The organism is Telmatobacter bradus, assembly GCF_048629425.1.
Lineage (GTDB): Bacteria > Acidobacteriota > Terriglobia > Terriglobales > Acidobacteriaceae > Telmatobacter > Telmatobacter bradus.
The window spans coordinates 3,858,214-3,915,884 of sequence record NZ_CP184532.1; the positions used below are offsets into that span (position 1 = coordinate 3,858,214).

The 57,671-nt window shown below is 58.4% G+C and carries 44 protein-coding genes and 1 pseudogene (1 of these 45 running past the window's edge); 28 read left to right on the forward strand and 17 right to left on the reverse strand.

What is annotated here, in order from left to right:
- A protein-coding gene (locus tag ACOBR2_RS15850) for an undecaprenyl-diphosphate phosphatase (RefSeq protein WP_420237080.1) crosses the window boundary here: on the reverse strand, positions 1-462 show its 5' portion. The gene continues 417 nt to the left of window position 1, outside the view; 462 of the gene's 879 nt are visible here — the first part of the coding sequence; it begins with the start codon at positions 460-462; its stop codon lies off the left edge, out of view.
- Between the two features lie 466 nt (positions 463-928).
- On the opposite strand from ACOBR2_RS15850, the gene ACOBR2_RS15855 reads away from it, so the two are divergent.
- The 5 genes from ACOBR2_RS15855 (at position 929) to ACOBR2_RS15875 (ending at position 8,027) form a co-directional block, all read left to right on the forward strand.
- A complete protein-coding gene (locus ACOBR2_RS15855) occupies positions 929-2,746 on the forward strand; it encodes a DUF885 domain-containing protein (protein ID WP_420237081.1) in 1,818 nt (605 codons plus the stop codon).
- A gap of 284 nt (positions 2,747-3,030) precedes the next feature.
- Positions 3,031-4,170: a hypothetical protein gene (locus tag ACOBR2_RS15860; protein WP_420237082.1), complete on the forward strand. Its 1,140-nt coding sequence runs from the start codon at positions 3,031-3,033 to the stop codon at positions 4,168-4,170.
- A 111-nt stretch (positions 4,171-4,281) separates the two neighbouring features.
- The gene (gene proC, locus ACOBR2_RS15865) at positions 4,282-5,136 is read left to right on the forward strand and encodes a pyrroline-5-carboxylate reductase (protein ID WP_420237083.1); all 855 of its coding nucleotides are present in this window, start codon (positions 4,282-4,284) and stop codon (positions 5,134-5,136) included.
- Between the two features lie 206 nt (positions 5,137-5,342).
- Positions 5,343-6,395, forward strand: a complete 1,053-nt coding sequence (locus ACOBR2_RS15870; RefSeq protein WP_420237084.1) for an acyltransferase family protein — start codon at positions 5,343-5,345, stop codon at positions 6,393-6,395.
- Positions 6,396-6,830: 435 nt separating this feature from the next.
- Entirely contained in the window at positions 6,831-8,027 is a 1,197-nt protein-coding gene (locus ACOBR2_RS15875) for an acetate/propionate family kinase (protein WP_420237085.1), read from the forward strand.
- A gap of 106 nt (positions 8,028-8,133) precedes the next feature.
- Here the strand turns inward: ACOBR2_RS15875 and ACOBR2_RS15880 are convergent, their stop codons facing one another.
- From ACOBR2_RS15880 to ACOBR2_RS15900, 5 genes are all read right to left on the reverse strand, one after another.
- The gene (locus tag ACOBR2_RS15880; protein ID WP_420237086.1) at positions 8,134-8,769 is read right to left on the reverse strand and encodes a hypothetical protein; all 636 of its coding nucleotides are present in this window, start codon (positions 8,767-8,769) and stop codon (positions 8,134-8,136) included.
- A 168-nt stretch (positions 8,770-8,937) separates the two neighbouring features.
- The gene (locus ACOBR2_RS15885) at positions 8,938-10,356 is read right to left on the reverse strand and encodes an L-fucose/L-arabinose isomerase family protein (protein ID WP_420237087.1); all 1,419 of its coding nucleotides are present in this window, start codon (positions 10,354-10,356) and stop codon (positions 8,938-8,940) included.
- 69 nt (positions 10,357-10,425) lie between these two features.
- A complete protein-coding gene (locus tag ACOBR2_RS15890; RefSeq protein ID WP_420237088.1) occupies positions 10,426-10,638 on the reverse strand; it encodes a hypothetical protein in 213 nt (70 codons plus the stop codon).
- Between the two features lie 141 nt (positions 10,639-10,779).
- Positions 10,780-12,675 (reverse strand): sodium:solute symporter family transporter, encoded by a 1,896-nt coding sequence (locus ACOBR2_RS15895; RefSeq protein ID WP_420237089.1) that lies wholly within the window; start codon positions 12,673-12,675, stop codon positions 10,780-10,782.
- A gap of 485 nt (positions 12,676-13,160) precedes the next feature.
- Positions 13,161-13,961, reverse strand: a complete 801-nt coding sequence (locus ACOBR2_RS15900; protein ID WP_420237090.1) for a helix-turn-helix domain-containing protein — start codon at positions 13,959-13,961, stop codon at positions 13,161-13,163.
- 415 nt (positions 13,962-14,376) lie between these two features.
- On the opposite strand from ACOBR2_RS15900, the gene ACOBR2_RS15905 reads away from it, so the two are divergent.
- The 6 genes from ACOBR2_RS15905 to ACOBR2_RS15930 all read left to right on the forward strand — a co-directional run bounded on the left by ACOBR2_RS15905 (position 14,377) and on the right by ACOBR2_RS15930 (position 23,135).
- Positions 14,377-15,960, forward strand: coding sequence for an ArnT family glycosyltransferase (locus ACOBR2_RS15905; protein WP_420237091.1), 1,584 nt, complete (start codon positions 14,377-14,379; stop codon positions 15,958-15,960).
- A 333-nt stretch (positions 15,961-16,293) separates the two neighbouring features.
- Positions 16,294-18,729 carry a sodium-translocating pyrophosphatase gene (locus ACOBR2_RS15910; protein ID WP_420237092.1) on the forward strand — a complete coding sequence of 812 codons (2,436 nt, stop codon included), beginning with the start codon at positions 16,294-16,296 and terminating at the stop codon, positions 18,727-18,729.
- A gap of 222 nt (positions 18,730-18,951) precedes the next feature.
- On the forward strand, positions 18,952-19,224 hold the full coding sequence (locus ACOBR2_RS15915; RefSeq protein ID WP_420237093.1) for a type II toxin-antitoxin system ParD family antitoxin: 273 nt from the start codon (positions 18,952-18,954) through the stop codon (positions 19,222-19,224).
- Positions 19,217-19,348: a type II toxin-antitoxin system RelE/ParE family toxin gene (locus tag ACOBR2_RS15920; protein ID WP_420237094.1), complete on the forward strand. Its 132-nt coding sequence runs from the start codon at positions 19,217-19,219 to the stop codon at positions 19,346-19,348. Before ACOBR2_RS15915 ends, ACOBR2_RS15920 begins: the two co-directional genes overlap by 8 nt.
- A gap of 15 nt (positions 19,349-19,363) precedes the next feature.
- Positions 19,364-19,576: a type II toxin-antitoxin system RelE/ParE family toxin gene (locus ACOBR2_RS15925; protein WP_420237095.1), complete on the forward strand. Its 213-nt coding sequence runs from the start codon at positions 19,364-19,366 to the stop codon at positions 19,574-19,576.
- Positions 19,577-19,859: 283 nt separating this feature from the next.
- A complete protein-coding gene (locus ACOBR2_RS15930; protein ID WP_420237096.1) occupies positions 19,860-23,135 on the forward strand; it encodes a vitamin B12-dependent ribonucleotide reductase in 3,276 nt (1,091 codons plus the stop codon).
- 106 nt (positions 23,136-23,241) lie between these two features.
- Here the strand turns inward: ACOBR2_RS15930 and ACOBR2_RS15935 are convergent, their stop codons facing one another.
- Entirely contained in the window at positions 23,242-23,649 is a 408-nt protein-coding gene (locus ACOBR2_RS15935; RefSeq protein ID WP_420237097.1) for a cytochrome c3 family protein, read from the reverse strand.
- A gap of 231 nt (positions 23,650-23,880) precedes the next feature.
- Positions 23,881-25,575 carry an FAD-dependent oxidoreductase gene (locus tag ACOBR2_RS15940; protein WP_420237098.1) on the reverse strand — a complete coding sequence of 565 codons (1,695 nt, stop codon included), beginning with the start codon at positions 25,573-25,575 and terminating at the stop codon, positions 23,881-23,883.
- 312 nt (positions 25,576-25,887) lie between these two features.
- On the opposite strand from ACOBR2_RS15940, the gene ACOBR2_RS15945 reads away from it, so the two are divergent.
- Positions 25,888-28,014: a sigma-54-dependent Fis family transcriptional regulator gene (locus ACOBR2_RS15945; protein WP_420237099.1), complete on the forward strand. Its 2,127-nt coding sequence runs from the start codon at positions 25,888-25,890 to the stop codon at positions 28,012-28,014.
- Positions 28,015-28,085: 71 nt separating this feature from the next.
- On the opposite strand, the gene mtgA is transcribed toward ACOBR2_RS15945, so the two are convergent.
- Entirely contained in the window at positions 28,086-28,793 is a 708-nt protein-coding gene (gene mtgA, locus ACOBR2_RS15950) for a monofunctional biosynthetic peptidoglycan transglycosylase (RefSeq protein WP_420237100.1), read from the reverse strand.
- A 225-nt stretch (positions 28,794-29,018) separates the two neighbouring features.
- Complete coding sequence (locus ACOBR2_RS15955; RefSeq protein ID WP_420237101.1) at positions 29,019-29,930, reverse strand: AraC family transcriptional regulator N-terminal domain-containing protein; 912 nt, start codon at positions 29,928-29,930, stop codon at positions 29,019-29,021.
- Positions 29,931-30,191: 261 nt separating this feature from the next.
- On the opposite strand from ACOBR2_RS15955, the gene ACOBR2_RS15960 reads away from it, so the two are divergent.
- From ACOBR2_RS15960 to holA, 8 genes and pseudogenes are all read left to right on the forward strand, one after another.
- Entirely contained in the window at positions 30,192-31,250 is a 1,059-nt protein-coding gene (locus ACOBR2_RS15960) for an NAD(P)-dependent alcohol dehydrogenase (protein ID WP_420237102.1), read from the forward strand.
- 87 nt (positions 31,251-31,337) lie between these two features.
- On the forward strand, positions 31,338-32,333 hold the full coding sequence (locus tag ACOBR2_RS15965) for an aldo/keto reductase (protein ID WP_420237103.1): 996 nt from the start codon (positions 31,338-31,340) through the stop codon (positions 32,331-32,333).
- Between the two features lie 26 nt (positions 32,334-32,359).
- A complete protein-coding gene (locus ACOBR2_RS15970; RefSeq protein WP_420237104.1) occupies positions 32,360-32,758 on the forward strand; it encodes a (R)-mandelonitrile lyase in 399 nt (132 codons plus the stop codon).
- 56 nt (positions 32,759-32,814) lie between these two features.
- Positions 32,815-34,080, forward strand: a pseudogene (locus tag ACOBR2_RS15975) (AMP-binding protein); the annotation flags it as partial.
- A gap of 138 nt (positions 34,081-34,218) precedes the next feature.
- The gene (locus ACOBR2_RS15980) at positions 34,219-34,575 is read left to right on the forward strand and encodes an AMP-binding enzyme (RefSeq protein WP_420240023.1); all 357 of its coding nucleotides are present in this window, start codon (positions 34,219-34,221) and stop codon (positions 34,573-34,575) included.
- A gap of 83 nt (positions 34,576-34,658) precedes the next feature.
- Positions 34,659-35,294, forward strand: a complete 636-nt coding sequence (locus ACOBR2_RS15985) for a TlpA family protein disulfide reductase (RefSeq protein WP_420237105.1) — start codon at positions 34,659-34,661, stop codon at positions 35,292-35,294.
- Positions 35,295-35,506: 212 nt separating this feature from the next.
- Positions 35,507-36,004 (forward strand): protein-disulfide reductase DsbD domain-containing protein, encoded by a 498-nt coding sequence (locus ACOBR2_RS15990; RefSeq protein WP_420237106.1) that lies wholly within the window; start codon positions 35,507-35,509, stop codon positions 36,002-36,004.
- A gap of 161 nt (positions 36,005-36,165) precedes the next feature.
- On the forward strand, positions 36,166-37,332 hold the full coding sequence (gene holA / locus ACOBR2_RS15995; RefSeq protein ID WP_420237107.1) for a DNA polymerase III subunit delta: 1,167 nt from the start codon (positions 36,166-36,168) through the stop codon (positions 37,330-37,332).
- 45 nt (positions 37,333-37,377) lie between these two features.
- On the opposite strand, the gene ACOBR2_RS16000 is transcribed toward holA, so the two are convergent.
- Positions 37,378-37,785 carry a bacteriohemerythrin gene (locus ACOBR2_RS16000; RefSeq protein WP_420237108.1) on the reverse strand — a complete coding sequence of 136 codons (408 nt, stop codon included), beginning with the start codon at positions 37,783-37,785 and terminating at the stop codon, positions 37,378-37,380.
- 631 nt (positions 37,786-38,416) lie between these two features.
- Here ACOBR2_RS16000 and ACOBR2_RS16005 point away from each other — a divergent pair.
- Positions 38,417-41,899, forward strand: a complete 3,483-nt coding sequence (locus ACOBR2_RS16005) for a malectin domain-containing carbohydrate-binding protein (RefSeq protein WP_420237109.1) — start codon at positions 38,417-38,419, stop codon at positions 41,897-41,899.
- 81 nt (positions 41,900-41,980) lie between these two features.
- Here ACOBR2_RS16005 and ACOBR2_RS16010 read toward each other — a convergent pair whose 3' ends face one another.
- Entirely contained in the window at positions 41,981-44,590 is a 2,610-nt protein-coding gene (locus tag ACOBR2_RS16010; protein WP_420237110.1) for an AMP-binding protein, read from the reverse strand.
- 120 nt (positions 44,591-44,710) lie between these two features.
- Here ACOBR2_RS16010 and ACOBR2_RS16015 point away from each other — a divergent pair, with 120 nt between their 5' ends.
- The 7 genes from ACOBR2_RS16015 to ACOBR2_RS16045 all read left to right on the forward strand — a co-directional run bounded on the left by ACOBR2_RS16015 (position 44,711) and on the right by ACOBR2_RS16045 (position 51,943).
- Positions 44,711-45,709: a KpsF/GutQ family sugar-phosphate isomerase gene (locus ACOBR2_RS16015; protein ID WP_420237111.1), complete on the forward strand. Its 999-nt coding sequence runs from the start codon at positions 44,711-44,713 to the stop codon at positions 45,707-45,709.
- 42 nt (positions 45,710-45,751) lie between these two features.
- On the forward strand, positions 45,752-46,030 hold the full coding sequence (locus tag ACOBR2_RS16020; RefSeq protein WP_420237112.1) for a hypothetical protein: 279 nt from the start codon (positions 45,752-45,754) through the stop codon (positions 46,028-46,030).
- Positions 46,031-46,094: 64 nt separating this feature from the next.
- A complete protein-coding gene (locus ACOBR2_RS16025; protein WP_420237113.1) occupies positions 46,095-46,943 on the forward strand; it encodes an SDR family oxidoreductase in 849 nt (282 codons plus the stop codon).
- 93 nt (positions 46,944-47,036) lie between these two features.
- Positions 47,037-47,297, forward strand: coding sequence for a CopG family ribbon-helix-helix protein (locus ACOBR2_RS16030; RefSeq protein WP_420237114.1), 261 nt, complete (start codon positions 47,037-47,039; stop codon positions 47,295-47,297).
- Positions 47,294-47,560, forward strand: coding sequence for a type II toxin-antitoxin system RelE/ParE family toxin (locus tag ACOBR2_RS16035; RefSeq protein WP_420237115.1), 267 nt, complete (start codon positions 47,294-47,296; stop codon positions 47,558-47,560). The genes ACOBR2_RS16030 and ACOBR2_RS16035 overlap by 4 nt, the downstream gene beginning before the upstream one ends.
- Before the next feature lie 102 nt (positions 47,561-47,662).
- The gene (locus ACOBR2_RS16040) at positions 47,663-49,456 is read left to right on the forward strand and encodes a proline--tRNA ligase (protein ID WP_420237116.1); all 1,794 of its coding nucleotides are present in this window, start codon (positions 47,663-47,665) and stop codon (positions 49,454-49,456) included.
- A 111-nt stretch (positions 49,457-49,567) separates the two neighbouring features.
- Complete coding sequence (locus tag ACOBR2_RS16045; RefSeq protein ID WP_420237117.1) at positions 49,568-51,943, forward strand: transglycosylase domain-containing protein; 2,376 nt, start codon at positions 49,568-49,570, stop codon at positions 51,941-51,943.
- Between the two features lie 67 nt (positions 51,944-52,010).
- Here the strand turns inward: ACOBR2_RS16045 and ACOBR2_RS16050 are convergent, their stop codons facing one another.
- From ACOBR2_RS16050 to ACOBR2_RS16070, 5 genes are all read right to left on the reverse strand, one after another.
- Positions 52,011-53,141 carry a hypothetical protein gene (locus tag ACOBR2_RS16050; protein ID WP_420237118.1) on the reverse strand — a complete coding sequence of 377 codons (1,131 nt, stop codon included), beginning with the start codon at positions 53,139-53,141 and terminating at the stop codon, positions 52,011-52,013.
- Positions 53,142-53,484: 343 nt separating this feature from the next.
- The gene (locus ACOBR2_RS16055; protein WP_420237119.1) at positions 53,485-54,717 is read right to left on the reverse strand and encodes an ATP-binding protein; all 1,233 of its coding nucleotides are present in this window, start codon (positions 54,715-54,717) and stop codon (positions 53,485-53,487) included.
- Between the two features lie 323 nt (positions 54,718-55,040).
- The gene (locus ACOBR2_RS16060) at positions 55,041-55,325 is read right to left on the reverse strand and encodes a hypothetical protein (RefSeq protein ID WP_420237120.1); all 285 of its coding nucleotides are present in this window, start codon (positions 55,323-55,325) and stop codon (positions 55,041-55,043) included.
- Positions 55,326-55,443: 118 nt separating this feature from the next.
- Positions 55,444-56,979, reverse strand: coding sequence for a Fic family protein (locus ACOBR2_RS16065; protein WP_420237121.1), 1,536 nt, complete (start codon positions 56,977-56,979; stop codon positions 55,444-55,446).
- Positions 56,980-57,254: 275 nt separating this feature from the next.
- Positions 57,255-57,659 (reverse strand): hypothetical protein, encoded by a 405-nt coding sequence (locus ACOBR2_RS16070; protein ID WP_420236167.1) that lies wholly within the window; start codon positions 57,657-57,659, stop codon positions 57,255-57,257.
- Positions 57,660-57,671 lie beyond the last annotated feature (12 nt).

Genomic DNA, 57,671 nt, shown 5'->3' on the forward strand with positions numbered 1-57,671 from the left:
AAAGAAGCCCATTTCTTCGACCGAGCGGGTGGAAGCCTCGCGGCGGGCTGCCCATGCGTCCACAACCCACATGAGGATGCCGCCAGCCAGCAGCGCGATGGCCATGGCGTTCAGGCTGCCCAGATTCTTCTCGCTCCACTTGTGCAGCGCCAGAGCCGGCACCGAGGTGCAGACGAAGGCCACAAAGGTGAGCGAAATGGGATGATTGAAGATATTGCGATCGCCCGATTCACCCCGCGGAAAGCTGCGCAGAAAACCCACAATACGGCCCAGAAACAGCATCATCAGGGCCAGAATGGCTCCTGCCTGAATCACGATCGTGTACATCTTCCAGTACGGATCGTCGAGAGAAATCTTCATCAGCGCTTCACTGATGCGCAGGTGTGCCGTTGAGCTGACCGGCAGAAACTCGGTCAGGCCTTCCACGATCCCCAGCAGGATCGACTGAACATACGGATTCACATTGCCTCCAGGCGGTGTCGCCGTTGGCCGGAATGAGCGCTGGGGTCGGCTCGCTCTTCTTCCCGGTCAATGCCGTAGACGGGTATACCTTCACCCAATTTGTACACTAGTGTACCGGTTAGGAACGGGGAACTGGTAGTGGGAAAGTGGGCTTTAATTGTGCCGCCCGAGCGGAGGCATCTGCATGAGCCGTCTCGCTTTTGCCCATCTGACCGGCGGCGGGCACAAAAAGCTGCCTTCAGCGGAAGGCAGCTTTTAGCCCTCAGCCCTCAGCTTTCAGTTGTTCTTGCCGGTCTAGCTGCATTGGCTTTTTCAGAAGGGAGCTGTTTTTAGAAAGGCTCCTCCCTTACCCAGCCACAAAAAGCTGACAGCTGAAAGCTGAGGGCTGAGAGCTGTTTTTCGCTAAACTCATCCTTGGGAGCTGCGTCCAACCCATGGACCCCCGGAATCTGAGGAAACTGCCTTGATGAAATCTGTTTGTGCCGCCGCCCTTGCCCTGTCGATCGCGCTTGCGCCTGCCGCCGCGCAGAAGTTCAAGCTGCCGCTGGCTGATCCGGCCAAGGCCTCGCCCGCTGAGAAGGCGAAGATGCTCGACGGAATCTTCCACGACTACTGGGAGCAGGAGCTCAAGCACAATCCCGAGTGGGCCTCCGAGCTGGGCGACAAGCGCTACAACGACCAGGTCAGCGACTACTCGGTGAAGGCCGAGAACGAGCGGTTGGCCCGCTTGGAAGATCTGTTGATGCAGCTGGCAGCCATCGATCCCGCCGGGATGGATGAGGTGCATGCCACCAGCCGCGAGCTGCTGATGCGCAAGTGTACGCAGGCGCTGGAGGGGGCCGGATTCAGGGAGTGGGAGCTTTCCGTCAATCAGCTGGACGGCATCTACAACGAGTACCCCGAGCTGGTCCGGCAGCTCAGCTTCAATACGGTTGAGGACTACGATCAGTGGATCGCCCGTCTACACAAGGTTCCCCACGCCTTCGATCAGGTGACCGAAAATCTGACCCTGGGCATGAACGAGCACCGCACCCCGCCTGCCTATCTGGTGGAAAAGGCGCTCAAGCAGGTGGACGAACTGGGCGATCAGGACGAGTCGGATTCGCCGCTGGCTGAGCCGCTCAAGCACTTTCCAGCCTCCATCTCCAAGGCCGATCAGGAGCGCATCACCGATGAGATGCTCACGGTGATCGACAAGGAAGTGCTGCCGGCCTACATTCGCTTCAGCCGCTTCCTGGAGGTCAGCTACATTCCCGCCTGCCGCAAGCAGCCGGGCATCTCCGCTTTGCCCGACGGCAAGCAGTACTACGCGTATCTAGTGCGCCGCGAAACCACTACCGACCTGACGCCCGACCAGATTCATCAGATCGGTCTGGACGAGGTGAAGCGCGACGAAGAGCAGATGCTGGCCATCGCCCAGAAGCTTGGCTACAAGGATCTGAAGAGCTTCCAGCAGGCCATCAAGAACGACCCCAAGCTGCATCCGGCCTCGCCCGAGGCGCTCAAGGCAGCCTATGAGGGCTACATCGGAGCCATGGAGCAGAAGCTGCCCATGCTCTTTGGCCGTCTGCCCAAGGCCCGGCTGGAAGTGGTGGCGATTCCCGACTACCGTGCTCAGAACGCAGCCCAGGCCTACTACGAGCAGGGCTCGCCTGACTTCAGCCGTCCCGGCCGTGTGACGGTGAACCTGTGGAACGCCAAGGATCGCTCGCTGGCCGACGTGGAGGCCATCAGCTATCACGAGGGCATTCCGGGCCACCATCTGCAGATTTCGCTGGCCCAGGAAATGACCGGCGTACCGGAATTCCGCAAGCAGGATTCCTACACGGCCTTTGTCGAGGGCTGGGCGCTCTATTCCGAGCAGCTGGGCAAGGATGTGGGCTTCTATCAGGATCCCTACTCGGATTATGGCCGTCTGGAGGCCGACATCTGGCGGGCGATCCGTCTGGTGGTCGATACCGGCGTGCATTCCGAGGGCTGGAGCCGCGATCAGATGGTGGACTACTTCCGCCAGCACTCCGGCATTGATGAAACCAACATTCAGACCGAGGTGGACCGCTACATTGCCTGGCCCGGGCAGGCGTTGGCCTATAAGGTTGGGCAGCGCAAGTTCCTGGAACTGCGGGCCAAGGCCAAGAATGCGCTTGGGGCGCAGTTCGATTTGAAGGCATTCCACGATCAGCTGCTCGGCTCGGGTGCTTTGCCGCTCGATCTGGTGGAGGCCCACACCGACGCCTGGATCGCCGCCCAGCAAAAGGCAGCCGCCAAGACGGTCGCGCAGTAGGAGGCAGCTGATAGCTGTAGGCCGTAAGCCCTCAGCTATCAGCTTTCAGCTCATACTGCGAACTGAAGCTGCATGGACTTTTGTACGCCGCCGCAGCGAAAACCCCGCGCCGTAGGCGCAAAGCAGGTTAGCTGAAGGCTGTTTGAGCAGCTGAACCGTGACGCCTGGCCGCCGGAAAGCCGCATGGGGCGTGATATTCTGACCAGTTCTCGCTGTCGGATTCCCGGCGGCTGGTTCTTATTTTTGACTGCTGCACCGCGCGTGCCGCAGATGGAGAGAGTTCAATGAAACGCTTGCTTGCATTGGCGCTGCTTGCCTGTGCCTCGGTCTGTGCGCTGCATGCCCAGACCGTCGATACCACCGTTTGCGATGTTGTGAAGCACCCGATGAACTTCAACGGCAAGACCATCCGCATCAAGGGCGTGGTTTTTGCTGGGTTTGACAGCTTCATCATCAAGGATGCGAGCGAGTGCGGTTTCCCCATCGACTCCATCTGGCTGGAGTACCCGCAGGGCACCAAGGCTAAGGCCGGTCCGGCTGCAGTGCTGCACATTCAGCCTGCCCACAACTACGCCGGTCCCTATCAGGCCCCCACCCGCGCTGCCGTTACGCTCGACAAGAGCAAGGACTTCAAGCAGTTTGATTCCTCTTTGGCGCAGACGCACAGCAAAGGTGCAGGTATGTGCCTTGCCTGCGTCCGTTCTCAGGTTGCGGCCACTCTGATTGGCCGTCTGGACGCCGTGGATGACGCCACTGTCAAGCACGACGCCGCAGGCAAGGTGACCAGTTTTGGCGGCTTCGGTAACGCCAACATGTACCCGGCCCGTCTGGTTCTGCAGTCGGTGGCCGACGTGCAGCCCAAGGAACTGGATTACTCCGAGTCTGATAACGCCGCCAAGAGCCTGACGGCAGCTCCCAGTGACACCTTCGATCCTTTCGATGCCGCCACCAAGCTAGCTGCTGGCATTCCGGCTCCCAGCGGCGATGCGGCCAAGAAGGCCATTGCCGCCCTCGGCAAGAAGGGCGACAAGACCAGCGGCGTTGTCTTCGTCAGCGGTACGACCAATGAAGTCAAGGACGAGACCCCGGGCAAGCTGGACTCCTCCGATGGCACGCTGTGGACCGTCACCTACAATAACGACAAGGTGCAGGGCGCGGGTGTCGTGCGGATGTACTTCCACATGGGCCAGCACATTGCCGACCTGCGTACGGCCGGTGCCGATCAGGCCATCCCGCCGTTCATCTTTGAGTACAACGCCTGGTCGATGACCGTGACTGCAGCCGTAATGAGCGGAGAAAAGCTGCTCACGCTCTCTGGCGGTCCGGTGGTGTGGAATCTTGCCTGGCCCCTTGCTCAGCGTCAGGACAAGATGAATGACGGCGTGACCAACTATCTGAACAAGTCGGTGGCGATCAACCGGTAAATTCCGGTTCACCTGCAACGGCTTGTTTCACTACTGGGTTCGCGCAGCGTTTCTGCTCCGCGAACCCGGTTTGCATCTATAGAAGATTTTTTAAGGACAACGAGGCTAACCATGGCAGAGATTTCGGTTGAAGAGAATCAGATTCCGGCGCAGTTGCCGGAGGTGCGCGTGGCCGTGCTGGGCGCGGGCAAAATGGGCGGCATTCTGCTGCAGGCTTTTCTGAAGCAGAACCTGTTTGCTCCCGAACAGATTCATGCCACAGTTGCCCATCCGGAGCGGGCCATTGCGCTCAGCACTCAGTGGGGTGTGGACGTAAGCACCGACAATCTGGAGGCGGCCCGTCAGGCCGACCTGATCCTGATCGGCGTCAAGCCGTTTCAGGTGCCGGAGCTGATTGAAACAATCAAGCCTGCGCTCACGCCCGGAAAGACTATCGTCTCGTTTGCCGCTTCCGTTAAAACTCGTGACATTGAAGAGGTTGCTGGTATGGAGCTGGCTGTGGTGCGCGCCATGCCCAACACGCCTGCCGCACTGGGTGCTGGCGCTTCCGCGCTCTGCCGTGGCCGCTTTGTGAGCGAAGAAAAGATGGAGCTGGCCAAGCGCATCTTTGATACCGTGGGTCGCAGCGTGGTGGTGGACGAAAAGCACATGGATGCCGTCACGGGCCTTTCTGGCTCGGGTCCGGCTTATATTTACATCATCATCGAGGCGCTGGCCGAGGCCGGTGTGAAGGTGGGCCTACCCCGCGATACGGCCACCGCTCTGGCCGCGCAGACCGTCTTTGGCTCGGCCAAGATGGTGCTGGAAACTGGCTACCATCCGGCCTTGCTGAAGGACGCCGTTACCACCCCGGCCGGTTGCACCGTAGACGGCATTCTGGAACTGGAAGAAGGCGGTCTGCGCGTCACCCTGATCAAGGCCGTGATGCGTGCCACCGAACGCGCCCACCAGCTGGCCGCTGGTTAGAGGTTTTCTGCCTGCCAAGACAAAAATCACCGGGGCTTAGGCTCCGGTGATTTTTTGTCGTGGCGTTGCAGCGGGCGTGGCACTCGGAAGTCCTCCGTTCCGCAAATGCCCTTCTTCGGTGGATTTTGCCGGACCGCAACTTGCCAATCCTCCTGCCTCCCGCTACCTTGAACTAAGGAGCGCGACGCGCCCGAGCGAGTTTTCTTTTGTCGATTGAACGTCCCAAATGGCTTCCTACCTACCTGCCCGAGCTGGACGGCGTACGCGGTCTGGCGATTCTGTCCGTAGTGCTCTATCACTGCCATCCGCGGCTGGAGGGCACGTGTTTTTATCGCGCCTCCTTGTGGGGATGGGCCGGGGTTACGGTCTTTTTCTTCCTCAGCGGTTTTCTGATCACCTCGAATCTGCTGACCGCGCGTGATCGCAAGCACTACTTCCACAACTTTCATGGCCGCCGCGCCCTGCGCATCTGGCCGCTCTACATTCTGCTGCTCATCGTCTGCTATCTGAACTCAGAGTGGTTCATCGGGCCGCCCATCTGGCAGGCGGTAAAGGCCGCGCCGTGGCTGGCCTACCTCTTCTTCGTGCAGAACCTCTTCCATCTCACGCTGCCCCCGGCCATCGGGCCCACCTGGGCGCTGGCCATTGAGGAGCAGTACTACTTTGTGTGGGCTCCGGCTGTGCGCTGGCTGCGCCGGCCGTGGATGCTGGCTGTGCTTCTATCGGCGGCCGTGGTGGCCTCGCCCCTGGTGCGCCACTCTTATGGCAGTGCGCTCACACCCACCCATACGCTTATCCACCTGGATGGGCTGGCGTTCGGCAGCTTGCTGGCTATTGGCATCTATACGCTGGGCTGGTCGCAAAAGCTTTGGCGCTGGCTGGGTGTTGCCCTCTTTTTGCTGGGAATTTCTGCTGCTGCCACCGTCGCTGGCGGAACCGCCTACCTGGATTCCGCGCTGGCCTTCGGGCTGGGCGGCGGCATTCTGGCCATTGCCACACTGAACGGGGCGCGGAACCCATTCTGCTGGCTATTGCGGCGCGGTCCGCTGCCGTTCTACGGCAAGGTCAGCTACGGGCTTTACCTCTGTCACATTGCCGTTTTCATCTACTTTGGTTCCTTTGATCTGAAGATGAACCCCTACGGTATGTGGGGCAATCTGGCCATTGTGGCCATGCGGCTGGCAATGTCGACAGCCTTGGCCGCCGGGCTCTGGTATGGGGTAGAGTCGCAGATTCTGAAGCTCAAGCGCCACTTTTAGAGGTGTTTCAGCGCCCTGCGGACAGGGGTGGGGAAGGCTTTAGTCGCTCCGTAATGTGGTATGCCGTCTCATTCCCATGTGATGCGAATCACCCTACCCCCCTAGGCTGGCTGCTACCCTCTCTGTAGCATGCTATTTTTCCCCCGAGCCGTGGAGTGGAGCAGCCGGCAGGCTTTTTCTCCTCTCTTTCGACTAGCTTCGGCCTGCTGTTTGAGGTCGGGAAAGAGTGCATGCGTCGGCTGTAGTCTGTCGTTCGTAGCCTTCTGTTGCTCACTGGCACAGAGGTTTTGAGCCCTTCAGACGATATACTGAAGTCTTGGCCGGCAGGTCGGTGTGGCCATGCAGTGAGCTGCGGACCGACTGCCAGATTTGGCGTACGGCACCATACCCCAACCGGCTGTTTCTTGTCAGCCCCAACCGGAAAGGTTCTTTTTCATGTCGTCTTTGCCCGTATTGGTTTTGAACAGCGGTTCGTCCTCCATCAAGTTTTCCATCTATGAAGCTGGCGACGGCCAGCGCGCCCGGTTGCTTGAAGGCGCTGTCGATGGCATTGGCACCGAAAACGGCAAGTTCTGGATCAAGGATGCGACCGGCACCAAGCTGGTGGACGAAACCCGCGAACTGCCCACGCGCGCCGTGGCCTTCGAGCTGGTTTCGAAGACGCTGCACTCCGGCAAATTCCCGGCTCCGGTTGCCATCGGTCACCGCATGGTTTGCGGCGGCCCCACGGTTACCGAGAATCAGCCCATTACGCCCGCGCTGATTGATGAGATGGAGCGCTACACCGCCTTTGCTCCGCTGCACACACCCATCGCCGTCTACATCATGCGTGAGTCGCTGCGTCTGTTCCCGGGCGTTCCGAACTTCGTCTGCCTCGACTCCTACTTCCATCGCACCATGCCGGAAGTGGCCAAGCACATGCCGATTCCCTCCGAGTATGCCGAGATGGGCGTTCGCCGCTTTGGCGCGCACGGCATCAGCTATGAGTCGATCGTCCTGCAGCTGGGCAATGAAGTTCCCGAGAAGCTGATCGTGGCTCACTTGGGCAACGGCGCTTCGATTTCGGCCATCAAGAATGGCGAGTGCCTGGATACCTCCATGGGCCTGTCGCCGACCGGTGGCATCATCAGCGGCACCCGCACCGGTGACATCGATCCCGGCGTTTTGCTCTTCATCCTGCGTGAGATTGGCAAGACCACGACCAGCGCCGCCGAAGCCGCCGACAAGCTGGAGGTTGTGGCCAGCAAGAAGGCCGGCCTGTTGGGCGTCAGCGAGCTTTCCAACGACATGCGCGACCTGCGCGATGCCATCAACGCCGGTAACCTCAAGGCCCGCCTCTCGGTCGACAAGTTTGTGTGGACGATCCAGAAGTGGATCGGCAGCTTCTTCGTCGAACTGGGCGGTCTGGACATGCTGGTCTTCACCGGCGGCATCGGCGAGAACGACATTGCTGCCCGCGCCGAGATCTGCGCTGGCCTGAAGGCAGTGGGCATCGATGTGGACCTGGAGAAGAACAACGTGCGCGGCGAAGCCACCATTTCGAGCGCCAGCTCGAAGGTCAAGGTGCGTGTCATTCCTCCGGCCGAGGATCTGATCATCGTCAACCACGTGGTTCGTTTTCTGGGCAAGTAAGAAGACGCATCCGGCAGGTACACACAGCATAAAGTAAAACAGCGGTGGAGCCTGATGGCTCCGCCGCTGTTTTCTGGATGGTATTTTGTGCTCTACCTAAATTGATTTACTTTTGGCTATTTCCTGTGAGGGAAGGCATGCGCACCGAAAACGGAAAGATGCTCATATTTTGCGTTCCCAGCATGAGCGCATATTCGCCCGGCTCGAGAGGTGATTGAGGATGAATCATCCATACATGCGGGTCCGGTTGGGATATGTCGACTGGAACAATATCGCTTGTATTGGCATCGGCTTGCTTTGATCCACCCACAATCGGATACACAATCATCTTTCCGCCATCAAGCTCCCTGACTCCCTTTTTTGGATGCAGGCGAACAATCACTGGATCGCCGGGCAGAGATATGAGATGGCAGATACAAATCACTGGTTGAGCTGTTCCCGAGCGCGTTGGTGCATGCTCACCCTCGAACTCTGCCACCACTCTTGCAGGTATTAGTCCATAGGACATCGATGCTGCAAATCCGCGACCAGTTTTCATCTTGGCGGGATTCTGATTGGCAAGTAATGTCCATTCTGTCCCCATCCACTGTGCTCCAGAGATGAGGACTCCCACCTGATTGGCGGGATATTTTGCAGTCACCTTTTCTCTTGTGACGATTTCACTTTGACTCTGTGCTTGCAATTTTAGGCAGAAAACAAGTCCAGAAAGAAGGAAGAACAGAACCGGCCAGTTTTTTCGCACGTATTTTCCTCGGAAATATTGTAAAGCCTTTTGATTTTATTGAAGTATAGTGTACCGAGTTACTTGAACAGACTAGCTCGTTTCGGCGCATGATTCATTCACCTTTCACGGCTAATAAAAAATGGGCGCGCTCTACAGAGCGCGCCCATTTTTTTCTTAAAGGAAAGCTTACTCTTCTTCGCCTTCGTGCCAGTAGCTTTCCCAGCCCAGGTAGCGGCTGGCGGCCTCATGCACGGCCTTCGAAACATCGCTGAAGTTGGTGGCTACGTGGTGCTCAAAGCCCTCGCGGCAGATGTACTTGAGCAGTTTCTGCAGCTTCGGGATCTCGGTGACGCCAGCGCCGCCAAATGTTTCCAGCGGATCGTTGGTGAATGCGCCCTTGCCGGTGTAGCCGCGCACGATGCCGTAGCGGTCGTCGGTGGAAAAACGCGCGTAGCTCATGGTGCCAGCCTTCACGCGGCCCTCGCAGGTGCCGAAGGTGTTCTGCTTGCCCACGGTGCCGGCGATGATCGCCTGGTAGCCCATCTTGACCTCGTTGAAGAAGTGCTTGGGCAGGTTGGAGCAATGGAAGCAGACGCACTTGTTGGGATCGCTGCCGTAGTTGTTGTTCCAGTCGAGCAGCGCCGAAGGCGTGTCGGAGGCCAACTGCATCATGTACATGCCGAGCACGCCGGGAACGTCGACCTCGCAGGCCGAAGGAATCAGATCGTTTGACATCATGCTCATGATGGTGCAGGGAACCACGCCGAAGTTCTCTTCGATCGAGTTCCAGCACTGCACGGCGGTTACGCCAACATTGGTCTGCTTCATCCAGGTGTCGATGACCGCGCCCAGCTTGGCCATCTTCAGAAGAGCTTCTTCGCTGATCCCCTGGTGCGACACGTAGGCCTTGATCTTGGCCAGCTTGGCCTGGGCCAGATCGTCGTTGTCCTTCATGCGGGAGATGCGCCCGAAGATCTCGCTCAGATCGATGGGTTCGACGGAGATGCCGCTGGCTTCATAAATGCGCTCCGAGTAGCGGACCGTGTTGAAGGCCGCCGGGCGTGCGCCGATGGTGCCGATGCGCAGGTTTTTCAGGCCCTTGAGGATGCGGCAGACCTGCGAGAACCATTCCAGATCGGCCTTGAACTCGGTCGAATCGAGCGCTTCAGTGTGCAGCTTGGTCAGCGAGTAGGGAATCTGATACTGCATCAGGTTGTTACAGGCGCTCATCTTGCCGCAGAAGCTGTCGCGGCGTACTTCGATGGTCATGGCGTCGCCGCGATCGGGGGTGGCCTGCACCAGCACCGGAACCTTCAGACCGCTCAGGCGGATGGCGTCGGCAATGCCGCGCTCGTCGCCGAAGTTGGGCAGGGTGACGATGATGCCGTCAATTTCGTCGGCGTGCTTCTTGAACAGCTCGGCGCAACGCTTGGCCTCGTCGTAGGTCTCTACCGCGCCATACTTCGAGTCGTTGGGGCCAAGGACGATGGCCTTTGCGCCTGCGGCAGCAAGCACCTTGATGATTTCTTCGCGACCAGTACGCGCCAGTTCATCGGGGAAGAAGCCACGATTTCCGACGATCACACCAAAAGTCATTTCACGCATTTTTATTGCTCCCGTGCATTGCGGTTGCGACCGCAATGTGATTGAAGGTTTAGGTCTGGGGTCCGGTGGTTAGTTTTTTCCGGGCCGAAACTTGACGGTGTAAAAGATGCCGAGCAGCAGCAGCAGGGCGCCCCACCAGAGCGGCGCATGCAGCTCCTTCAGGGCAACGTCCGCCAGATTTCCGGTAGTCACTTCATACAGGCCGTAGCTGAAGATCAGAATGCCGTAGGCCAGCAGTAGCACGCCAATAAAAAACCAGATGGGAATCTTGGAACCATGCATATTCAGTGATCCTTTCTTAGAGCGGTTCTCCAATAGGTCTAGCCCTTGTGAGAGCGTGCAGGGTGGCTTTTTCTTGAGGAAAAAACCACTCAGTTGCAGGGGCTTCGGTATACAGCAATTGGAGAACCGCTATAGCATGTGCTACCAGAAGATGATGTTGAGGGCGGCAAAGATCACCACCACGATCAGAGCCCAGGTGTACTCGCTCTTGAACCACGGCACCGGATCTTCCTTGGGCAGCTTGGTCGCGCCGTAGACCAGCCCGTTCAGTTCAGCCTCTGGTCGTGGCTTGGTGAACAGGCTGACCACAAAGATCACGATGGCGGAGAACAGGAAGGCCCAGAGCGCACGGAAGACGTTTTCGGCCATCGGCTTGGCGTCGGGCGAAAGTGCCACGCTGGCCAGCGCCGCTGGTGTTAGCTTGACCCACATAAACAGGCTGGCTGAGAAGACAATGCCCGTCAGCAGACCGATGAATCCGGCTACCTTGGTGGCGCGCTTCCAGAACATACCGAAGAGGATGGCGGCTAGCAGCGGAGCAATGAAGATGGAGAAGAGCGCCTGCACGTAGTCCATGATGCCGTGGGCGCGCATCACCAGATAGGCTGCGCCAATCGAGATGGCCACGCCAATCAGAATAGATAGGCGACCCACCAGCACGTAGTGCGCATCCGTGGCCTTCTTGTTGATCAGAGCTTTGTAGATGTCGTAGGTCCACACGGTGGAGAAGGCGCTCACATTGCCGGCCATGCCGCTCATAAAGCCGGCGATCAGCGCGGTGATGCCCAGGCCCAGCAGGCCCGGTCCAAGGTAGCGGACCATCATCAGGGGGAGGGCCTGATTGTAACTGTGCAACTCGGAGTCGGGTCCGCCAGCCAGCACCTTCTGCTGTGCGCCCACCGAGAGCGAGCTCTTGGCCATGGCCGCCTGGCAGACGGATACATTGGCCACGTGGCCTGTGCTGTTCATGGCGCAAGCTGCCACCACGTCTTCGCCTACCAGTTCGCGGCGCGAGCCATCGCCATTCTGCAACAGAACCAGGCCGAGCAGGCCGGGCAGAATCACGATGAACGGCGTAGCCATCTTGAAGAACGAGGCGATGATGGGAGCCATGCGTGCGGCGCGCAGATTGTGCGCCGCCAGTACGCGCTGGACCACCAGAAAATCGGTGGTCCAGTAGCCAAAGCTGATCACAAAACCGAGTCCGAAGACGATGCCGCTCCAGTGCACGCCCATGGGGTTGGCGCTAAAGCTGCCCAGATCACGCCACAGGTGGAAGTAGCTGTCGCCAGCCACGCCTCCGGTCATGGTCTGCATGTTGTGAATGATCTGCCGCTTCAGCCCGTCCACGCCACCGGCCTGAACCAAGCCGAGGATAGGAACCAACAGTGCGCCGCCCCAGATGAGGACGAACTGCAGAACTTCATTGAAGATGGCAGAGCGCAGACCGCCCAGGCCTACATACAGGGCTACAGCGATGGAGCTGACGAAGATGGAGAAGGTGATGTCCCAGCCGAGAACGACCTTCATGACCACGGCCATGGCGAACATGTTCACGCCGCTCATCAGAACCATTTCAACGGCGAACGAGACGGCGGCCACGGTGGATGCGCCACGGCCATAACGCAGATCAAGATAGCCAGGCACCGAGTGGGTTTTGGAGACGTAATAGAACGGCATCATGACCAGGCCTAGGAAGACCATGGCGGGAATGGCGCCAATCCAGTACCAGTGGGTAGCCAGAATGCCGTATTGATAGGCGGATCCGGCCCAACCCATCAGCTCCAGCGAGCCGAGGTTGGCCGAAACAAAGCTGAGGCCGGCGATCCAGGCCGTCATTTCACGACCGGCCATGAAGAACTCTTCGCTGGTGTTGGACTGGCCCTTCAGATAGAAGCCGATCCAGATGACCATGACAAAGTAGATCGCGATGACGGCGATGTCGAGCGGACGCAGATGCGCCAAAGGCTCGGCGCTGAGGGCAAGCAGTACCGGCAGTTTACCGGCGGCAAAAGTAGCGGGAACCAATCCGAACATTATGTCACCTTGCGGAGCGTGGATGCGCCGGAAGTCCGGCGAATGATTTGCCCATAAGTAAATTGTTTTACTGCTACGTTTGTCAAGCAGGAAGCAGCAGCAATGCTTCTTGCAGGCCAGGGTTTTTCTGCCGGGGCCCATGCCGCTGGCCAGAGGCGGAAGGAAGTGCGGGTAAAACGGGTAAGCGTTTACCGACGGAAGTGTAGCACAACGGACCCTGCTGTGAACAAGTAGATGAAAAAAACAGAGGACAAGCGCGCAAGGAGAGAAGCGGGCCATGGGGATAAGGTGAAAGCGTTGTGTGCGATGCTGACATCTGTAGTGTCGTTTCACAAGGCTCCAGAGAACGATTCCCCGGAAGCATCATGAATCCGGAAAATCAAAGCCTGGGATGTTTGGGTACCCCCGCAGAAGAAGAGGATCTTGCGGTAGAAAAGCAAAAGGCCTTCTTGCGAAGGCCTTTTGTGGGTTGGCTGTTGGGGGTGCTACTGGGAGAGGAAACCTTCATTGCCCAGAATGCGGTAAAGGGTGGAGCGACTGATCTGAAGCTGACGGGCGGCACGCAGTTTGTTGCCGCGGTTCAGGTCCAGCACATACTGCACATGATGACGGATCACGGCGTCGAGCGAGAGATTGCCCGGCTGAGCCGCCTGTGGAGATTCCATCATGGGTTGTGGGGCCTCGGCCGGCAGAGCCAGGTCGGCAGCCTGGATGATGCCATTGGAGGCTTCGAGCAGGGCGGTTTCCAGCACGCTCGAAAGTTCCCGTACGTTGCCCGGCCAGTTGTGCTGCAGCAGGCGCGCCAGTGCGCCGGGGCCCAGCACGACGGGTCGCTGTTGATAGCGGGCGCAGATGCGGTCCAGCAGAGCCTGGGCAAGCGGCGCAATATCTTCGCGGCGCTGTCGAAGCGGCGGGACGGCAAAGCGGATGGCGGTCAGACGGAAGGCGAGGTCGGGCAAAAGCAGGCCCTGGCCGGCCATCTGGCGCAACGGTGTCTGTGAGCTTGCAATCAGCACGGCGCGGCCCGGCGGACGATCCTGTAACGCCTTCAAAACGCCTAGCAGTAGACCCTGACCGGGAGGAGCCAGAAGATCCACGCGGTCCAGGTAGGTGAAGCCGGAGAGGGTGGCAGGATCAGCATCGGTGGCAAGCCATTCACGGGCGTCTCGGCGCTGGAAGCTGACCTCGGCCAGCGGAGAGCGCTTGAAAAGGTAGCGTGCAAGAGTGTGTTTGCCGCTCCCATGTTCACCTTCAAGGGCTGCAACCTGGAGATATGGGGCTACCATCTCCGCTTGCATCAATAACTTACGCCAAGATGCGCTGACCCCGACAACATGCACCGACGGGGAGGCCTCTGTCTCAACCAGACTTAGTCCGGAAACAGGTGGCTGAAGGGGATAGGGTGCGGCGCTCTGTATAGATCTCAACTTCTGTCGCCTCCGTGGCCCCTTGTAGCTTCCCAGGGCCTACGGTGCATTCATCGGCGGCTCTGCAAAAAACATGAACAGGAATGAAACAGTCATCTCCTTGGTAACGTGACTATGAAATCCAAAGGGCTGAAGCCAGGCAACTGACGCCGTCGTATACTCAAGTTATTGCCTGCAAAGGCTGCGTATCCAGCTTATACAGCCCGAGTTGCCATTTTGGAACCAAATCTGCGATGTATCCCGTTGGATGGTTCGAGGAGTGTTTGATCTGCAGTTGAACAAAGTAACCAAGTGTTGGCTGTATGGATTGTGGCTGGTGATCATTGCCGGCTTTGCCGCCGTGCACGCCCTGCATCTGCGGGCGGATTTTCCCAACTATTCCCACTGGTTTTCCGATTGGGCCAAGTACACCGATGAGGGCTGGTACGGCGCGGCCGCCATCCGGGCCCATCTGTTCGGTAACTGGTATCACCCCGGCGACCTGAACACGGCCGTGGCGCTACCGGTCTGGCCATTCCTGGAGTGGGTGCTGTTCTTCTTTACCGGAGTCACAGTGGAGGCGGCGCGTGGTCTGGCGATCTTCTTCTTCTTTGTGAACACGGTTCTGGTCTATCTACTGATGCGCCATCGTGCGCCGCGCTGGGCCGGAATGCTGGCCGTTACCCTGATGGTGACCAGCCCGTTCTATTACTGCTTCAGCCGGCTGGCCATTCTGGAGCCTTCGCTGACCTGCTGGCTGTTGTTGGCCCTGAATCTGGCCGTGCGGCTGAAGCGTTTCTCGCGGCCTCTGCTGGGTGGAGCGCTACTGGGCGTGTTGTTTGCCGTGATGATGCTGACCAAGACCACGGCGGTGTTTCTGGTGCCGGCCCTGGCCTGGGCGGCGGCCCGTACCCTGTGGCCCGACTGGAAAAAGATCCTGCGCACCGCAGCCGCTACGGCGGGAATGGCAGCTTTGATCTATGGCAGTTGGCTGGCGCTGGTGAAACGCGCCGGATTGATGGAGGACTATCACTATCTGTTTTTCATCAATAAATATCCCAAACCGCGGGAGTTCTACTGGCCTCTGGTCAGCTTCGGTTGGTCCTTCCATGGTGGTCTGTGGCTGGGACGGGTGCTCTTCGTCATGGCCGTGCTGGTGCTGCTGGGAGCCATTGCCGCCCGCAAGCGCGTCTGGGGCTATGGCCTGCTGACGGATCCGGTCTTTGGCGCTTCGGTGTTGACGTGCGCTGGTTACATCGGCTTCATGGCCTACCAGAATCATCCCCAGCCGCGCTATTTTGTGGTGGTTGCCCTGTTTGCCTTCATTCTGGTGGCGCAAGGGGCGGCGGCCTTGCTCGATGATTGCTATGGCAAGGGCGGAAAGCGGCGGCACAAGCTGGGCCTGGTGGTGATTGCGGTGGTGATTGCCGTAACGCTGAATGGCGCAGTGTGGATTGGCCGTTTTACGCTGAACCCCAGCTATACCTTTGCCCAGGCGACGGACCAGTTGACCCGCTACATTGACGAGCATCCCAACGGCAAGCGTTTGTTGCTGTCGATCAGCGACGATGAAATCACCCTGATGACCCATCTGCCGGGAATCTGCGATGACTTTGGCACGCGTGAGCTGGTGACGCGTACGGCGGAGGAGAAGCCGGGCTGGTATGCGGCATGGAATGATCTGGATCCGGGCACGCTTGAAGATCTGCACATCCATTATTCGCTCGAACAGGTGGCCGACTTCCCAGCTTACGACGATCCGGATCGTAACCACCTCGTGCTGTTCAAGCTGCATCCGCTGTCCACGCCGCGCGATTATAACGGCGGTGATCTGCGCAATCCGCTGCCGGATGACAAAATCCTGGTCGACATCGAATAGCAATTCCGCTGCAATTCCTCCTTGGAGCGGATCGCTCCAAAAGCAAAGCCCGGCTAACCGCCGGGCTTTTTTCGTTGACAATCCATCCTTGCTGCTGAAAGGCTAGGCATCAATTTGGTTTGGCCTGCGGTCTGACCACTGTGCAAGTTGAAAAACTCCATCCGAAGGTGCCGCGTCTAGCAATAATTTCCATGTGACTGCAATCACGCCCCGTCGTCTTCAGTGGATGGTAGATTTCCGATGACAAATTTCCCGAGATTTTGAGGTCGCGTTCCAGCCGTGCGAATACGGCACTAACCAGCAGTGGGAGGATCTGTGACAATACTGAATTGGATGAAGTCCTTTCTGAAGATGCGGCATATGGCCGTAGCGGCCCTATTGGGCCTTATGCTACCCACACTTGCCAACGCGCAGGAGGCGGGTGGTGAAGCCAGTCTGAAGCTTCCGGATCTGTCGGTCGTGCAGCATTTCGGCTTGAGCGGACCAACCCTGCTGATGATCGGGCTTCTTTTTTGCGTCGGCGGCCTGTTGTTTGGTCTGACGATCTTCGTGCAGTTGAAGAACCTTCCGGTTCATAAATCCATGCGCGAAATGTCCGAGCTGATCTATGAAACCTGTAAAACCTATCTGGTGACACAGGGCAAGTTCATTCTGCTGCTCTGGGTATTCATCGCAGTCATCATCTCGCTCTATTTTGGCCTGTTGGCACCGGTGGGAAATGTCGCAGTTACGCTTCCCATCATCCTGCTGTTCAGCTTGGTTGGCATTGCCGGCAGCTACGGCGTTGCGTGGTTTGGCATTCGCGTCAACACCTTCGCCAATTCTCGCGTGGCATTTGCGGGATTGAAGGGCAAGCCCTATCCGCTGTTCGCGATTCCGCTGAAGGCCGGCATGAGCGTGGGCATGATGCTGATCTCGGTTGAGCTTCTGATCATGCTCTTCATCCTCCTGTTCGTTCCCAAGGAGTATGCGGGACCCTGCTTCATCGGCTTCGCCATTGGTGAGAGTCTGGGCGCGGCTGCCCTGCGTATTGCCGGCGGCATCTTCACCAAGATTGCCGACATTGGTTCCGATTTGATGAAGATCGTCTTCAAAATCAAGGAAGACGATGCGCGTAACCCGGGTGTGATTGCTGATTGCACCGGAGACAACGCGGGCGATTCGGTTGGACCCTCGGCCGATGGCTTTGAAACCTACGGCGTCACTGGCGTGGCTCTGATTACCTTCATCCTGCTGGCTGTTAAGAGCCCTGCAACGCAGGCTGAACTGCTGGTCTGGATCTTCGTGATGCGCGTGGCCATGCTGATCTCCAGCTCGATCGCTTACTTCCTGAATGGCGCAATTGCCAAGATGAAGTACGCCCACTCTGACGATATGGACTTTGAATCGCCGTTGACCTCGCTGGTCTGGATCACGTCGATCATCTCCATTCTTCTGACTTACGTCGTCACCTACCTCATGCTTCCGAGCCTGAACGGTGATACCACCCTGTGGTGGAAGCTAGCTTCCATCATCTCCTGCGGCACACTGGCCGGCGCACTCATCCCCGAACTGGTGAAGGTCTTCACTTCCACCAACTCGGCCCACGTGCAGGAAGTCGTTACTTCGTCGAAGGAAGGCGGAGCCTCGCTGGGAATTCTGTCGGGTCTGGTCGCTGGTAACATGTCGGCCTACTGGCTGGGTTTGAGCATGGTCGCTCTCATGGGCCTGGGCTATTACTTCAGCATGCTCGGCGGTTCCATGGACCTGCTCATGCTGGCTCCTGCGGTCTTCGCCTTTGGTTTGGTCGCCTTCGGCTTCCTGGGCATGGGACCGGTCACCATCGCCGTCGATTCCTACGGCCCGGTTACCGACAATGCCCAGTCGGTCTATGAACTCTCGCTGATCGAGACCATTCCTGGCATCGAAGCCGAGCTAAAGAAGGACTTTGGCATCGATGCCAAGTTCGAGCGCGCCAAGTACCTGCTGGAAGCCAACGACGGTGCCGGCAATACCTTCAAGGCAACCGCCAAGCCGGTGCTGATTGGAACCGCCGTGGTGGGAGCAACCACCATGACCTTCTCCATCATCATGGCCCTTACCCACGGACTGACCGTCAACGTTGAAAAGCTCTCGCTGCTGCACGCGCCCTTCATGTTGGGCCTGATCTGCGGCGGCGCCGTCATCTACTGGTTCACCGGCGCTTCCATGCAGGCTGTCACCACTGGCGCTTACCGCGCGGTGGAGTTCATCAAGGCCAACATCAAGCTGGAGGGCGTTGAGAAGGCTTCGGTCACCGATAGCAAAAAAGTGGTTGAAATCTGCACCAAGTACGCGCAGAAGGGCATGTTCAACATCTTCCTGGCAGTCTTCTTTGCCACCCTCTCCTTCGCGTTCATGGAGCCGTTCCTGTTCATCGGCTACCTGTTCTCGCTGGCCATCTTCGGTTTGTACCAGGCCATCTTCATGGCCAACGCCGGTGGTGCATGGGATAACGCCAAGAAGGTTGTTGAAGTTGACCTGAAGATGAAGGGCACACCACTGCATGATGCCTGCGTGATTGGCGATACGGTGGGCGATCCCTTCAAGGACACCAGCTCGGTGGCGATGAACCCGATCATCAAGTTCGCCACTTTGTTTGGTCTGCTGGCCGTGGAACTGGCCGTGACCCTGACGGCCTCCAATCCGATTCTGGCCCACGTGCTGACGGTGATCTTTTTCCTGATCTCTGCCTTCTTCGTGTGGAAGTCGTTCTACGGCATGCGCATCGAAACCAAGCAGGCCGAGTAAGTTTTACCCCGGCTCTGTCCCGTTGACTGCAACCACAGCAACGGGGCTCTGGCCGGACCAGAGTTTTCAACCTGGCCCGACTGGCGGGCACAATACGCGGCGGTGGTTCAGTGCGTCCAGCACAAACCACCGCCGCGTTTTTGCGTTGGTTGAAGCGGAGTGCAGGAGAGGATTGGCAAACTTTGCCAATCGAGCTATGCTCCTTGCTAGAGAGGTGCCTGCATGCCCACCCGGAACATCAATTTGACCGACGAACTGGACCGTTTTGTGGCCGAAAAAGTGGAAAGCGGAAAGTACGCCAACGCCAGCGAGGTGATGCGGGCCGCCCTGCGCTCGCTTGAACGTGCTGAACGCGAGTACGAGGTCAAGCTGGAGGCTTTGCGCAAGGCCATCGCAGAGGGCGATGCCAGCGGGGATGCTGAACCCGGCGTCTTTGAGCGGCTGGAAGCGTATATTGAGGAACTGGCTACAGAAAAGAGAGCCAGCGTTGCCTGAATACATCGTCTCCAAAGCCGCCGTTGCTGATCTGCGAGCAGTGACGCGCTACACGGTGGAGTATTGGAATGAGGAGCAGGCCAGAAGATACATTGCCAGCCTGCGCATGTGCTTTCAAAAATAGGCGAAATCCCCTGAAATGGGCAGAACGTGCGAGTGGATCAGCCCGGGGCTGCGTCGGCACGAATCCGGTAGCCATGTGATCTTCTATCGGTTGCGGCCAAGCGGAATCCGCATCACCCGCGTCCTACACCAGCAGATGCTGCCCGAGGATGAGGACTTTGTAGGCTGGCCTGCGAGGCTGGCCAGCGGATCCTTCTGTTTCCTCAACGACTTCAGGAGCTTTCAGTAGAAGAAAGCCCGGTTTCGTGGAATCGCACGAAAATGCGAGCAACTACAAGATGTTGTGGTTTTTGGTTGACTTTATCTATAGATAGCGTTATTTTTCCCTTGCGGACATTCATGCCACGCAATTTTGAATGGCGATATGCAGAGTCGTCGTTCAAAACAGACTTACGGGATTTCTTCTTGTCCCCCTTTTTTCGTTGCGCACCAGACAGGGCTTTGACCTTCCACGCGTTGTGGCGCTGGGGGAAGCGTCCGTCCGACTAATTTTTCTTCTTGTGAGGATTCGAATGAACGAAGCACCCTTGAAGACTTCGACCGTCGCCCAACAGGACTCTTTGAGCCAGCGCGGATTGAGCTTTAGCCGTCACTTTTCGACCGAGGGCGTTTCGCCCTATGACGAGGTCGTCTGGGAGCGCCGCACGGCACTGATTACCGACGCCAAAGGAAACACCATCTTCGAGCAGAAGGACGTGGAGATTCCCTCCGACTGGTCGATGACGGCCACCAACATTGTGGCTAGTAAGTACCTGCATGGCACTCTGGAGACGCCGCAGCGGGAGACGGGCGTGCGTCAGTTGGTGGCCCGCGTGGCGGAGACCATCTGCATCTGGGGCGTGAAGGGCGGCTACTTTGCAAGTCGGCTCGACGCTCAGGTCTTCCACGATGAGCTGGTGCATATGTTGTTGACGCAGAAGGCTGCTTTCAACTCGCCGGTGTGGTTCAACGTGGGGTGTGAGCGTCTGGAACCCGAGGCGGACGGCCAGAACTGGCACTGGGACGCGGCTACCGGCGGCGTGGAGTTTTCCGCCACCGGCTACAGGAATCCGCAGTGTTCTGCTTGCTTCATCAATTCAGTCGATGATTCGCTGGACTCGATTCTGTCGCTCGCCAAGACCGAGGGCATGCTCTTCAAGTGGGGATCGGGTACGGGCACCAACCTGTCGTCGATCCGCGGCTCCATGGAGAATCTTTCAGGCGGAGGGCAGGCCTCGGGGCCACTCAGCTTCATGCGCGGCTTTGACGCTTTTGCGGGCGTCATCAAGAGTGGAGGCAAGACGCGCCGCGCTGCCAAGATGGTGATTCTGAACTCCGACCATCCCGACATTCTGGAGTTTATCGAGTGCAAGGCGAAGGAAGAGGCCAAGGCCTTTGCGCTGATTCGTCAGGGCTACGACGGCTCGGGCCCCGACTCCGAGGCATTCTCATCGATCTTCTTCCAGAACGCCAACAATTCGGTGCGGGTGAGCGACGAGTTCATGCGCGCCTGCGAGGCCGATGGCGACTTTACCACCTATACGGTGAACGGCCATGAGCCGGTGAAGAGCTATAAGGCCCGCGAGATCATGCACAAGATTGCCGAGGCCACTTGGTTGTGCGGCGATCCGGGCATGCAGTTCGACACCACCATTAACAAGTGGCACACCAGCAAGAACACGGCCCGCATCAATGCCTCCAACCCTTGCTCGGAGTACATGTTTCTGGACAACTCGGCCTGCAATCTGGCCAGCTTCAATCTGATGAAGTTCGTTACTCCGGCGGGCGTCTTCGATATTGCCGCTTATCGCCACGCCGTTTCGGTGCTGATTACCGCCATGGAAATTTTGGTGGACAATTCGGGCTATCCGACCGAGCTGATCGCCCGCAATTCGCATGATTATCGTCCGCTGGGCTTGGGCTATGCGAATCTGGGCGCGCTGCTGATGGCCTTTGGCCTGCCGTATGATTCGGAGGCTGGCCGCGATCTGGCCGCGGCGCTGACCGCCATCCTGTGCGGGCAGTCGTACCTGCAGTCGTCGATGATTGCCGCACATTGTCCGCCGATTGCTTCAGCCACCCCGCTGACGGCTTCGACGGAGCGTGAGGGCGGAGCCTGCCCCGGCTATTCCGTGAACCGCGAGCCCTTTCTCGACGTGATCCGCATGCACCGCGCCGAGGTGAACAACATTGGCAAGTCGCGGCAGATGGCTGAGTCCTTCCACGTTCCGCAGCTGGACGCTCTGATCGATGCCAGTCGCGAGTGTTGGGATGTGGCGCTGGCCTGCGGTGAAAAGCACGGCTACCGCAACGCGCAGGTTACGGTGCTGGCTCCCACGGGAACCATCGGCTTCATGATGGACTGCGACACGACCGGTATTGAGCCCGATCTGGCCCTGGTGAAGTACAAAAAGCTGGTGGGCGGCGGCATGATCAAGATCGTGAACAATACCGTGCCTTCGGCGCTTTTCAAGCTGGGCTATTCGAATGAAGAGGTCGATGCGATTGTCAGCTACATCGATGCGACGGGCACGATTGAGGGCGCGCCCGGCATTCGCGAGGAGCATCTGGCGGTTTTCGATTGCAGCTTCAAGCCGGCCAAGGGCACGCGCTCGATCCAGGCCATGGGCCACATCAAGATGATGGCCGCTACGCAGCCGTTCCTGTCCGGAGCGATCTCCAAGACGGTGAACCTGCCGAACGATGCGACGGTGGAGGACGTGGCCAACGCCTACACCGAAAGCTGGCGTCGTGGCATCAAGGCTGTGGCCATCTATCGCGACGGATCGAAGGGCACGCAGCCGCTGAATACGAGTATGGATGAAAAGAAGGAGCCCTCGGCGCTGGAGGCAGTGGCAGCCCGTGCGTTGAGTGCGCTGGCGGCTGGCCAGCCCGTTGCCGAGGCCGATCGGCAAGCCCTGGAAGCCAAGCCCGCCGAGAAGGTGGAAGTGACAGCCAAGCAGGTGGCTGCCGCTGCCAGCGCCTTCCAGGATGCTTTGGAGGAGATTGCCCGCGCTGCGCAGGTTCCGTTGCTGGAGGCCAAGCCGGTAGCCCGCGCGGAGGCGCAGGATCTGAACGCGCCGCCGCGTGCCGTGCGTCATCGCCTGCCGGAGGAGCGTGCGTCCATCACGCACAAGTTCTCCATTGCTGGCCATGAGGGCTACATCACGGTGGGGCTCTACCCCAGCGGCCAACCGGGCGAAATCTTCATCAAGATGGCCAAGGAAGGCTCCACCGTCAGCGGCCTGATGGACGCTTTTGCCACCTCAATTTCGCTGGCGCTGCAGCACGGCGTTCCGCTCAAGGTGCTCTGCGAGAAGTTTGCCCACACCCGCTTCGAGCCCTCGGGCTGGACCGGCAACGAGCAGATTGGCTACGCCAAGAGCCTGATGGACTACCTCTTCCGCTGGCTGAATCTGCGCTTCCTGTCAGGTGAGCAGTTGGCGCTGTTTGCCGGTCTGGCGTCAAAGGCTCCGCAACTGCCCGCAGCGCCCAGCATGATCGACAATGAAACGGACGCTTCACTGACGCAGCTGGAAAAGCTGGCCGAGGAAGTGGCCCGGCGCATTCAGCAGGTGAGCCATCCGGCGGGGGGCGGCATTGCTCCCGAGGCCAAGGCCGCAGGGCAGCCGAGCAAGGCCAGTGCGCCCAGCCTGCAGGATCGCGGCATCTATCACGCCACCGATGCCATGCGTGAGATGTATGAGATGGGCGACGCTCCCAGTTGTTCAGAGTGCGGAGCCATCATGGTGCGCAACGGCAGTTGCTACCGCTGCATGAGCTGTGGCTCAACTAGTGGATGCTCCTAGAGTTTGGCGGAGATCTCCTCCGCCAAACTCTGTGTCCCCCTCTTTTTTATGGAGCAGAAATTCGCGTACCTCGAGGAGAGTTTATACGCGGATTCCCGGGGGAAGATTATTTATGACGGCTGAAATCAAAGTCCTGATGGCAGGTTTTGCATACGACTTCGTTCGTCTTGTGCCCGTGATGACAGTCCGTGCACTCAACGGAATTCATCTTTACTAAGTGGTTGGCATGTGGGTTCGGCTTCATGTCCTGTGTTCGTTCGGAAACGGCTTTGAACGACTCATGGCACTCAAGGCATTTATCGGCTTCAACGGGAGCTTTTTTGCCGGTGCCATGGCAGGCTTCGCAACCAAGACCGGCTTTGATGTGCAGCTGTGAGGTGTAGGGCTTACCCTGCGCATCCTGTGTGGCGCCTGGCTTGTCCTGGGCAACAAGGATCGTTGCAAAACACAGCGAGAAGGCAAGCAGTTGAAAGAAAGTTTTCATACGCAAAATTGACTCCAGAGTGGCTTCCATCTTCGCTCTGACTTCAAGGAACAGGGAAGGCAGCAAAGAGCGGGTTGAAGAATGTGAAAGCGGCCATCTGTACGGAAATGACGCGCTATTGAAGGAAGAGAAACCTGGCGCCGTAGTCGTTCTAGACCAACGGAGTCCGTACGCTCTTTGAGCGCCTTTCAGGGTGTCTCTTTCTGAATGTAAAGACACCCTGAGAGCCTTCCTTCGCTCTACAGCAATTCCGGCGAGGCCTTAGGCTTTGGCAGCTTGTTCACCAGCAAGGCGTCCAAAGGTCAGAGCGGTTCCGTGGCTAACGCCTGCAACCGACATGGCGTAATCGGCCGAGAAGCGGCATCCCATGGCGTTGCCTGCGGCAAACAGGCCCGGAATCGGCTCAAAATCGTTGTCGCAAACCTGGCAATCCTTGGTTACGACCAGACCACCCATGACCACGAGCAGTGCCTGACCGGTAGGTCCACCGTAGAACGGAGCCTTCAGAATTGGGTACATACGGTCGGCACGCTTGTAGTAGTCCGTGTCTTTGCCCGCACGAGCCAGTTCGTTGTAGCGCTTGACCGTGGCTACGAAGTTATCAACCGGCAATCCTAGCTGACGCGCCAGATCCTCCAGCGTGTCGGCCTTTTTGGCCATGCCCATGACCTTATTTTCATAGGCGACCGAGGTCCATCCGCCGTTGCCGAATGAGGCCGCATTGGCCTTCGAGAGCGCGCTCAAATCTCCATGGCTGATGCCCTGATTGGAGAGCTGATCGGGCCAGTTGGTGTCGAAGATCTGAAATGCCTGCATCTTGGGCTGACGCTCGATGGCGTTGGTAAAATTCTGACCATCGTTGTCTTCATTCATGAAGCGTTGACCACGCACATTCACCAGCAAGAAAGCGTCGTCGCCGAGCGGTCCGCCCACGCTGTGGCTGACCGGTGCGTGAGGACCATGCTCCATCTGCGCGCCGATCCACATGCCCATCTTGTGACCGTCGCCCGTGTTGGCCGGCTTGTGCCATGCGTCTTTGTTGGGGTAGATCGAATGAGGATAGATGTCTGCCGCTGCGGTGCAGTACTTTTTCAGCATCGCACGATCATTGCTGTAATCGCCCGTGCAGAGCACAACGCTCTTGTTGGCCACGTACTTGATGTAGTTGCCAGCCTTGTCCTGGGCGATCACGCCGGTCACGCGTCCTTGCTTGTTTGGACGAGTCAGCTGACAGGCGCGGGTGGAGAAGGAGAACTGGGCTCCCATGGCTACGCACTTGTCATAGACAGCCGTCAGGGCATTGCCCATATCCGGCAGTATCTGGTGTACGACCGAGTAAATCTTGTAATGCTCCTTCGCAGCATCGTATGCCTTCGGATGTGGCCAGTGAGGCATACGCACATAGACATCTGTCGTATCTTCCGGGATTACAGCCGATTCGTCCACCAGCTTGTAATTCGGAACCAGGCTGAGCCACCAGTCAAGAGCTGCGCCGCTGTTCTCTGCCCAGTGACGCCACAGATCAGCGCTGGTGCGGTTGTGGTAGTAGTCCTGAATTGTGGTAACGACCTCGGCCGCATCGTATGTGACACCCAGCTTCTTCTGGATCGAGGAGTTCAGCACGCCCACGTCGGAGCTGCGATAGACAATCCCCTTGGACTTTTCAATCACAGCAACCTTGGCACCGCCCTCCAAGGCAGCGCGCGTTGCACTCAAGCCAGAAAGAGCAGAACCGATCACGACTACATCGACCGTGACGGTCTTGCTGATCTTGCTGTCGGGAATAAGCTCTGGTGCAGTCTCCCAGTCCTCCTGGCACGGAGCTGGGGTCTGCGCCAGCACAGATTGTGCACCGCCAAGACCCGCTGCGCCGGCAACTGCACCGGCAAGAATCGAACCCTTCAAGAAAGTGCGCCGACTGGCCTGCATCTTTTCTTCTTCGTTCTGCTTGGACATCGTAGCCTCCTGTACTGCAAATCCACACTTCATAGCCCCTGTCGAACCAAAAGCGTCGACCAGGCACATGATGCACGATGCAATTCTTTGTGCACGCGAAAGACCAAATGGGGAGGGCGGATGAAAGTTTTTTATCTGAATGTTTTCAATGCATAAGGGATTTTCCACAGGGAGATAGCTTGGCAGTGCATCAGTACTTTGCTTATAGTGCCGATAGTCTCTAGACGGTTTCGTTGATTTCGTTGTTTATGGAGTTTGCAGGACCAGCCTAGCTCGCTTTTCTCTTTCCCATCTTCCTGCAGAGGTAGCTTCTTGCAACCCATCCAGAACTTCGTCCCTGACACAAATCCCACACGCTACAACGCACTGTTGAATATTCTTCAGATCATCTCAAGGGAACGTGATGCCAAGTCGTTGGTCAGCTCACTGAAGACGCAGCTTCACGCTGTGCTTGAGTTCTGCTATTTCGACTTTGTGCTCTACAACGACGAGACGGATACGATCTCGATCATCTGTCCAGGGGAAGTTCCTGTGCTGCCCGAAGGTCATCACTTTCAGGATGGCCCGGGGATGTGGGTGTGGAAGAATCAGCGATCCTATGTGGTTACCTTCAAGCAATTGCAGACGGACTTTCCTGACTATGCTGTTCTGCGTGAGCACGAGCATCTGAAGATCTTCTGTACCGTTCCGCTCACTACGCTGCAAAAGCGTCTGGGGGTGTTGCACTTTGCCTCCACAAAACGCGAAGACCTCTTCGACCCCGAAGAGATCGAATTTATTGAACACATGGGGGCGCAGATTGCGATTGCGGTTGAGAATGTATTAAATTTTGAAAAATCGCGGGCGCTCGAAGAGAATCTGGCGCAGGAACGCAACCTGCTTCGTTGCTTGCTTGACGTAGCCAATGTTGCAACCGCAAAAATCAATCTCGAAGATCTTTTGCGCGATATGGTCAGCAAACTGCGCGAGATTACCGGCTGCAACTCAGTTGATTTTGCACTTGAAGAGGAAGATACCCGACAGCTGTACTTTCCCTTGCCTGCCACTGGTCGTCCGCAGCAAGCGTTGCGTCAGGCGCTCTCTGCACAGGATCAACCGTTGTCGCGTGTGATCTATGGAAACCAGACGCCCTGGCAGTTGACGGATCTGACTCGAAACGCCGCCTTCACACAGCTTTCACAGAGTCTTCTGGAAGTCGGCATTCAATCCATTTGTTCTGTTCCGATGGTGTCGCAAGGGCGCATGGTAGGTGCCGTGTACTACTTTTTTAAGGAGAAGAGTGTACTCGAAGAAGGCGAAGTCCGCATGATGACGGACCTCGTCCGGCAGATCACGCCCTCGATTGACAATGCCTGCGCGTATCGCCAGATTTCGCGTTTGCGAGATCAGGTCGCGGGCGAAAAACTCTGTCTTGAAGCCGACATAAATTCGGAATACAACTTCAACGAGATGATCGGAAACAGCTCTGCACTGCGCGCTGTTCTGTATCAGATTGAGGTTGTAGCCAAAAGCGATTCGACCGTGCTGATCCTGGGGGAAACCGGAACCGGAAAAGAGCTTGTTGCTCGACTCATCCACAAACTCAGTAACCGTAACGCGAACACTCTGCTCAAGGTCAACTGCTCTGCCATTCCTTCCGCCTTGCTGGAAAGCGAACTCTTTGGTCACGAGCGAGGTTCTTTTACAGGAGCCGTGTCCCGCAGGGTGGGCCGCATGGAGCTTGCCCATCGTGGCAGCCTCTTCCTCGATGAAGTAGGCGACATTCCCATCGAAATCCAGCCCAAGCTTTTGCGCGCGCTGCAGGAACATGAAGTGGAACGCATTGGCGGCACAGAGCCCATTCACGTGGATACGCGCATCATTGCTGCCACCAATCGCAACCTGAAAGAGATGGTAGCCCAGCAAACGTATCGCAGGGATCTTTTCTATCGCCTGAATGTTTTCCCCATCATCGTTCCCCCTCTACGCGAGCGGCTTGAAGATATTCCCATGCTGGCCTGGCATTTTACGAAAAAATATGCGCGCAAAATGAATCGTACAATTGACACGATTCCTACAGAAATCATGAATCAATTAATGGGCATGAGTTGGCCTGGAAACATTCGAGAGCTTGAAAATTTTATAGAGAGGGCCGTGCTTTTATCCCGCGATCCAGTGCTGAATGTTTCTGCAATCAATGCAAACTCGTCTTACAATCAAGAATTTTCCGAGGAGCAGAGTCCTGCGTTGGATGCTGAGGGAACCGCGAAAGCAGAGCGGGAGATGCTCGTCCGGGCGCTTGAGAAGACGGGCGGCAGGGTGGGTGGTCCACAGGGTGCGGCGGCCCAACTCGGCGTTCCATGTTCGACATTATTCTCGCATCTCAAACTGCTGGGCATTGACGCAGGAAAAATCCGTCAGACTGCGCGCATCAAGCGGCTCCAGAAGGTCATCGGGTAGTGCGCTCAATTCCTGATTCATGCTTCTTGGCCAGATCAGGAATTGAGTGCTCCTCGGAACAAAGCTGACCGTTACCATCCCGCTTGGCGCATATGTTCCAGAATGATGGTGGTGTAGTGGGCCTCGCGTTCCGGCTTACGCTTGAGCGGCGCGGGCAGCATGGCGGCCAACTGTGCTGCCTGCTGGCGGCCAAGGCTGCGGGCAGGGCAGTGGTACCAGGTGCGGCTGGCAGCCTCAGCGCCGTAAACGCCGGGTCCCCACTCCACCACATTTAGATACAGCTCTAGAATGCGTTTTTTGCCCAGCACCAGCTCCGCCACCGGAACTAGCGTGAACTCTGCCGCCTTGCGCACGTAGGAGCGGTGGGTGCCGAAGTAGAGATTTTTCACCAGTTGCTGGGTAATGGTGGACCCGCCGCGGGTTTTTCCGCCATCGATGTCATGTTCGGCGGCCAGTTCCATGGCATGCCAGTCAAAGCCATGATGCTCATAAAAGCGCCCGTCCTCGGCGGAGATGGCGGCATGTTGCAGGTTGGGCGAGATCTGGCTCATGGGCACAAATTCGTAGCGCTTCTGGTAGGGCTTGCCGTGGACAAAAGCCTGCAGACGGCGCTCCACATGCACGGCCGTGGTGGGCGGATCGATAAAGCGCAGGGCTACCAGCGAAAGCGCAGCCAGCAGCCAGAGCGAGGCAAGACCGATCGCCGACCAGCGCAGAACGCGCAGCCAGGGAATCCTATGCAGCAGAGGTTTGGGTTGTGCGGTTGGAAGGTTGTTCACACTCTAGGATACAAGTTGCTGCCGGGATCGGGAAGCTGCTTTCAGCCCTCAGCCCTCAGCTTATAGATAAGAAGCAGCCGTCAGCCCCACAGTTCTCCGCTTGAGAGTGGCCGCCTTTTCGCAAGAAGGACGGAAGGCTGTCTTTGCGTATTTGTAGGTTCCCGGGCCCAGGTTTTTATCTACAAGTTTCTTATCTATAAGCTGACAGCTGAAGGCTGCCTTCCGCTACTCCTGTGCGGCCACGCCAGTCGAGCGCTGGTTTTTGATGTCGCGTACGGGCGGCATGCCAAAGAAGCGGCTGTACTCACGGCTGAACTGGCTGGGGCTCTCGTAACCCACTTCATAGGCGGCGGTGGCCGCGTCCAGGCCTTCCATCAGCATGCGCACGCGGGCCGTATGCAGACGCAGTTGCTTCTGGTACTGTAGCGGACTCATGGAGGTGAGCGAGCGGAAGTGATGATGCAGCGTGGAAACGCCCATCTGCGCAATGCTGGCCAGCTCTTCGACCTTCAGGGGTTTGGAAAAATTCTCGCGCAGCCAAGCCACGGCGCGTGCGGTGCGGTTGCTCTGTTCTCCCAGTGTGACAATGGCGCGCAGATGACGGCCCTCGGGGCCGCGCAGAATACGGTAGAAGATTTCACGCTGGATCAGGCCGCTCAGGAAGGGAATGTCGTCGGGTGTTTCCAGCAGGTCCAGCAGGCGATGGCAGGCGGAGAGCAGCTCGGGCGTGGCCTGGCCCACCGTCATGCCGCGCGTGACTGTGCCGGAGTCGCTCAATTCGGGAAACTCCTCACGACTGATAATTTCACGCAGTGTGGGCATCTCCAGGTCGATCATCATGTTCAGCAGGGGATGGGCTTTGCTGGCTCTGGTCACCTGGCTGACGACGGGCAGATCGAGGGCGCTGATCAGAAAGTCGTGGGCCGTGCACACATGCGGCGTACCACCCAGATTGATGCGTTTTTCGCCCTGCACAAAGACAATCAGCTTGGGATCGTAGGCGGCGGAGTTGCATTCGGTTGGTTCGGAGCGGCGATAGAGGTTCAGGCCGGGAATAGTGGTTGCCTGCACGCCTTCCTCGGCGTTCAGATCGGCAATCCTCTGAGCTAGGCTGGAGCGCAGATCTTCAAAGCTCATTTTGCTGGAAATTTTAGAGATACCCTCTGTTTTCATGGAAAATTCAACCTCCCGCCGCTGTTCCTAGAGTACTGCTGAATCTTCCATCTTGTGCACAATGATCGATGCGGTAAGAGAATCAGGCAAGAAATCGGAAGGATCTGTCTACCGCCAGCGGGGCGATTTTCCGTACTCTCAGGGTGGGCGTTTTCCCGTCGTTTTCTGAAGCGGAACGGGAAAAGTCAGAAACTTCCCCACGGGGCTCAAAACAGAGGAGATTCCATGTACAACGCCAAAGCATACGCGGCCGCCAGCGCGACCAGCCCGCTTGCAGCCGCGACGATTGAACGCCGTGCCGTAACCCCGACCGACGTTCAGATCGAGATTCTGTTCTGCGGCATGTGTCACAGCGACCTGCATCAGGTGCGCGACGAATGGCATGAAATTATGCCCACGGTGTACCCCTGCGTGCCCGGCCATGAGATTGTGGGCCGCGTCGCCACGGTGGGCAGCGCGGTCAGCAAATACAAGGTGGGCGATCTGGTGGGCGTCGGCTGCCTGGTGGATTCCGATGGCGATTGCCCGGCCTGCAAAAAGGGGCTGGAGCAGTTCTGTCACAATGCTTCGTTCACGTATAACTCGCCCGACAAGCACACCGGTCGCGTCACCTATGGCGGCTACTCGGAGAGTGTGGTGGTGGACGAGCGTTTTGTGGTGCGCGTGCCCGACAATCTTGATCCGGCGGGCGCAGCGCCGCTGCTCTGTGCTGGCATTACCACTTACTCGCCGATGCGCCACTGGGGCGTGACCAAGGGCAAGAAGGTGGGTGTGGTCGGCATTGGCGGACTCGGTCACATGGGCGTCAAGTTTGCTCATGCACTGGGAGCGCACACGGTGGTCTTCACCACTTCCGAGTCGAAGCGCGACGACGCTCTGCGTCTGGGTGCCGATGAAGTTGTGCTGTCGAAGGACGCCAACCAGATGGCCAAACACGCCGGCAGCTTCGACTTCATTCTGGATGCCGTAGCCGCCAAGCACGACGTGAATGCCTACATCAATCTGCTGGGCCTTGACGGCAACATCACCGTAGTTGGTGTTCCGCCCGAGCCGCATGCCATCCATGCTGCAGGCCTGATCTTTGGCCGCCGCAGCCTCTCGGGTTCGTTGATCGGCGGCATTGCTGAGACGCAGGAGATGCTTGATTTCTGCGGTAAGCACAACATCACCGCCGACGTTGAGGTGATTCCTGCGCAGAAGATCAACGAAGCCTTCGTTCGCATGGTCAAGTCGGATGTGAAGTACCGCTTCTCGATCGATATTTCGACCATGAAGTCAGAGTAACGATTCCTCTGACGCAAAGCGGCGCGCGCTGCCCAGACGATAGCGCGCGCCCGGAATTACGAAATTCAGCAGCAGGGTGAGGGTTCAATGCAAAAGCGTAAATTGGGATCGCAGGGACTGGAAGTGTCGGCGCTTGGCCTGGGCTGCATGGGCATGAGCCATGCCTATGGAGAAAAGAAAGACCGCGCCGAGATGATCGCTCTCCTCCGCCATGCCGTGGAACAAGGCGTCACACTTTTTGATACAGCCGAGATCTATGGCCCGTACACGAATGAGGATCTGCTGGGCGAAGCTCTGGAACCGGTACGCAATCAGGTTTTGATTGCCACAAAATTTGGTTTTGACGTGCCTCCAGGTGGATTGTCTGGGCTACGGAAGATGGATAGTCGCCCCGTGCATATTCGCGCCGTGGTTGAAGCTTCGCTCAAGCGCCTGCGCACGGAGGTGATTGACCTGCTTTATCAGCATCGCGTTGATCCAGATGTGCCGATTGAAGATGTGGCAGGTACAGTCAAGGATCTGATTGCCGAGGGCAAGGTGAGGTACTTTGGCTTGAGCGAGGCCAGTGTGCAGACCCTCCGTCGCGCCCATGCCGTGCAGCCAGTCAGTGCTCTGCAGAACGAGTATTCGCTGTGGTTCCGCATGATCGAGTCTGAGATTATTCCCGTGCTCGAGGAGCTGGGCATTGGTCTTGTTCCCTATAGCCCGCTGGGGCGTGGTTTTTTGACCGGAGCGTTGACTGCCGACACGAAGTTTGTGAGTACTGACTTCCGCAACCACCTGCCGCGCTATACGCCCGAGGCGCTTAAGGCCAATCAGGCAGTGGTGACGCTGCTGGGCAGTATTGCCGCCCGCAAACAGGCGACAGTGGCGCAGATCGCGCTGGCCTGGCTTCTGGCGCAAAAGCCGTGGATCGTGCCGATTCCGGGTACAACCCGAACAACGCGGCTGGCCGAAAATCTGGGCGCGGTCAACGTGCAACTTAGCAGTGAAGATGTGCGTGAGCTGAACGAGGCATCGGCGGCAATCGAGGTCGTGGGGGAACGCTACCCCGAAGAGCTTGAAAAGACCACCGGCCGGTAATGCTGGTTGCTGGTTGAAGGAGAAACATGGAAATCAAGAAAAAGGGAACTGCCGCTTCCTTTGAAGGACCTGCGGAATACTTTACCGGATCGGTATTTGTAGATTCGTTTTACCAGGCTGCGGAGCCTGCGCTCACCAGTGCGGGGCATGTGAACTTTACGCCTGGAGCGCGGACGGCCTGGCATACGCATCCGCTCGGGCAGATGCTGCTGGTGACCAGTGGCAAGGGCCGAGTGCAGCGCTTGGGCGGCCCAGTGGAAGAGATCGGTCCGGGAGACATCGTCTGGTTTGCGCCAGGGGAAAAGCATTGGCATGGCGCGGCACCGGATTCACCCATGAGCCACTACGCCATTCAGGAGCAGAAGAACGGCAAGTCGGTGGACTGGCTGGAGCATGTGAACGACGCGCAATACGAAGGAAAATAGCGCAGCTTCAGAAGAAGACTTGACGAGCGCAGCGGCAGATGCTGGACTGGACAGGAATGAATCTTCCAGTCGAAGCCTCTGCCCTGCGCTTTGCGCGTTTTTCGTTTGAGGATTATCAACTTCGCTTTGCCGACCGCCATCGCCTGCACGATGTGGTCAAGCACTGGGCGCGGGAACGCGGGGAGCAGCCTGCGCTGATTGCCGCCGATGGCAGCCGCACGCTCACCTGGAGCCAGTTTGAACGCGCCACTGCCGCCCTGGCGCTCAAGCTGTTGGCGCGGGGCTTTGAGCGTGGCGATTATCTTGTGACGCAGCTGCCCATGAGCATCGATCACGTGCTGCTGGAGTACGCCTGCTTCCGCATCGGTGTAGTGGCTGCGCCGCTCGATCTGCGTCTGAGTGTGGCCGAGGTGATGCGCGCGGTGGAGATTCTGCGGCCACGGGTTTTTGCCGGCGTTGGCGTGCGTCCACCCTTCGATTTTCGTCCGCAGTGGAGCGCGTTGCAGCAGGCTTGCCCCTTCGTTTCGCAATGGCTTGCCGTGGATTCCACCGAGCCGCTGGAGGGAGCGGATTCCTATGCGGAATTTGCGGAATGCGTAGAGCGTGCGCTGGCGGTCGAAGCCATCGGTTCAGCGGAAGAACTGGCGCGGCTGGAGAGCATCGACAAAACCGTGCGCGAGGACGATGGCGCTCTGGTGATTTTTACCACCGGCTCAACCGGATCGCCCAAGCCCGCGCTGCTTTCGCACAAAAACATTACGGTGCAGAACATGTGCTTGTGTGGCGCATTCTTTGGCTGCGACAGTGGTCGGCGTTCGCTCGTTAATCTGCCGCCTTCGCATGTGGGCGGGCAGACCGAGCTGCTGATGAGCACGCTCTTTGGCGGTGGTGCAGCGGTATTGATGGACATGTTCGACGCCGCGCGGTCGATGTAGGCCATCAGCGCTCAGCAGGTGGAGATTCTGGGCCAGATCCCCGTCATGTTCAATCTGGAGTGGATGCTGCGCGACTACGCACAGTACGACGTGAGCAGCCTGAAGTTTGCGGCTTATGGCGGCAATGCCGTGGCGCGGCCCTTTGTGGAGCGGCTGGCGGCCATGGCTCCGGTGGTGGGCACGGGACTGGGATTGACCGAGGCGGCAGGCTTTTGCACCTACGTGGAGGCCGATGCGCAGGAGCATGAGCTGATTCTGGCGGGCCTGGGCGTGGATATGCCTATCTATCCCTGTACCATTCGTCAGCCCATGCGGGAGAATGGCGAGGCCGGCGACGAGCTACCCGAGGGCGAGATTGGCCACGTCTGCTTCAATGGGCCACAGACCTTTCTGGGCTATGTGAGCGATGCGGAGGCCACGGCGCGAACGATCTCCCGCGATGGTTATCTGTACACCGGCGATTTGGGCCGCATGGACGCGAAGGGTTTACACCTGACCGGTCGCGCCAAGTGGGTAATCAAGTCGATGGGCTACCAGGTTTTTCCGGGCGATGTGGAAGAGCATGTGTGCGCGCTGGCCGAGAAGGTGACGGCCTGCGTGGCCGTGGGCGCGGAGCACGCGGTGCTTTCAGAAGCGGTGGTGGCCGTGGTGGAAAAGCGTCCGGGGGCGGAACTGGACGCGCGGGAACTGGATCGCCACGCACGCACCCTTGCGCCCTACATGCGGCCGCGCCACTGGATTGTGCTGGAGCCGGGCCAGATGCCGCTGAATCGCGTAGGCAAGCCCGACCACATGCGCATGCAACAGATGGCGCGGGAGGCAATCGTCGAGCTGCGCCAGCAGGGAGCCTGGGATAGCGGTCTGCAACCGGGCGAGCGGTGAGTAGTCAGAAAGACGGTCGGTGCGCTTCCTCCTCCTGCTCCGTACAATGAGGTGAGATGCGAGGAGAGAAGCGAGGAGTGGACGTGAAAAGAAATTCTGCGGTAATAGGCCTGGTGGTTCTGATTCTGGCGTTGTTTGCCTTTGCTGGTTGGGCCAACTGGAAGCACCGGCAGCAAAGAGCGGCGGCGCGACTGGCTGCCCCTACCCCAGAATCGGCTGTGGGCACGGTTGCAGACTCAGGTGCTGTGCCAGCCTCGCCGCTGTTGGGCAAGGCCGCTCCAGCCTTCACGCTTGAAGATCTGCAGGGCAGGAAGGTTTCGCTGGCGGACTTCAAAGGCAAGGCCGTGCTGGTGAACTTTTGGGCCACATGGTGCGGCCCCTGCAAGCTGGAAACGCCCTGGCTGGTGGAACTGCGCAACAAGTACGCCGCCGAGGGCTTTGAGGTGGTGGGCATTTCCACCGAAGGCGACGACCTGAAGCCTGCCGACAAGGCGGGCTGGGCTCGCGACCGCGCGGCAGTGGCAAAGTTCGCCGCTACCATGAAGGTCCCTTATCCGATGCTGCTGGGCGGCGACAGCCTGAGTGAGAAGTTCGGCGGACTGGATGCCATGCCCACCAGCTTCTATCTGGACCGTAACGGCGTGGTGGTTGCCGAACAGATGGGAATGAGTTCAGAGGCCGAGATGGAAGCCAACATTCGTAAGGCGATGGGGAAGTGAAGGCAGCGAAACGGCGAGTCAGCTGGTCAGCGAGACAGCAAGTCAGCGGTATTAGCGCAGTTCGCGGTGTTGGTTGTGTTCGTAGGGCTCGCGTAGTGGGCGGAGGGAGGCAGGGGTTTCAACCCCTGCAAAAGTCTGCAAAACTAGCGTGAGCTTCAGCCCCGGTGGATTGCTTGAATGCGGCGCGGGTTCTTAGTGAAAGAAGGAAACGAATGAAGCGTTTTGTTGTTTGTCTTGGTGTGTTGTTGTGTGGCCTGAGCGTGCAGGCGCAGTTCATCGGCAAGGGAATGTCGCAGACGGCCACGCCGGAAAAATCGCAGCCGGTGGCTTTTGTTTCTCCCGAGCAGGTCACACTGCCCGTTGGTCGGCCAGCGGCGGTTGCGCTGCACTTTCGCGTGGGTGCTGGCCTGCACATCAACTCCCATGCGCCGCACGACACGTTTCTGATCCCCACCACTTTGACGCTGACCGCGAGCAAGGGCGTGCGCGTCACCGATCTGCGCTACCCAGAAGGCAATGATGTGGCCTTGCCCATCGACCCCAAAAACAAGCTGAATGTGTACACCGGCGAGTTCATTCTGGATGCGAAGCTTGTGGCTGAAGCGGGCGAGCATCGGGTGGAGGGCAAGCTACGCTATCAGGCCTGCGATCAGCGCGAGTGCATGCCGCCGCGTACGATTCCGGTGGAAATCGATGTGCTTGGTAAGTAGATTTCTGTACGAAAACAAGACATAAGCCGCCGAAGGATTGGCGGCTTTTATTTTTCTTAGCCTTTCTGGTTCCAGTTCCCTTTTGGCACGTGGCTTTCCCGTTACGAAGCAGTTATGCTGGTTGAGGTGAGTACGACTGTCAGCTTCGGAGGGTACAAGCGGTGAGTGGCGCGCGTTGGGGTGCAGGATTCAGCGCGGCGGCGCGCTTTGTGGGGGAAATCGAGGCCTCGGCTGCTGGCCAGGGCGAGCGTCAGGCGGGCTATGTGCTGCTGGGCGATGAGATTTTTCTGCACGACCGCTGCCGGTCCGCCATCCTGAAGGCACTGGTGCCGCCTGAGATGCGCGACTTTTGCCTGTCGGATCTGGACCTGGGCGAGACGAGCATCTTCGAGGTGCTGGACCGTGCCCAGACGCCGTCGCTGATGGCTCCCTTTCAGGTGATTTTTGTACGTAATCTGAAGACGCTTTATTCGCGCGGCTCAAAGAAGGAAGAGTTTGCCGCCATCGAGCGCTACTTCAAGTCGCCGAATCCGCAGGCGTTGTTGCTTTTCATTGCCGACTTTATCAGCATTCCCAGCGACATACGCCGCATGGACATGGACGACAAGAATCGCTATGAGCGGCTGAAAGAGACGCTCGGTGAGCACTGCGGCATGGTGGAACTGGCTCGGGTGAGCGAAGAAGACGCCATGCGCTGGGCCATGGCCACGGCTGGTCAAGCTGAAATCAAGCTGGATCAGGATGCGGCACACGAACTGGTGGATGCACTGGGCGCTGACATGATGCTGGTCAGCTCCGAGCTGGAAAAGTTGCTGCTCTACGCCACCGGCCGTGGCCGCATCACGCTGGGCGACGTGGAAACGATGGTGCTGGGTGCCAAGCAGCGCTCACTTTATGAATTGACCGACGCCATCAGCGCGCGCGATCGGCAGCGGGCTCTGCTCCTGCTCGACGGCCTGCTGAACAGCTCGGAAGCCGGCGAAGATGCGGCCATCGGCCACCTGTACATGCTGGCCCGCACCTTCCGGCAGATGCTGGTGATCCTCGAAAAGAATGTGCGTGATTCGCGGGCGATCTGGGCAGCGCTCTGGCAGGGATTCCGCATGCCGCCGTTTGCAGCGGAAGATCTGATCCGGCAGGCGCGGCGCTATAAAAATCGCCGTGAACTGACCCGAGCACTGCGTCTGGTGGCGCGGGCCGATCTTGAACTGCGCAGCTCGCCGCCTGACAAGCGTCTGGTGCTGGAACGGCTGATCTACGATCTGGCCTCGGAGCCCAAGCCGGAAAGTCCTGAATGGCTTGCGCCGCAGCTCTCTTTTGAGGGCTGAAATTTTTCTTTTACAACTTGAAAAAACAGCGTGGGCGCGGTGTTCCTAGTGGATGCCGCGCTCGTTCAGCCATATGCCGTAGTTGCGGTCGACCTTCTGAATGTGATGGGTAAGCCAGTCGCGCAGAAAGTTCAGCAGGTGCAGGCTGAGGGTAAGGTCGCTGCGTCCCAGGCGGCCCTGGAAATCCGTGATCTGCTGCAGGAGTTCGCGATGTAGCTCATGGTGCGCCGCCACCTCTGGATAGTCATTGCTGGTGATCAACTGCTCTTCCTCGGCAAAGTGCTGGTGGGCATAGTCAGAGAGGCGGGCCAGCAGATCGCAGAGCGAGGCGCGGTCGCGGCCCTTGGCCATGGCATCATGCAGCTCATTCAGAAGCTCAAACAGAATGGTGTGCTGGTGGTCCATGGCAGAGACGCCAACGCTGTATTTGGGATCCCATTTGAGGAGTGGCATGATCAAACTCTCCGAATCCGCAGGAGCAAGCGCTCCAAAAACCTTGTTCGTATAGAGGACAAAACTGTCAGGGAGCACTGGAGTTGATCCACAGGCCGCAGGCAGGTTCCTGGCCATTTTTCTTGCAGGGAAAGACCTCTGCCGTAAGCGAAATCGGTTTTGCGTGGTACGCCCGGAACCACTCCCTGGAACTGTGTACTTGTTCTCCACACGTTTGTGGAGAGTCCCTGAATCTTGTGTATCGGCGGGAAGGCCAGGAAGCTGAGGAGTAGATGCGCTGCAGAGAACTTCTGTATGTTTTTGGAACTGCGGAGGAGGAGAAGGGAAAGAAAAGGTCGGGGCAGAAATTATTTTGAGGGCTTTTCTAGAAGGTTTTTGGACCAGCTCGAAAATGGAAAATCAGCATGCAAAACAGTTTTTTTCAAACCTGTTGCCAACGAGCAGGCAGGTGAAGGATGATGGTAGACCGTGGAGTAAAGCGTTTTTCTTGAGGCATTGTGCTTCGCGTTCTGGAACTCTGGCTTTCCTCCGCAATCCATTCATCCCTTCGGGGAACGTGAGAGAAGCCATGAGAGCTTGTGTGCGGCCGGAATCGCTGTTCGGAAAACTTTGTTTCCTCGGTTTATTTCTGTTGATTGCAGTTTCGTCGCCCGCTTCGGGCAGGGCGCAGGAGGCTCTGCCGGGTGCGGACACCGTGCTGGTGCCGGACGCGGGCTGGAATCTTTGGCCCGACGTGCATGCGGAGTGGAAAGACGATGTTCTGTATCTTCCGGAAGAGGTGAATCTGGCCAAGCTTCCGGTTCATCCGCCCACCGGCGGCTGGCAGGTGCTGGACCAGCAAGGCATTCGCGTGACTCTGCCGGCCACCGTCGAGCAGTACTACTGGGGCAAGCTCGGCCAGCGGCCCTACACGGCCAGCGAATATGGCTATACCGAGACCGATCCGGAGATTAAGAACGGCAACTACGAAGGTGTTTCGTGGTGGACGCGCTCGGTGGATATTCCTGCCGGTTTTGCGCACAAACTTGTTCTGCTGCATCTGCGCGGTGCGCGGCAGCGGGCGGAGATCTTCGTCAACCACAAGCTGGTGGGTTACGACCTGATCGCCGAGACAGCTTTTGACGTGGATATTTCCAAGGCCATCGAGCCGGGCAAGCCCAACCAGATTGTCATTCGCATCACCAACCCTGGCGGCCGCCTGGATTGGCGCGACCAGAACATGCACTGGGGCAAGTACGAGTTGCAGAAGAGCCCCGGTTTTGGCGGGCTGGATCGTGGCATGACGATCACGGCCCACGATGCGGTTTTTGTGGAAGACGCCTGGGTGCTGAACCGGCCCGAGCCGCATACGATTCAGGCCAGCGCCACCATTCGCAACACTACGGCGGCGGCAGAGCAGGGCACGCTGCGGCTGAGCGTTGTTGACCTGAAGACCGGCGCGGTGCGGGTAAGCCGCGAGGTTGCGGCGCATGTGGCAGCAGGCAGCTCGGCGGATTTTTCCGCCACGCTGATCGACGCCACGGCGCAGTTGTGGGATCTGGATACGCCGCAGCTTTACGGTCTAAAAGCCGACTGGATTGCGGCAGGAGACAGCGACGAGCGCACCATCCGCTTTGGCTATCGCTGGTTTGAGCCGCGTGGCATTGGGTCGGATGCGGGCCTCTATCTGAATGGTCGCCGCGTGCGTCTGCTCACTTCCATCTCCTGGGGCTTTTGGGGGCTGAACGGCCTGTGGCCCACGCCGGAGCTGACCAAAAAGGAAGTGAGTGTGGCCAAGGATCTGGGCCTGAACATGCTCAACTTCCATCGCAACATCGGCAAGGAAGACGTGCTGGACCGTCAGGACGAGATGGGCCTGCTGCGCTACATGGAACCGGGCGGTGGGCGCAATCTTCTGGGCCCGTCGCTGGGGCGTGAGGATAAGTCAAAGACCGGACCGTTTGACGTAAGCGGCAAGGGCGGCGATCCCGATTCGTTTCTGGCCCGCTATACCGCCGACAAAACGCTGCGCATGGTGAAGATGTTCCGCAGCCATCCGTCGCTGGTGATCTGGGTGGTGCAGAACGAGACCGAGCCGGATGTGTCGAACGCGCATGTGTGGAATACGCTGCGGGCGATGCATGCCCTTGATCCGAGCCGCGTGGTGGCCGCCAAGTCTGGCATCAGCCCGCTGCATCAGGCGTGGCTTGCGCCGTGGAGCGACGTGGCGCGTTACGACGATGGAACCGGCTACTCGGGCTGGCGCGATCAGCATACCGTGGGCGGTCCCGGCGTCTGGACCGACGATCTCTACAAGGATCCCGAGCACTACACGCATAAGCTCGACGATGCCAAGGAGATTGTGGATTGGGGCGAGATGCTGGGCGTGGCCTCGGCCGATCATCACGGTCTGATGGTGAAGCAGATTGAGCAGCGTGGCGGCGCAAGCTACGATCTGGCCGATCATCAGGCCATCGACGCAGCCTACCAAAAATATCTTGCACAAACCGGGCTCGATAAAAGCTATCCGACCACCGAGAGTCTTTATGACGGCACGGGGCGCAAGGAGTACGAATTTTGGGGCCGCGTGATTGAGTCGGCGCGCTTGTCCGACTCGAACGACATTCTGAGCATCAGCGGCTGGGAATCAACCACCATCGAGAATCACTCGGGGCTGGTGGATAACATGCGCAATCCGCGCACCGATCCAGCTCTGCTCAGCAAGCATCTTGCGCCGCTGCTGCCGGTAGTGCGACCGCGCGGCGTTGTGCATGCGGCGGGCGATGAGGTTCTAGTGGATGTGTATCTGCTGAACGAAACCGGCAAGCCACACGATGGAACGCTCACGCTGACGATGACTGCGCCCGATGGTCAACAGAGCAAGCTGGGCGAATGGACTGCGCCTGCCTACCGTGAAAATCACTTCGTCTATCCCGTGCAGATGGCGGTAAAGACGCCTGCCTTGGCAGCCGAGGGTATCTACACATTGCACCTTGCGCTCCAGGGCGCAACGCCTGCGGAAAACAGCGAGACGGTGCAGGTGATTGCTCAAGAGCCGAGCAGTTTGAAGGTCGCGCAAGTGGGCGTGGTGGGCGATGTGGCATTGATTGCCAAGGAGCTTGAGCCCGTCAAGAATCTGCGTGTGGAAGCCTTTGATCCGGCTAGGCACTATGATGTGATTGTGGCGGCGCAAAAGGCTAACGGAACCATCGTGCACATCAACGATGGTTCCCGCATCGCCAACACCGAAGACGATGCGCTCTACTACAACAGCATACGCGGCGGAGCAGGCGCATTTACGCTGCGCTTTACCGGACTGCCTGCAGGCGCGGCCAAGGTTTCGCTCTACTTTGCCGATGCGGCTGACGCCAAACCCGGCAGCCGCACCTTCGACATTCTGATCAATAAACAGACGGTAGTCAAGGCCTTTGACATTGCAGCCGAAGCCCATGGCGGCGCAACAGCCGTGGTGAAGAGCTTCGAGGTGAATGCCCCCGAGGGCGTGGTGGAGATTACGCCAGGCGCGGTGACGGGCGTCAGCATGTCCTATCGAGCCGCTCTGTTCAACGCCGTGAAGATCGAGGCGGGCGGCAAGAGCTTTGCCTATGCGTTGGGTGGTGAAACCTACACCGATCATCATAGATTGGTGTGGAACTCCTACCTGCCGCCGAGCAATCTGACGGCGGAGGTCCTGGATGTGGTGAAGGCTGGCACGCCGCTGATCTTGACCGCGCCCGATGCCAGCAGCGCCACACCGGCGCTGAAGCTGCTGGATGCGACAGGGGCGTTGAAGTTCCACGGCGTGGTGCCTTCGGCGCGTGCATCGTGGATGGGCGACTGGGTCTTTACCGGACCGAGCGATCTATTTGCAGGCCTGGGGAAGAACGAGGTGGCGCATGGCGACTACCAGCTCAACGTAAACAACAGCTACGGTGTGCAGGTGGACGGGCCGGGCGTGCAGGTGGTGGCTGGCTATGGCCGCGACCACGGCCAGACGCTGGGCGCGGCAGCCTTTACCGCATCGCTTGGTAAGGGCACAGTGCTCTTTGACGGCTTGGTGGGCTCACCGGTTCCGGTGGTGAAGACCCGCCTGCTGACCAACGCCATCAACCTTCTGCTTGCGGAAGAAAAATAGCAGTGGAACGAGACAGGCAATCCTTTCCGGGTGTGTTGCATTGCACCTGAGGGATTGCCTGTTTTTTTGTGCATGATGTGGCTACGGGATGAGCAGTTCTTCAACCGCCTGCTGAAGTCGTGTGGTAATGAATGATTCGCTATCGGCAGAGGTAAAGCGCAGGGGCTGCCCGATGCGCACTTCAATGTGGCCCGAGCGGAACCACTTGCCGCTGGTCTTCAATTCATCCAGACCCTTGAGCGCAACCGGCAGCACGGGAACGCCTGTCTGGCGCGCCAGCAGGCCGATTCCGGGCCGGAAATCCGCCAGTTCTCCGCTGGCCGAGCGCGTACCTTCCGGAAAGAGCAGCACGCTTTGTTTTGCGTCAAGGGCGCTGCCGATATGCCGGAAAGAAGCCTGAAAATTACGCCGCCGGGGCAGCGGAAAAACATTATAGAGCGCGGTGAGCAACAGCCAGACCAGTGGACCGAAGAAGAAGAATTTTTCGCGCGCTGTTTTGTCCTCCGGATTGCGGAAGCGGCGATAGTCCACCAGCATTTCACCGGCCATGGCAATGGCGACTCTGCGGCGCAGAGCTGCGGGCAGCGCGTAAAGAATCAGCGCGCCATCGTAGGCGGTTCCGTGGTTGGCGATAATCAGCAGCGGAGTGCCGGAGCGGAGCGCGTTTTGGTCGGCAACCGTAACGCGGGGCGCGGCCAGAAGAGCCACCAGCGGCCTTGCCACACACTCCTGAAAGAGAAGGCGCAGGCAGCAGAATGGGGCGGACCACGGCCAGCGCGGATAGACGAGGCAGGGCGCGGGATCAGGCGCAGTGGAAGCCGCAGCCTCGCTTTGTCCCTGCGGTGCATCTGCGGCAGGACCAATGGAACCAGCTTCGACGAGATCGCGCAACTGTCCCAGGGTTTCCACACCGTCCAGCAGCCCATCGCATGTCGTAAGCGCCAAGCGTTCTTCAAGCGCGGCAGCCAGTTGAATGCGGCCCAGACTGTCCAGGCCCAGATCTTCGCTTAGACGCAGTTCGTCGCCCACGCCGGAGGCGCGTTTGCCGCTGATCTGCTCGATGAGCACCAGCAGCCAGTCGCTGCTGGCGCCAAATCCAACAGCTTGATTTCGCGTTTCACCTTCGATCTGCTGCAGCCAGTCACGGACGGCCTGACGGCGCACCTTGCCGGTCGAAGTGCGGGGCAGATCAGGCTCCGGCCACAATGCCCAGCGATGGATGCGCTGAAACTCGGCTAACTGCGCATTGGCTGCGGCAATGGCGTGGGCGGCCAGATCGCCTTCTCCACGGCAGGCCAACACCGCAAAGGGCTCGGGACCAAGCGCGGAATCTGCTGCTACTACTGCGCATGCATGCACGCCCGCTTGCGCTTCTACGGCGGCTTCCAGATCCTCAGGATGAATGTTCAGGCCCGCCGCAGTGACGATTACCTCACTCTTGCGGCCAACAAAACGCAGTGCTCCGCCTGCATCCTGCGTGGCCAGATCGCCGGTGGCCAGCCACTCACCAGAGCGCGGCAGCAGCGAGCCGTTCTGCCACGTGGCGGGCGCAATGGTTGCGCCGCGTACCAGCACTTCGCCATCCTCGCCCAGTTTGACCTCGCGGCCCGGCATGGGCTTGCCGATGGTGCCTTTGGCTACGTGAAAGGGATGATTCAGCGTAATCAGCGCCGAGCTTTCCGTCATGCCGTAGCCCTGCACCAGCACTAGGCCAAGGCTGTTCCAGAACTGCTCGATGGGGCCACTGAGCGCGCCGCCGCCGCTGATGAGCGCCCAGAACTTCAATCCCAGTTCGCGATGGATCTTGCGGAAGCGCCACCAGCGCTGCCACGCTTTGAGGCCGTCTGTGTGGGCTAGTTCTTCGCTGAGCCCGGGGTGCTCTGCTTCAAGATGCGCCTTCAGCAGGGCATGCACGCGGGGCACGGCGGCCAGCACCGAGATGCGTTCGTTGCGTATGGTTTTAATCAGCCGCGCCGCCACCAGATGGTTTTCCATGTGCAACTCCGCCGCAAAGATGGGCGGAACCCACAGGCCCATGGTTTGGCCAAAGACATGACTTAAAGGCAGGGTGTGCAGAATGCGCAGTGGATGAATCAGCCGCTCGTAGCGCAGGTAGGGCTTCGCACCCTCTTCAATGGGAGCAATGCTGGCTAGAATATTGTCGTGGGTGAGCACTACGCCTTTGGGATCGCCCGTTGTCCCGCTGGTGAAGAGAATCTGCAGCGGTGTATCTTTGCCGAGGCCTCTGACGGGGCCGGTTTCGCCCGCAGGCAATATGCCGGGCCAGTCTTCAAAGCGCAGCCGTGCGTACTCTTCCGGGAGCTGGCGCAGCAGAGCCTCATCGCCCACCACCAACTGGGGCTCAACGTCGGCGGCAACGCGCCGGGCAAAGTCGGCCGAGCCGGTTACGTCCAGCGGCACGGCCAGCACGCCGCGCAGCATGCAGCCATAAAAGGCGGCGATCCACTCTGCCGAGTTCTCGCCCCACAGCAGCACGCGTTCACCGGACTGAATGCCGCGCGACTCCAGCAGCGTGGCAAAGCGACCGGCCAGTTGCGCCAGTTCCGCATAGGTAGTGATGATGCGCCGTGTGCCGCGATGATGCACAAGGGCGCGCTGCCGCCCATGGCGGCGGAAGTCTGCAACGAGCGTAGCCAGGTGTTCGCGCATGGTGAAAACCAGAAGCACCATCCTAGCAGTGTTTTCTGGCTGGTGAAGACCTCTTTTGAAGAAGATCGCAGCCAAGGGGAGCTGCTTTTGGAACCCAGCTTCATTTCGGCGTCCCCCGGGAAACTGGTATTCTCAGGACCGATGAGTGATTTGGAGCAGAAGATCGCACCCCGCACCCCGTCCGCCCTGGTACGCACCGAGGCCGAGGCTTTGCTGGCTCTGGCTGAGCGCCTGGAAGGCCCGATGGCCGCGCCCTTTGAGCAGGCCGTGGAACTGTTGTTGCATTGCGGTGAAACGCATGGCCGCGTGGTCGTCACCGGCATGGGCAAGAGCGGCATTATCGCGCAGAAGATCGCAGCCACGCTCAGCTCCACCGGCTCGCCCGCGCTCTTTCTGCATCCGGCGGAAGCGGTGCATGGCGACCTGGGTATGTTGATGGCCGGCGACGTGGTGTTGGCGCTCTCCGCCAGCGGTGAGACGGAAGAGATTTTGCGCCTGCTGGCTACGCTCAAACGCAAGGGCGACGCGCTCATCGCGCTCTGCTGCAATATGGCTTCCACGCTGGCCGAGAGCGCCGATGTGGCCCTCGACTGTGCCGTGGAGCGCGAGGCCTGCGGCATGAATCTTGCTCCCACTGCCTCCACCACGGCGATGCTCGCGCTGGGCGACGCGCTGGCCATTGCGGTGAGCCTGCGCAAGGGCTTTCGCGCCGAGGATTTTGCCGAACTGCATCCGGGCGGCAAGCTCGGCAAGCGGCTGGCACGGGTGCGCGATCTGATGCATGCGGGCGACGAAGTGCCCCACGTAACGCCCACCACGCCCATGGCCGACGTGATCTATGAAATGTCGTCAAAAAAGCTGGGCATGACTACCGTGCAGTGCGAGGGCAAACTCTGCGGCGTAATTTCGGATGGCGACCTGCGCCGCCTGCTTGAACGCGAAGGCGGAGCGGCTCTCGCCAAGAGAGCGGGCGAGGCCATGAACGCCCATCCGCGCACCATTGCCAGTAGTGAACTGGCGGCCAAAGCGCTGGCCATCCTTGAAGAGAAAAAGATCACCTCACTGGTGGTCATCCAGCCCGATCAGACTGTGGAAGGCGTACTGCACCTGCATGATCTGTGGGGCGTGGAGATGATTTAAGGGCAAGGGACAGAAATCGCGATAAGGCAAGGGGAAGATGCCATGAACGAAGATCCTGAACTTGAGAAGGTCATCGAAGACTTCAAGAATCGCCAGAGTCGTCCGGGTGAACATGGTCGGGAGCAGATTTTTCCAACACACTCTTCGGTTTCTGGAATTGCTTCAAAGAGGTCTTCGTATGTGGTTGTTCTTCTGTTTCTGCTGCTTTCGGCGGGAATCTTTGTCTTTGCCTGCACGCACGAGTTCAACTTCATCAGTTGCTTGACCGGATTGATTCCGCTGGCGATAGCTCTGCTGCTGTTGCGCGGGCTGCGCAAGTAGTCCCGTTCATCAACACAGATTGGCGTTCTATAGCGATGAACGTATATACAGGAGAATTTACGGATTGACGGATTGCACAGCCCTCATTACCGGTGCATCGAGCGGCTTCGGCCTGCTGACTTCGGTTACGCTGGCCGGGCGCGGCTGGCATGTGCTGGCTACCATGAGGGATCTATCTCGACGCACGCGGCTGGAAGCGGCAGCGCAGGCTGCGGGTGTGCTCGACCGCATCGAGTTTTTGCAACTCGATGTGACCAGGCAGGAAGAGATCGATGCGCTCTCTGTTGAGGTGAGCAAGCGCAAGGCACCGCTCGATGCAATCGTGAATAATGCTGGCTTTGCGCTGGCGGGTTTTGTGGACGATGTTTCCGACGCGGAGCTGCGCCGCCAGTTCGATACAAATTTCTTTGCCGCCACGGCCGTGACGCGGTCCTTTCTGCCGCAGATGCGCCGCCAGGGCTTTGGGCACATCGTGATGGTCTCTTCCATCAGCGGGCGCTGCGGTTTTCCGGGCATTTCCAGCTACGCGGCCTCGAAGCATGCGCTGGAAGGTTGGACGGAGAGCCTGCGCTTTGAAGTCGCGCCGCTCGGCATTCAGGTGGCGTTGGTGGAACCGGGTTCCTTCGAGACCGACATCTGGTCCCGCAATGCCGTGATTGCAAAAAATTCCCTCGATGCGCACTCCCCAAACGCGGCGCGGCTGGCGGCATGGAAGCAGCGGCTGCTGCAGGCGAAAAAGCGGCCCGATCCGCAGCAGGTGGCCGACGGCATTGCGCGGATTCTGGAGGCTAAGCGGCCGCGACTGCGCACGGTCTTCGGCGCGGACGCAAAACTGCTTCTGGTGCTGCGTGCGTTGCTGCCCGGACGAGTCTATGAGCGGCTAATCAAGAAGGCCAGCGGGATGGAAAGATAGCTGAAACTTTCGATTGCAGAGTATTGTGAATTTTTTTCTACTCTGTCCTTGCGGTTTTCCACGCATCTGTCCCATGATCATGGAGATGTCGTCATGGCGCAGGCACCAATTACGGTTCATCTTGATCCCGATGCGCAGGCCCGGCTGGCAGAACTGGCGTATGCACGGCAACAGCCTGTGGCCGAGGTCGCGGCCGAGGTGCTGGCCAGCTACGTCGCCCCCGAAAGCTGGGAGCAGCGTCGCATCCGCTCCAGCATGGAAGCCCTGAAGTCCGGTAAAGGCATTCCTCATGAAGAAGTTACCCTCTGGCTCGACAGTTGGGGAACGGACCAAGAGCTTCCCGCGCCGCGATGAAAGTTTTTTGGTCGCCTCTGGCAATCGAAGATCTTGAGGCGATTCATGCCTATATTGCCGAAGAAAATCCGTCGGCCGCCCGGAAAATTGCGCAAATCATATGCTCTGCAGCAGAAAAACTGGCAGATTTCCCTGAATTGGGGCGTGCCGGACGCGTGACGGGAACCCGGGAACTGGTGGTTGCCGGGACTGCGTACATTGTTGTGTATGCAAGGGTAGAGAACGAACTCTGGCTGGTGAACGTATTGCATGGTAGAAGGTAGTGGCCGGAGTCGTTTTGGGTCAGCCTGTGCCGGTTCGCACGCCCGCCGGAGCGCATAACAGGTAAAATATAGGTTTTGGAGTCCAAAGGAAAGAAAGAACCCATGCAACGCTGGTCCAAGCTGTTTATTCCCACGCTTCGCGAGGCCCCGGCTGATGCCGAAGTGGCTAGTCACAAGTTTCTCGTCCGCGCCGGTTACATTCGGCAGATGGGCGCGGGGCTTTACAACTATCTCTTTCTCGGTCAGCGGTCCATTCAGAAGATCATTGGCATCGTTCGGGAAGAGATGGATCAGATTGCGCAGGAGTTCTTCCTGCCCGCCCTGCTGCCCAAGGAGCCGTGGGAGCAGAGCGGCCGCTGGACGGGCATGGGCGAAAACATGTTCCGCCTGAAGGACCGCAAGGGCGCCGAGATGTGCCTGGGCATGACCCACGAAGAGATCATGACCTGGATTGCCCGCAACGAGCTGCGCAGCTACAAGCAGTTGCCGCAGATCTGGTACCAGATTCAGACCAAGTTCCGCGACGAACCTCGTCCCAAGTCGGGTTTGTTGCGTGTGCGCCAGTTCACGATGAAGGATGCCTATTCGTTCGACATCGACAAGGCCGGACTCGACAAGAGCTTTGACCTGCACGACAAGACCTATCGCAAGATCTTCTCTCGTTGCGGACTGAAGTTTGAGGCTGTCGAGGCTGATTCGGGCTCGATGGGTGGTTCGCAGTCGCAGGAGTTCATGGTCTACACCGACGCGGGCGAAGATCTGATTGCCAGCTGTCCGGTCTGTGGCTATGCGGCCAACACTGAAAAGGCGACCTCGATTCTGGAGCCGGTTGTTGATCTGGAGCCGACCGGAGACGGTAAGCCAGAAGAGATTCACACCCCCGGTATGGGCGCGATTGCCGACATTGCCGCTTTCCTGAAGATGAGCGAGGCCAACGACATCAAGTGCGTGGCCTACATGGCTCTGAAGCGTGGCGCAAGCGAGGACAAGGATCAGTGGCTGCCGGTGGCTGCCTTCCTGCGCGGCGATCATCAGGTGAATGAGACCAAGCTGCTGGGTTCGCTGGGCGGCGCGGAACTTCGTCCGATGGTGGCCGAGGAGCTGGAGCAGTACCTCCACGGACCGGCCGGCTATCTGGGCCCGGTGGGGCTGAAGGTTTCTGTAAAGCATCTGACCGAAGAGCTGACCGTCGTGGTTGACAAGGCACTGGAAGGCCGCGTGAACATGGTTTGCGGCGCCAACAAGCTCGATTACCACCTGCGCAACGTTACGCCGGGCAAGGACTTTTCCTGGACGCTGCTGGCTGAGATTCGCACCGTGAATGCGGGCGAAACCTGCCCCAAAACGGGTTGTTCGGGCAAGCTGGTGGTGGGCAAGGCCGTTGAAATCGGCCATATTTTCAAGCTGGGCTACAAGTACAGCGAGGCGATGGGCGCACGCGTGCTGGATGTGAACGGCAAGGAAGTTACGCCGATCATGGGCAGCTATGGCATCGGCATCGAGCGCATTCTGACGGCTTCCATTGAGCAGTCCAACGACGCCAACGGCTTCTGGCTGCCAGCTTCGATTGCGCCGTTCGCAGTGGTAGTCACGGTTACCAACATGAACGACGAGGCGCTGCGTACAACGGGCGAAAAGCTGGCTGCCGAGCTGGATGCGGCTGGGCTCGACGTTCTGCTGGATGACCGCGACGAGCGCGCCGGCGTCAAGTTCAAGGATGCTGATCTGGTGGGCATTCCTTACCGCATCAATGTAGGCAAGAAGGCTGCTTCTGGCATTGTGGAACTGGTCAAGCGTGCTGGCTCCGCCAGCGAGGATGTAGCGCTGACCGAGGTCGTTTCCAAGTTGAAGCAGAGCATTGCCGAAGAAAGTTTGCTGGCCGTCAGCGGCGAGTAATTTCTCTTTTTTCAGGAACGCGGCCGGGGCGCGTGAGCGCTTTCGGCCGCATTCTTCCGTTCAAGCAAAGAGGACCGCGGCCATGCGTCGCGTGCAGGGAGCAGAGATTCGATGGCGTTGAAGATCAAGTTTGCAAGACCGGCAGGAACACAGGCGAACAAGGGATTTTTGCTACGCATCGCATTGATCGGCGCAGCTTCCCTTGCGGTCCTGTTTTTTGTTGTTTCGGTCTTCTACTACTTCAAGTACGGGCACATTGTGGATGACCGTCTTGAGCAGCCGATCTTTGCAACCACCGCCAAGATCTATGCGGCTCCGCGCGAGGTGCGCCCCGGGCAGAAGCTCTCGGTGCAGCTGATTGCCGAAGAGCTGCGTTCGGCCGGCTACACGTCGGATGGTTCTGCAACTTCCTCGCCGTTGGGCACCTATTCCGCGGGCCAGCAGTCGATTACGGTGCGGCCCGGTGCGCAGTCCTATCATGCGCCGGATTCGGCAGTGATTCATACCAACGGCGCAACGGTCAGCTACATCTCTGACGAAAAGGGTCAGCAGCTTTCCAGCTATGAGTTGGAGCCCAAGCTGATTACCGGCCTGAGCGAAGACGCCAGCCGCACCAAGCGCCGCCTGATCACCTACGACGAGATTCCGCCGAATCTGGTGCAGGCCGTGCTAGCCATCGAGGACCGCCGCTTCTTTGAACACAGCGGTGTGAACTTTGGCAGCATGCTCAGCTGGGCCTGGCACGATATGGTGCACGACCGCAAGGTGCGCGGCGGTGCTTCCACCGTGACCATGCAGTTGGCCAAGCTGCTCTTCCTCACCGACAACGGCAGCTTCCGCTACAAGCTGATTCAGGTGATGGTGACCTTCCATCTGGAGAACCACTTCACCAAGCAGCAGATCTTTGAGATGTATGCCAACCAGGTTCCGCTGGGGCAACAGGGCAGCTTCTCGATCAATGGCTTTGGCGAAGCGGCGCAGGCTTACTTCGGTAAGGACCTGCATCAACTGGATCTGGCCGATTACGCTATGCTGGCCGGCATCATTCAGCGTCCCAGCTGGTTCAATCCCTTCCGCCACGCCGATCGTGCGCTTGATCGCCGTAATCTGGTGCTGGATTCGATGGTGGAAACCGGCGCAATCTCCAAGGATCAGGCAGAACGCTCCAAGGCTGAACCGTTGCATCTGGCGCCGGGTAGTGTGGACGCCAGCGAAGCGCCGTACTTTGTGGATCTGGTACACGAGCAGATGCAGCAGAAGCTCGGCGACCGCGACTTCAATCGCGAAGGGCTGCGCATCTATACCTCGCTCGATCCCGATCTGCAGCGCGTGGCCACCTCTGCGGTCGAATCCACGGTGCATGTAATCGATGCGCAGGTGGACAAGCTGCACGCCCAGGAGAAAAAGGCCGGCCAGAGCTATGCCTATCCGCAAGTGGCGCTGGTGGCACTCAATCCGCATACGGGCCAAGTGCTGGCGCTGGTGGGCGGACGCAGTTATGGCCAGAGCCAGGTCAATCATGCCGTGGCGCATCGTCCCACGGGCTCCATCTTCAAGCCGTTTGTCTATGCGGCGGCATTCAATACTGCAGTGGAAGGCACGATTCTATCTGGCCAGAGCAAGCCGTTTAATCCGCTGACCGAGCTGAGCGATGAGCAGACCACCTACGACGTGGGCGGCCAGAGCTATACGCCAAAGAACTTCGAGGGCGAGTATCACGGCACGGTGACGGCGCGTGAGGCTCTCATGCGCTCGCTGAACAACGCCACCATCGGTTTGGCTTCCATGGTGGGCTTTGATCGTGTGGCTTCGCTGGCCCGGGAGTCAGGCGTGAAAAGCGCGCGCGGCACACCGTCGATGGCCATTGGTGCCTATGACGCCACGCCGCTCGACATGGCCGGAGCCTACACGGTCTTCGCCAACAAGGGTCTGCACATTGATCCGTGGATGCTGGCCAGCGTGCGCACCACCACTGGCGATGTGGTGGCCGATTACACACCCACCAGCAAGCAGGTTCTGGACCCGCGCGTGGCCTACCTGACTACCAGTCTGATGGAGAATGTGTTGCGTGGTCATGGCACAGGCGCAGGTGTGCGCGGCATGGGCTTCTATGCTCCGGCAGCGGGCAAAACCGGCACCAGCCATGATGCGTGGTTTGCCGGGTATACCTCGAATCTGCTGTGCATTGTCTGGGTGGGCAACGACGACTACACCGACATCAAGATCGAAGGATCTCGCGCTGCCGCTCCCATCTGGGCAGAGTTCATGAAGCGCGCCGTGCAGTTGCCGGAGTACTCCGACACCAACAGCTTTGCCGTACCTGACGGTGTGGATGTGGTGAACATCGACGAAGAGAGCGGATTGTTGAGTGACGACACCTGCCCGGGTGGCTTCGAGGCAGCCTTCCTTGAAGGGACGGCTCCAGCAACCTCCTGCGATCATCCGGCTGACCACAAAAACTTCCTGCAAAAACTCTTCGGCAAATAAAACTGAAGCCAAGCGCAAAAGCAAAAGCCCCGGAATACTCCGGGGCTTTTGCTTTTGCGCCTGAAGGCTACAAATTGGGATAGGTGCGGTAAGCCACCAACTCGGCGCGGAAGCTGGTTCCGCTCAAACGGGGCGTCTTCAGCAGTACCTCAAAAAATGGGTAATTGCCGCTCAGATGCAGCGTATTTCTAAGCCTTTTCATCTGCTCTTCGCTGCAGACGAACTCGGCGGCTGCGGCCGTGGCGTCGGAGTCGATGCCGGCCAGAATCAGCGCATGGCCGCTACGGCCGGGATTGGGCAGATAGGCAATCACGCTGTAGGTGGCAAAGTCGTCGTTGCCCATCCCCTCGCGGTACTCCGCCGGTTCACCGAGCTTGGGATGGCGGTTGCGGATGAAGCCCTGGCCACGCAGATCGTCGTAATCGGTGATGAAGTTGATCTGCCCATCGAAGAGTTGGTTCCAGGGGTCGGACTTCTTGCCGCCAATCAGCACCACATTATTGCGTTTGATGTCGTCGGCCCCATAGAAGCGGGTCCATACCAGTTGGTGCGGACTGTTGCCCGGAATCTGGGCCTGAATCACCTGTGCGGCGCGGATGGCGCCAAAGGTCACCAGATTGTGGTTGTACACCTGGAAGGCGTCGCCACGGCGGTCGTCGCTGAGTTGCATGGACTGAATACGGCGGATGAAGTTGCGGCTGACGTAATCGCCCAGGTTGACCGGAGCACCCGTCATGTCTTCAATCACGCTGGCCGAGTCGTCCGGCAGCACAATGTCGGTTTGTTGGCGCGCTGGGCCAAGAAAGTTTTTCCAGAAGAGGGCGACGGCCGGTTTGTCCGTCCAGGGATTCAGATAGCCACGTAACTGATGGTTCTGTAGCAACAGGACCAGACAGCAGATGCCCAGCAGCAGGCAAAGCGCTGGCCAAAGATAGGTCCATGGTTTTAAGGGGAAGCGACGGCCCGGAGCGGGTTCAGCGTCGGGAACAATCGTGGCGGCCTCGGAAGCCTCCGTGCTGCGATAGCGGAAGACCGGGCAGTAGCTGCCCCGGGGAATTTCCAGTAGCAGGGGTTCCTGCACACCTGCGGATACAAAGTAGGTTTCAATGCGGCGGCGCAGCTCAGTGGCGTTCACGCGGACAATATTGTCCTGGCTGCGGTCGTAGTTGAACCCGACATCAGTGTTGAAAACACTCAACTTACTGATTCTGGGAATGTCAGCTTTGCAGGAAATGCAATGATTTCCAAATCTACTGTACAAACGCTGTACAAACTTTTCCTGAAATTCCCAGAACGCCAATCTTCGGACTTCCCCTCATGGCAAAAGAGGAGGATTCTGAAGCGCTCTTACAACAGTTATACATCAGCCGATGCAGGCCAAGAGTTGAATTGTGTATGTCTGCCTGCCATCCCGATCCGGAGTTCTGGATGTGCCGCAGTGGAAGTTTTTTCACCTCGATGCAGGTGTCGAGAATGCTTGTTTGCCAGTACTCCTGCATGGCGGTCAAGGAACTGTGAACAACGGGAACAGAGACTACAAATCAACCTTGCGGCGGACCGGAGATCAGGAAGTCTTCCCAATTGACGCTTGCGACGCTGTGGCGCCGGGCAATCTCTTCATCGCCGGGCGCACAGATGACCAGAGGCGTAAATGTCGGATTGCGACGGCAAAACTCAAGTACGCCGCGAAGCGCCAGGACATCAAATCTTCCAGTCTTGACCTCCACAGCCCACTTCCCCCAATTCCCCTCAATGACTGCATCGATTTCCAGCGGTTCCTCGCGCCAGTACGTTACCTGCTGGCCCTGGTTGATCGCAAAGGCCAGGCAGGCGTTTTCTACCCAGAAACCGAAACGTCCCGGCTCACGACCCTGGTCAGGTGCGCCATCGGGGTGCATAGCCGACAAGAGAGCGTTGTTGAGCGTTACGAGTTTCGGCGGAGATGCACGGCGTCTGTGAACCTGTGTCGAAAACTTCTCCAGCGGCGCAATCAGATATGCGTCTCCGAGCAGGGCCAGATAATTGGCGACTGTTTCGATGGCTCCGCTGTCCTGAAGCTGCCCCTGCAGCTTTTGCAGCGAAACAATTTGCGCGGGCGAGCCGGCGGCAATAGCGAAGACCTGGCGGAGCAGAGCGGGACGCCGTACCGCGCCTTGTGCCAGCACATCGCGACCGATGGCTGGCTCGATAATGGCATCGCGCACATACGCACGCCAGCGTTCGGGAGATTTCTGAAATTCTACGGCGCCAGGGTAGGAGCCGAAGAGAACGAGATTGATGGCGGCTTCATGCGGAGAGAGATGAAATGCTGTAGCCAGCGAAGCGGCGGGCCAGTGACTCAGCGTCAAACGCTCGAAGCGTCCAGCCAAGCTCTCCCGTGAGGCTTGCGCGACGCGAAGGGCTGAAGACCCTGTAGCTACCACATGAATGGGAAGATGGCGACGGCGAGCGCGGTCCCAGTGCCCCTTGAGTCGTCCTGCCCAATCGGATAGATGATGCACCTCGTCCAACAACAGAACCGCCGTCCCCTGCTTGGCGCGTGTTTCAGCCTCGGCCCAGCGGCGCTCCCAAAAACCAGGCAGAGCGGCGTCCGGATCGTCGCCAGCCGCGTAGATGGCTTGGTCGCCGAACTTTGCGGCAATGTCCAAAAGCAGCGTAGTCTTACCCACCTGCCGGGGACCGGTAAGAAGTTGGATACGGCCGGGCGCGGCTTCACCGAGCCGTTCGAGCAGCACATCGCGGCAATGGAGGTAGGCGTTCTGAATCTCAGCCATAGTCTAATAATTATTCGACTATGGCTGAGGTCGTGTCAAATCGAGCGTGACCAAAACACACTGTGTCCTGCAAATCGCGATGAGATTGGCGGAGTGTCTGAGGTTTGGCTCTCGCCAAGCGGGCACGTGGTGCCACTTCGCGTCGTTCATGTCCTGGCGCAAGCTCTTCTCGTAATTCTTCCTCTGTTGGCAGATAGAGCATGCGATAGCAACGCAGGTTCGTGATAGAAAATCCCTGTCCATAGCGCCATCCCCATGGTACGGAAGGCCATTCAACAGGCTTTGGCCAAACTCGGCAACGCAGGCCTTCCCAAGTCTCGCACTTACGCCGCAAATTGCCCAGGCAGCGTCTGGGCAATTCCGATAACCTCTTCCATGCCATGCAATTCCCAAAAAGGTAAATTGTTGACGGCATGGTAGTTATAAACCGGCGCAACCGGCAAAAACGGCCCTCTGGGCGGTATTTGCGACAAGAATGCGACAAACTTTTCAACGGGCAAAACGGGCTGGCTGTGTGGGACCAGCCCGATCTCATCTCCCCAAAAAATCAGGCCGCAGAGACGTGCTGCACGACGATGTAACGCTCGAAATGCACAATAACATTCCATGTGTTTGCGTGCATAAAGCGTGAGAAAATCCCCAATTTCATTCCCGGCGCTTCAGACGATTTCAGCGCACGAATGTGCTCGACAAGATTCGGTTCCAATCGAATCTGGCCACGATCTCTTATGACTTCTCTGAAGGATTCTCTTGCTGGCTCTCCTGCCAGACTCCCCATACCGCCGTTTCAATCTGGTCAACTTCCTGGTCAGTGACCTCGGCAAATGAAGTTCGTTTGCCTTTGGAAAGTTTGCCCTTGTTTTGCAGAATCAACCGCACCAGGAGAGCTGCCCGACGGTTGGGCATGTCCACGATGTTGAGAGTCGCACGCAGCGCGGCGTCGAATACCGCGAGGAATCCGATCTCGTCGCGCAGATCGCGGTAAATGGTCTCCTCGATGCAGCGATACAGATACTCTGCCTCCGCCGTGGCATCAAAGTACCGATAGAGCAGAGCCGTGTCATTCTTCACGGTCATTCCATGTTCCAGGTCGAGATCGTACTGGATAAACGGCATGATCGAGCCGGAAAATCCTTCCAGAACCTGATCGTAGGCCAGCCGGTCGCGCAACATGGCGGCTGAGACGGGAAACAGGATTCCCTGTGGCGTGAATCCGAGCTTTGACAGGATGTGGTGGACAAGAAAGCGGTGAATGCGACCGTTACCGTCATCGAATGGATGCAGGAAGACGAACCCGAAGGCAGCGACGGCGGCGGCAACAACTGGGTCAACGCCTTCTGGCAGTTTCAGACGGCGAACCATCTCCATCCATGCGTCCATCAGGCTGGGCACATCTTCCGGCTTCGGACAGACAAAATGCACGTCCTCGCTGTAATCCGGCAGCGTTTGAGAGACGAAGTTCTGCGCGGTACGCCAGTTCTTTTGCGCATAACGAGGATCGACGATGGCATTTTGCAGTTGAACGAAGGCGTCCTTGCTCGTGGCATCGAAGCCAGAAGTCTTCATGAGCGCCGCTACAAACCGTTCCGTGCGATCCTTGCTCGGTTCTTCTCCTTCGATGGCGAAGGAAGATTTGGTCTCCTTGGTAAACAGATAATGGACGGCGCGTGCGAGGATGGCAGGATCGCAGCTTTTGACGATGGCGTTTGCCTCCTCGACCAGCCCCTTGTCCATAAAGCTTGTCAGCGCGTCCGTGCGGCGGACCAGTGGCGAGTATTTGCCCGTGCCGAGCAGATTGTCATTGATGCGCTGGCGGCGAACGAGGCGGCGCGGCCCGGTGAGGTGGATTTTGGGATCGAGAAGATCGATGTAGCCGGAGGGGATGACATCCGGCACATCGAGTTGCTTTTCCATCAAGAGCTCATACAGGTACCATGCGCGGCGCGTGAAGATGCCGGTGGGCTCGGAGCGAATCCATTCTTCCAACTGGTGCGTATCGATGCTCTGGAAGATTGCCAGGTATACGTCCAGAGCGATGGGCTCATAGCGCAGGGCAAAGCGGAGGTCACCAAACGGTTCTTTGGGCGCGTAATTCCTGGGGTACTGTTCCAGAATTTTGCCGTCTGCCGCGACGGTTTTTCTGGCCCCCGCGACAATTTCGGAGCGTGTCGCAGGCACAGGAACCTGGAGCTGAAGCTCTTCGATCAACCGGCACAAGCCAACCGACCGAGGGAAGAATCGTGCGGAATTCTCATCGCTCATGTTAAAACCTCATTGAACCTCTATGATCATCGATAAACGTCATCGAGTCCAATGTGTCGATTAAAACATAAAAACCTCATTGAGGTAATTTTTTCATCATCCAAGGCGTAATTTATCGCATATTTATCATCGTTTGTGGAGCAACCAGGGGCAGTCTGAGGCGTGGATAGGGGATACGCACGTCTGGAATAGGCATTTCGGTCACACGTATGTTGTTGGTGTAAATAAGGAATCCCCTCTACGCGAATCACAGTCTCTGGATGGGATCTATCACTTCAGAATTCCTGAGCCTCAACATCTTCAGGGCGATGCTCAGCACAGCAGGTTTTGATCCATCCTCCACGATTCGGCTTGCCGGGCTTGCCACACTCCTCGCAAGTTTTGAGTGACTCTGCTTCAGCGTCGCGAATCACATGGGAAATTGCCTCGTCTGAAAAGTTCGAGTAAAAGCGCAATCCGCCAAACTTCTCTTTGACCTGTAGAACCTTAAACTCAAGGCCGCTCTCTCGTTCAAACTGCGCAACGAGCGGCTCCAAGTGCTCACAAAGACGCCAGATAATATCGAACCAGCCATCGCCATGTTCAAAACCAAATGGCATCAACGTGCTTTGAATGGAGCCATGCACATCAAACCAACCAGGCCAACGTTCAACAATCCGTTGTTCCAATTCGTGTTTCATCGCGCCTGTTCA

What these genes read in the sequence shown, in the direction of transcription:
- ACOBR2_RS15895 (WP_420237089.1), bottom strand. Translation starts at nt 12,675, where the DNA reads ATGTTCGGATTGGTTCCCGCTACTTTTGCCGCCGGTAAACTGCCGGTA.
- ACOBR2_RS15990 (WP_420237106.1), top strand. Translation starts at nt 35,507, where the DNA reads ATGAAGCGTTTTGTTGTTTGTCTTGGTGTGTTGTTGTGTGGCCTGAGC.
- ACOBR2_RS15935 (WP_420237097.1), bottom strand. Translation starts at nt 23,649, where the DNA reads ATGGAAGCCACTCTGGAGTCAATTTTGCGTATGAAAACTTTCTTTCAA.
- ACOBR2_RS16030 (WP_420237114.1), top strand. Translation starts at nt 47,037, where the DNA reads ATGGCGCAGGCACCAATTACGGTTCATCTTGATCCCGATGCGCAGGCC.
- ACOBR2_RS16055 (WP_420237119.1), bottom strand. Translation starts at nt 54,717, where the DNA reads ATGGCTGAGATTCAGAACGCCTACCTCCATTGCCGCGATGTGCTGCTC.
- ACOBR2_RS15910 (WP_420237092.1), top strand. Translation starts at nt 16,294, where the DNA reads ATGAAGTCCTTTCTGAAGATGCGGCATATGGCCGTAGCGGCCCTATTG.
- ACOBR2_RS16040 (WP_420237116.1), top strand. Translation starts at nt 47,663, where the DNA reads ATGCAACGCTGGTCCAAGCTGTTTATTCCCACGCTTCGCGAGGCCCCG.
- ACOBR2_RS15900 (WP_420237090.1), bottom strand. Translation starts at nt 13,961, where the DNA reads ATGGTAGCCCCATATCTCCAGGTTGCAGCCCTTGAAGGTGAACATGGG.
- proC (WP_420237083.1), top strand. Translation starts at nt 4,282, where the DNA reads ATGGCAGAGATTTCGGTTGAAGAGAATCAGATTCCGGCGCAGTTGCCG.
- ACOBR2_RS15930 (WP_420237096.1), top strand. Translation starts at nt 19,860, where the DNA reads ATGAACGAAGCACCCTTGAAGACTTCGACCGTCGCCCAACAGGACTCT.
- ACOBR2_RS15980 (WP_420240023.1), top strand. Translation starts at nt 34,219, where the DNA reads ATGGGCTACCAGGTTTTTCCGGGCGATGTGGAAGAGCATGTGTGCGCG.
- ACOBR2_RS15875 (WP_420237085.1), top strand. Translation starts at nt 6,831, where the DNA reads ATGTCGTCTTTGCCCGTATTGGTTTTGAACAGCGGTTCGTCCTCCATC.
- ACOBR2_RS16070 (WP_420236167.1), bottom strand. Translation starts at nt 57,659, where the DNA reads ATGAAACACGAATTGGAACAACGGATTGTTGAACGTTGGCCTGGTTGG.
- ACOBR2_RS15855 (WP_420237081.1), top strand. Translation starts at nt 929, where the DNA reads ATGAAATCTGTTTGTGCCGCCGCCCTTGCCCTGTCGATCGCGCTTGCG.
- ACOBR2_RS15955 (WP_420237101.1), bottom strand. Translation starts at nt 29,930, where the DNA reads ATGAGCTTTGAAGATCTGCGCTCCAGCCTAGCTCAGAGGATTGCCGAT.
- ACOBR2_RS16010 (WP_420237110.1), bottom strand. Translation starts at nt 44,590, where the DNA reads ATGGTGCTTCTGGTTTTCACCATGCGCGAACACCTGGCTACGCTCGTT.
- ACOBR2_RS15915 (WP_420237093.1), top strand. Translation starts at nt 18,952, where the DNA reads ATGCCCACCCGGAACATCAATTTGACCGACGAACTGGACCGTTTTGTG.
- ACOBR2_RS15885 (WP_420237087.1), bottom strand. Translation starts at nt 10,356, where the DNA reads ATGCGTGAAATGACTTTTGGTGTGATCGTCGGAAATCGTGGCTTCTTC.
- ACOBR2_RS15940 (WP_420237098.1), bottom strand. Translation starts at nt 25,575, where the DNA reads ATGTCCAAGCAGAACGAAGAAGAAAAGATGCAGGCCAGTCGGCGCACT.
- ACOBR2_RS16000 (WP_420237108.1), bottom strand. Translation starts at nt 37,785, where the DNA reads ATGCCACTCCTCAAATGGGATCCCAAATACAGCGTTGGCGTCTCTGCC.
- ACOBR2_RS16045 (WP_420237117.1), top strand. Translation starts at nt 49,568, where the DNA reads ATGGCGTTGAAGATCAAGTTTGCAAGACCGGCAGGAACACAGGCGAAC.
- ACOBR2_RS16060 (WP_420237120.1), bottom strand. Translation starts at nt 55,325, where the DNA reads ATGGAATGTTATTGTGCATTTCGAGCGTTACATCGTCGTGCAGCACGT.
- ACOBR2_RS15960 (WP_420237102.1), top strand. Translation starts at nt 30,192, where the DNA reads ATGTACAACGCCAAAGCATACGCGGCCGCCAGCGCGACCAGCCCGCTT.
- ACOBR2_RS15890 (WP_420237088.1), bottom strand. Translation starts at nt 10,638, where the DNA reads ATGCATGGTTCCAAGATTCCCATCTGGTTTTTTATTGGCGTGCTACTG.
- ACOBR2_RS16020 (WP_420237112.1), top strand. Translation starts at nt 45,752, where the DNA reads ATGAACGAAGATCCTGAACTTGAGAAGGTCATCGAAGACTTCAAGAAT.
- ACOBR2_RS15965 (WP_420237103.1), top strand. Translation starts at nt 31,338, where the DNA reads ATGCAAAAGCGTAAATTGGGATCGCAGGGACTGGAAGTGTCGGCGCTT.
- ACOBR2_RS16065 (WP_420237121.1), bottom strand. Translation starts at nt 56,979, where the DNA reads ATGAGCGATGAGAATTCCGCACGATTCTTCCCTCGGTCGGTTGGCTTG.
- ACOBR2_RS15860 (WP_420237082.1), top strand. Translation starts at nt 3,031, where the DNA reads ATGAAACGCTTGCTTGCATTGGCGCTGCTTGCCTGTGCCTCGGTCTGT.
- ACOBR2_RS15970 (WP_420237104.1), top strand. Translation starts at nt 32,360, where the DNA reads ATGGAAATCAAGAAAAAGGGAACTGCCGCTTCCTTTGAAGGACCTGCG.
- ACOBR2_RS16035 (WP_420237115.1), top strand. Translation starts at nt 47,294, where the DNA reads ATGAAAGTTTTTTGGTCGCCTCTGGCAATCGAAGATCTTGAGGCGATT.
- ACOBR2_RS16015 (WP_420237111.1), top strand. Translation starts at nt 44,711, where the DNA reads ATGAGTGATTTGGAGCAGAAGATCGCACCCCGCACCCCGTCCGCCCTG.
- ACOBR2_RS15925 (WP_420237095.1), top strand. Translation starts at nt 19,364, where the DNA reads ATGGGCAGAACGTGCGAGTGGATCAGCCCGGGGCTGCGTCGGCACGAA.